Source organism: Nocardiopsis sp. TSRI0078 (assembly GCF_001905145.1).
Lineage (GTDB): Bacteria > Actinomycetota > Actinomycetes > Streptosporangiales > Streptosporangiaceae > Nocardiopsis.
In genome coordinates this window covers 377964-435634 of the sequence record NZ_LWLB01000032.1, presented here as the reverse complement: position 1 = coordinate 435634, position 57671 = coordinate 377964, and the positions used below count along the sequence as shown (strand labels likewise).

The following is a 57671-nucleotide window of genomic DNA, read 5'->3' as shown; positions in this document are numbered from 1 at the left end:
GTGCCACCCTGCCCGTGGGCGGGTACGCCGAACGGGTCGCCGTACCGGAGTCGGCACTGGTCAGGGTGCCCGAGGGGGTGGACCCGCGGACGGCGCTGGCGCTGCTGCACGACGGGCCGACCGCGCTGGCGCTGGAGCGGGCCGCGGGCTTCGTCCCCGGCGGCACCGTCCTGGTCACCGCAGCCGCCGGCGGGGCGGGCAGCCTGGCCGCCCAACTGGCCCGGACCGCCGGGGCGCGGGTCGTGGCCGCCGCCCGGGGGGAGGCCAAGCTGGCGCTCGCCCGCGAGCTGGGCGCGCACGAGGCCGTGGACTACTCCCTGCCGGGCTGGGAGGGGCGGGTCCGCGAGCTCACCGGGGGCACCGGGGTCGACGTCGCCCTGGACGGCGCCGGGGGCTCCCTGGGCGACGCGACCTTCGGGGCCGTGGCCGACGGCGGGCGCTTCATCGGTTACGGGTCGGCGGGCGGCCGCTTCTCCGAGGTGGACGCCGAGGAGGCCGCGCGCCGCGGTGTCGAGGTCCTGGGGCTGTTCGACCTGGAGGTGGAGGACGGCGACGGCGGGAAGGACGCCCTGCGCCGCATGCTGGAGATGCTCCGCCGGGACAGGATCACCCCGCACGTGGGGCCGGCCCTGCCGCTGGAGCAGGCGGGCCGCGCGCACGCCGCGTTGGAGGAGCGCTCGGTCCTGGGCAAGGTCCTGCTGGTGCCCTGAGCCGGGCTCGGCCCCGCCCGGGCCTCAGCCCCGCTCGGCGGCCCTGGCGGTCAGACGCCGGCGCAGTGCCGAGGCCGCGGCCCCGGGGTCCTCCGCCTCCGTGATCGCGCGCACGACCACGACCCTGCGGGCACCGGCGTCCAGCACCCGGTCGATGTTGTCGGCGTCGATCCCGCCGATGGCGAACCAGGGGCGGTCGGTGTCCAGGGCCGCGGCCCGCTCCACCAGTTCCAGCCCGGCGGCCGGGCGGCCCGGCTTGGTGGGTGTGGACCAGGTGGGGCCCACGCAGAAGTAGTCGCTGCCGGGCTCCTCGGCGGAGGCGGCCGCGGCGTCGATGTCGTTGTTGGAGCGGCCGACGAGGGGGTCGGAGCCGATGATGTCGCGGGCCATGGGCACGGGCAGGTCGCGCTGGCCCAGGTGGAGGACGTCGGCGCGCACGGCTCGGGCGATGTCGGCGCGGTCGTTGACCGCGAGCAGGGCGCCGTGCCGCTCGCAGGCCTCCTGCAGCACCTCCAGGGCCGCGAGCTCCTCGCGGGCCTCCAGGCCCTTGTCCCGGAGCTGGATGATGTCCACTCCCCCGGACAGGGCGGCGTCGGCGAACTCGGCGAGATCGCCCCGACCGGTCCGGGCGTCGGTGCACAGGTACAGAAGGGATGTGTCCAGGCGCTTGCGCAGGCTGGTTCCGTGGCTGGTCCTCACACCGTTCACCCTAGGCCCTGGACCGGGCGGGCCCAAGGGGAGGGAGCACGACGGCGTGCCCTCCCCCGGGCCCCGCCCGGGAGGGCGCGCGGGGCGGGGACGGAAGGTCCCGGTCCCCCCGCCCCGGCCCCGCGAGACCGCGGGTCAGAAGGCCATGCTCTGGGCGCGGCGGCGCACCTCGGTGCCCCGGTTCTCACGCATGGCCTGGATGGGCGTGCCCGGCAGGGAGTCGTCGGGGGTGAACAGCCAGCGCAGGGCCTCCTCGGTGGAAAAGCCCGCGTCGCTGAGCAGCACCAGCGTGCCCGGCAGCCCCTTGACGAGGTCGTCGCCGTCGACGAACGCGGCGGGGATGGACATCTCACCGCCGCGGACCACACCCATCATGCGCTTCTCACGGATCAGCGTCTTGATCCGGTTCGGGCTCACGCCCAGCGGCTCGGCCGCCTCCTTGAGGGTCAGCCATTCGCCGACCAGTGTGTCGATGTCGATGTCGCTTTGTGTCACGGCACCAATCTGCCACATCCCCGCACGTCCGGCGCACCCGCGACGCGGACGGCGCCGCGCCCCTTCCGGGGGAGCGCCCGGCTCCCGTCCCGGAGGAGGTCCTAGGATGGAGGGGACAGACCCACACATCCCGCGGGAGCCGGGTGGAACCCGGCTGAGAGGGAGGCTGTGAGCCTCCGACCGCACGAACCTGATCCGGATCATGCCGGCGAAGGGAGGGGAACTCAGCGCCGTGCGCACTTCGAACCACCCCCGTTCCGGGACGTCCCGCCCCGTCGGAACGCGTACCGGCGACCACGGTGTCGTCGTGGTCGGCGGCGGCCTCGTCGGGCGCGTCACCGCCTGGCGCGCCGCCCAGCAGGGGCTGCCCGTCACCCTGGTCGAACCCGACCCCGTGACCGACCCGGCCGCGGCCCGCGCCGCCTCCACCGTCGCGGCGGGCATGCTCACCCCCGCCACCGAGGCGGTGTTCGGCGAGGAGCCCCTCATGGAGCTGGGGACCCGCTCCGCGGCCATGTACGCCGACTTCGTCGCCGAACTGGAGGAGGCCTCCGGCCTCGGTGTGGGCCACCGCGCCACCGGCACGCTCCTGGTCGCCTTCGACCGCGACGACCTGGCCGTCCTGACCGAACTGCACGAGCTCCACAGGCGTCTGGGCATCGCCACCGAACGCCTGACCAGCCGCGAGTGCCGCCGCCTGGAGCCGATGCTGGCCCCGTCCGTGCGCGGCGGCGTCCTGGCCCCCGACGACCACTCCGTGGACCCGCGGCGCCTGCTGCGCGCCCTGGCCCTGGCGGGAGGGCGCGCGGGCGTCACCGAGGTCACCGGGCGCGCCGAGGAGATCACCGCCCCCGGCCCGGACGGCACCCGGCTGGGTGTGCGCCTGGACGACGGACGCCTGCTGCCCGCCGACCAGGCGGTACTGGCCGCGGGCTGCTGGGGCGACGCGGTCGGGGTTCCCGAACCGGTCGTGCCGCCGCTGCGCCCGGTCAAGGGCCAACTGCTGCGCGCCCGCGTACCCGCCGGCGAGCCGCCGATCGTTGGCCGGACGGTCCGTGGCCTGGTCAGGGGCTTTCCGACCTACCTGGTGCCACGCGCCGACGGCGAGGTGATCATCGGCGCCACCCAGGAGGAACTGGGATACGACACCGCGCTCACCGCCGGAGGGCTGTGGCAGGTGCTCCGGGACGCGCGCGAGCTCGTCCCGGGAGTGAGCGAACTGGAGATCACCGAGACCTGTGTGGGGCTGCGCCCGGGCTCACCCGACAACGAGCCCCTGCTGGGCCCCACACGGGTGCCGGGGCTGCACCTGGCCGCCGGGCACTTCCGGCACGGAGTGCTGCTGGCCCCGGTCACCGGCGAGGTCATGGCCCGGGCCCTGACCACCGGCGACCTGCCGGAGTACGCCCGGCGCTTCGCCGCGGACCGGGTGTCCGGCGGTGACGGTACGACGACGCGGAGACAGTGGGAGTAGCAGTGGAACTGATCATCAACGGCGACCGCCGCGAGGTCGCCGACGGCACCACCGTGGAGGCGGTCGTGCGCGACCTGACCTCCTCCGGGGACGGTGAGGTCCCCGGCGGTATCGCCGTGGCCGTCAACGACGAGGTGGTGCGCCGCGCCGCGTGGTCCGACAGCCCGCTGGGCGCGGGCGACCGCGTGGACGTCCTCACCGCCGTACAGGGAGGCTGAGCATGGCCGAGCACACCGCCCACGCCGACGACCCGCTCGTGATCGCGGGGACCGCCTTCGGCTCCCGGCTCATCACCGGCACCGGAGGGGCCCCCTCCCTGGAGGTCCTGGAGGACGCCCTGGTCACCTCCGGCACCGAGCTGACCACCGTGGCGATGCGCCGGGTCTCCCCCGGCACCCAGGGGTCGGTGTGGGACGTACTCACCCGCAACAAGATCCGCGCGCTGCCCAACACCGCCGGGTGCTTCACCGCGGCCGACGCGGTACGCACCGCCCGGCTGGGCCGTGAGGCGCTGGGTACCGACTGGGTGAAGCTGGAGGTGGTGGCGGACGAGCACACGCTGCTGCCCGACCCGGTGGAGCTGCTGGAGGCCGCCGAGCAGCTGGTGGACGAGGGCTTCACCGTGCTGCCCTACACCAACGACGACCCTGTACTGGCCCGGCGCCTGGAGCAGCTGGGCTGCGCGGCGGTGATGCCGCTGGCCGCGCCGATCGGGTCCGGACTGGGCATCCGCAACCCGCACAACCTGGAGCTGATCGTGGAGCAGGCCGGCGTGCCGGTGATCGTGGACGCCGGGATCGGCACCGCGAGCGACGCCGCCCTGGCGATGGAGCTGGGCTGCGACGCGGTGCTGCTGGCCACGGCCGTGACCCGTGCCCAGGACCCGGTGCGTATGGCCGCGGCGATGCGCGACGCCGTGCGCGCGGGCCGCGGCGCCCGCCTGGCCGGACGCATCCCGGTGCGCCGCCACGCACAGGCCTCCTCCCCCGGGATCGACTAGGGACGAGAGTTGGGCCACCTCCGGCGAACACCCGCATGTGGCTGGTGAGACCGAAGTTCCCTCTGTGACTCGTGTGGTGCTCCGCTCCCCTCCGGCTCCGCAGGGGCGGGGAACGGAGCACCGGCGACCCGGTGCGTGAGGCCGTCGCCCGTGGTCAGAGCCGCCCCTTCCGGACGCGGCAGGAGGCGCGGTGCGTCACGCCCGGGGCGTTTGGCCCTGTCCTCTACCGTGGAAAAGGTGTGCGCCCCGGCCGAGAGGGCGACGCGCGCACGAAGACGACCCAGGCGCGGACCACCCCCACCGATGGTGGAGCGGGCGGCGCGACCGCGAACCGCGGGGCAGACCTGGCGCGGGCTTCCGCTATCGTGTCGGTTCGACACCCGGTGTCGGGTACGCGCCACCGGCCGCGACAGCCCGCGCTCCCCGCAGCAAGGACACTACTCCGCCGTGGACATGACGACTTCCGACCCGCTCGTAGGCACCACCCTCGACCGACGCTACTTCGTCGAGTCCAGGATCGCCGGAGGCGGGATGGCGACCGTCTACGTCGCCCACGACCTGAGGCTGGACCGGCGGCTGGCGTTGAAGGTGATGCACCCCTCGCTGGCACAGGACCCCACCTTCGTCCAGCGCTTCATCAACGAGGCGCACTCCGTCGCCAAGCTCTCCCATCCCAACGTCGTCCAGGTCTTCGACCAGGGCGAGGACCAGGAGCACGTGTTCCTGGCCATGGAGTACGTACCGGGGCGCACCCTGCGCGACCTGCTCAAGTCCCGGGGGCGCCTGGCTCCGCGCGACGCCCTGAACGTGATGGCCTCCGTGCTGGCCGCCCTGGGCGCCGCCCACCAGGCGGGCATGGTGCACCGCGACGTCAAGCCCGAGAACGTCCTCATCACCGAGGACGGACGGGTCAAGGTGGCCGACTTCGGCCTGGCCCGCGCCGTGGAGCAGTCCAACCAGGGCCTGACCCGTACCGGCACCCTCATGGGCACGGCCGCCTACCTGGCGCCCGAACAGATCGAGCGGGGCACCGCCGACGCGCGCAGCGACGTGTACGCGGCGGGCATCATGCTCTACGAGCTGCTCACCGGCGGCCAGCCGCACACCGGCGAGACGCCCATCGCGATCGCCTACCAGCACGTCAACGAGGACGTCCCGCGCCCCTCGCACTTCCTACCGGGCCTGCCGCCCGAGGTGGACGGCCTGGTCACCAAGGCCACCGAACGCGACCCCAGGTACCGCCTGGGCAACGCGGGCCAGTACCTGGCCAAGGTGCTGGAGGTGCTCAACGGCCTGTCCGCCGCCCCGGCGTCCGACCAGGCCCCGCTGACGCCCGTCACCCCGGCGGCGACCACCGCCGCGGTCACCGCCCCCCAGCTCATCGCCGGCGGGGCCGGTCCGGGCACCGAGAACGCCACCATGGTCGTGGACATGGACTCCGTCGGCCTGGACGGGGGCGACTACGACGATGACGACGGCTACGACGACTACCGGCACGGCCCCGACGACCGGCGCCGCCGCAACCTGCTGATCGGGATCGGCGCGGCGGTCCTGGCCCTCGTCGTGCTCGGAGCGGGCTGGTGGCTCGTCGACGGCCGCTACGCGGACGTTCCCGACGTGGTCGGCTCCGCACCCGAGGCCGCACGGGAGATGATCCGCGCCGAGGGCCTGGTCTACGCGCTCTCCGAGGAGACCGTCTACAGCGACGTCGAGGAGGGTGCGGTCGCCGAGACCGACCCCGCGGCCGGGGAGAGCCTGTCCCCCGAGGACAAGGTCACCGTGTACCTGTCCAAGGGGCCGCAGACGGTGCCCATGCCCGACCTGGCGGGCGACGACTCCGCCAACGCCATCAAGGAGTTGGAGACCCTCGGGTTCGCCCCGGACAACATCGTCCAGGAGGACGTGGACTCCGAGGAGGTCGAACCCGGAGCGGTGGTCTCCACCGACCCCGCGGCCGGGGAGGAGGCCGACCGCGAGGAGACCGTCACGATCTCCGTCAGCCGCAGCATCTCGGTGCCCCCGGTGGTCGGCGAGGACCTGGAGACCGCGCGCACGACCGTGGAGGACCTCGGCCTGACCGTGGAGGTGGTCGAGCAGGAGAGCGAGGACGTCGCCGAGGGCAAGGTGATCCAGCAGAGCCCGGACAGCGGCTCCAGCGTCGGCGCCAGCGGCACCGTCACCCTGACCGTCTCCACCGGGCCGCCGGGCGTGGCCATCCCCGACGTGGTCGACATGAAGGTGAAGGACGCGCGCAAGGCCCTGGAGGAGGCCGGCTTCAAGGTCAAGGTCGAACGGATCCTGGGCGGCGACGTCGTGACGCACCAGTCCCACACCGGCAAGGCCCCCAAGAAGACGGAGATCACGCTCACCGCGACCCCGGGCGGTATCGACCTGGGCGACTTCGGCGACGGACGCGGCCGAGACGACGACTGACACGCGCCGGGGGCACCGCCCCCGAACGCGCGGGGACACGGTCCTTCGAAAGGGGCGTGCGGGCCCGACCGGCCCGCACGCCCCTCGTCTCCTCCCCCGCCCGCGCGGTCCCGGCCGGGATAGGCTCACCCGCATGGAGAGCGAGGCGATTCGGGTACTGGTGGTGGACGACCACCCCATGTGGCGCGACGCGGTCGCGCGCGACCTCGGCGAGGCCGGGATCGACGTGGTGGGGACGGCGGGCGACGGGGCCAAGGCCCTGCGCATCGCCCCGGCCGCGCGACCCACCCTGGCCGTGGTGGACCTGCACCTGCCGGACATGACCGGGGTCGAGTTGACCGCGGACCTGGTGGCGCTGCCCGAGCCCCCGAGGGTGCTGGTGCTGTCGGCGAGCGGGGCCGGCGACGACGTGCTGGCGGCGGTGAAGGCGGGGGCGACCGGCTATCTGGTCAAGTCGGCGGGCCGGGAGGAGCTGCTGGACGCGGTGCGCCGGGTGCACGCCGGCGAGGCCGTGTACACCCCGGGCCTGGCGGGCCTGGTCCTGGGCGAGTACCGCAGGCTGTCGGCCGCGGAGCAGGTCCGGGAGCCCGGGGCGCCCGCGCTCACCCCCCGTGAGACCGAGGTGCTGCGCCTGGTCGCCAAGGGACTTGCCTACAAGCAGATCGCGCAGCGACTGTCCATCTCCCACCGCACGGTGCAGAACCACGTGCAGAACACCCTCACCAAGCTGCACCTGCACAACCGGGTGGAGCTGGTGCGCTACGCCATCGACCAGGGCCTGGACGGGTGACCGCGAAGCGGCGGGGGACCGGGCCCGGACGGGTGGCCGGCCTGTCGCCGAGAGCGCTCCCACGCCCCTTCGCCCGAGTTCAACCGGTGTTCGCCCACCCGGGTTGGCCTCGGGTCCCCGCGCCCACTATGGTCTAGACCATATGGCGCATGCGCCTAGGAGCTCACAACGTCGAGGAGAAGTCGAATGCGAGTCGGGGTTCTGACGGGCGGCGGGGACTGCCCTGGTCTGAACGCGGTCATCCGCGCTGTGGTCCGCAAGGGCATCAAGGACTACGGCTACGAGTTCATCGGCTTCCGGGACGGCTGGCGCGGCCCGCTGGAGGGCGACACCATGCCCCTGGACGTGACGGCCGTGCGCGGCATCCTGCCCCGGGGCGGCACCATCCTGGGCTCCTCGCGCACCAACCTCATGAAGATCGAGGGAGGCGTCGAGCGGGTCAAGGACAACATGGCCGGCCTGGGCGTCGACGCCCTGGTCGCCATCGGCGGCGAGGACACCCTGGGTGTGGCCCGCCAGCTGCACGACCGCGGCGTCAACGTCGTCGGCGTGCCCAAGACCATCGACAACGACCTCAACGCGACCGACTACACCTTCGGTTTCGACACGGCCGTGAACATCGCGACGGAGGCGATCGACCGCCTGCACACCACCGCCGAGTCGCACCACCGCGCGCTGGTGGTGGAGGTCATGGGCCGCCACGCCGGGTGGATCGCCCTGCACTCGGGCATGGCCGCGGGCGCCAACGTCATCCTCATCCCGGAGCGTCCCTTCGACATCGACGAGGTCGTCAAGCACGTCGAGAGCCGCTTCGAGACCCAGTACGCGCCCATCATCGTGGTCGCCGAGGGCGCCCACCCCAAGGAGGGGCAGATGGAGCTGGCCACGGGCGAGAAGGACGCCTTCGGCCACGTGCGGCTGGGCGGCATCGGACAGACCCTGGCCGAGGAGATCGAGAAGCGCACCGGCAAGGAGGCCCGCTCGGTGGTCCTGGGCCACGTGCAGCGCGGCGGCACCCCCAGCGCCTTCGACCGGGTCCTGGCCACCCGCCTCGGTGTGAACGCCATCCAGGCCGTGCACGAGAAGGCGTTCGGCAAGATGGTCGGCCTGCAGGGCACCGACATCGTCCGCGTGAACCTGGCCGAGGCCACCGACACCCTCAAGACCGTTCCCGCCGAGCGCTACGAGGAGGCCGAGGTCTTCTTCGGCTAGAACCCGGAGCCCGGGACCCGGATTCTCCGGGGCTCCCGCCGGACGTCGGCCGCCGGCCACGTGAGCCGACCCCTCCGGCCCGGCCCGCGCCCCTCTCCCAGCTCCCAGGGAGGGGGGCGCGCCGCGTTCGGTAGCGCCCCGGCCCCGCCCCCGGGGCCCGGGCACGCCCCGCCGCGTAGCGATCCTCACCAACGCCATACGCGAAAATGGATGGAGCGGTGGGGAGGATGTTCGATACTGGAAGACGGCGACGGGCGATCCCGGTCCCGCCACCGCCACACCCACCTCGCACCGGGGCACGAAGGTATCCACCGGAGGTAGCACCATGTCCGCGTCGCCTGAGTCCGCGCCGCTCCCCGCAGCCGAGGCCGGGCCCGACGCCGGGCTCGGCGAGCTCTGCGTGCTCATGAAGCTCGGCGAGATCGTCCTCAAGGGCTCCAACCGCAAGCTCTTCGAACGGCGGCTGCACAACAACATCCGCGCCTCCGTGCGCGACCTCGGCGAGGTCCGCGTCTCCCAGCGCGGCGCGGGCGTGATCATCGTGCGCAAGCCCGGCGCCTCCGACCTGGAGGTCGCCGAGATCGCCGACCGCATGGCCAACGTGATGGGCGTGGTGTGGGTGCACCTGGTCCGCCGGGTGGCCAAGGACCTGGACGCGATCACCGACATCGGCGTGCGCTCCATGGCCGGGCGCGAGGGCACCTTCGCCGTGCGCGCCCGCCGCCGCGACAAGCGTTTCGGGATGACCTCCTCGGAGCTGGCCGGGTACCTGGGCTCGAAGGTCATCGAGGCCCACGGGTACAAGGTGAACCTCAAGCGGCCCGACAACACCCTGCACGTGGAGGTGGACAGGGACGAGGCGTTCGTGTTCACCGACGGCGTGCCCGGACAGGGCGGCCTGCCCGCCGGGATGAGCGGCCGCGGCCTGGTGCTGATGTCGGGCGGGATCGACTCCCCCGTCGCCGCGCACCGGATGATGCGGCGCGGCCTGAAGGTCGACTTCCTGCACTTCTCCGGGATGCCGTTCACCGGGCCGGAGTCCATCTACAAGGCCTACAGCCTGGTCCGCCAGCTGGACCGCTACCAGGTGGGCTCGCGGCTGTTCGTGGTCCCCTTCGGCAAGGCCCAGCAGCAGCTGAAGAGCTCGGGGATCGAGCGGCTGCAGATCGTCGCCCAGCGCCGCCTGATGCTCAAGACCGCCGAGGCGCTCGCCGACGACCTGGGCGCGGAGTGCCTGGTCACCGGAGACGCGCTGGGCCAGGTCTCCAGCCAGACCATGACCAACCTGACCGCCTTGGACGACGCGGTGGACCTGCCGATCCTGCGTCCGCTCATCGGCATGGACAAGACCGAGATCATGGACCACGCGCGCCGGATCGGGACGCTGGCCATCTCGGAGCTGCCCGACGAGGACTGCTGCACCATGCTCACCCCGCGCCAGGTGGAGACCGCGGCCAAGATCCCGGACCTGCGCCAGATCGAGAAGCGCCTGGACGCCGAGGAGCTGGCCGAGCACCTGGTCACCACCGCGCAGGTGCACAAGCCCAGCTTCCTGGGCGAGGAGGCTCCCCGGCGCGTGGCCCCCGCGAGCGCCTCGGTGGCCACCCCCGCCTAGTCACCGACCGGATACGCTGCCGGTGCGCCCCGGGTGCTCCACCCCGGATGATCTTCACCTGTAGCGAGTCCGGGCGCCCGAGCTCGCTACAGGTACAAGGTCACGGCTCATGGGCGAGCCGGTGAACCTTCGCGGTCACCGCACCAGGACCACCGCCGTCGCCGTCGGGAGCGCGGCCGAGGAGGTCGGCCGACGGCGGTGCCCCGGTTCCCGGTGCCGGGACCGGGACGCCGCCGTCTCTGCTCCTCGGCTCACATGGGGGCCGGCTGGAGGCCTGGCGCCGGGGTGAGGGTGCGCCCGTTCAGGGTGGCCAGGGTGCCCGCCAGGTCGCGCAGTTCGGCCAGGTCCTCCTGCAGGAGGGCCTGCGGGCCGTCGCACAGCGCGCTCTCGGGGCTGGGGTGCACGTCCACGATGACGCCGTCGGCGCCGACCGCGACGGCCGCGCGCGAGAGCGGCAGGACCAGGTCGCGCTTGCCGCCCGAGTGGGACGGGTCCACGATCACGGGCAGGTGGGACAGGTTCTGGGCGACCGGGACGGCGCTGATGTCCAGGGTGTTGCGGGTGGCCTTCTCGAAGGTGCGGATGCCGCGCTCGCACAGGACGATGTCGAGGTTGCCGCGCTGGGCGATGTACTCGGCGGCCATCAGCCACTCCTCGATGGTGGCGCTCATGCCGCGCTTGAGCAGGACGGGCTTGCCCGCGTCGCCCACGGCCTGCAGGAGGGCGAAGTTCTGCATGTTGCGGGTGCCGACCTGGAGCATGTCGGCGTAGGAGGCGACGAGTGCGACGTCGGCGGCGTCCACGACCTCGGTGACGATGGGCAGCCCGGTCTCGGCGCGCACGTCGGCGAGGATCCTCAGGCCCTCCTCGCCCAGGCCCTGGAAGGCGTAGGGGGAGGTGCGGGGCTTGTAGGCGCCGCCGCGCAGCAGGGACGCGCCGGCCTCCAGCGCCATCCTCGCCGCGGCGAGGGTCTGCTCGGGGGTCTCGACGGCGCACGGCCCGGCGATGACGGTGACGTTGTCGCCGCCGATGGGCACGCCGCGCACGCTGACGACGCTGCGGCTGTCGTGGTTCTCGCGGCTGACGAGCTTGTAGGGGACGGAGATGCGCAGAACCTCGCTGACACCCGGCCTGGCGGCCAGACCCAGGTCCTGGAAGCGCTCGACGTCGCCGACGAGGCCGATGATCGTACGGCTCACGCCGCGTGTCACGTAGGCCTCGCCTCCGGCGGAGGCGACGAGTTCGACGAGATCGCCGATGTTGTCCGAGGTGGCGTCCGGTGCCATCACGATGACCATGTGGAGTGTCCCTAGCTGCTTGTCGGTTGGGAGGCCGAACCATGCGGGCCCGGAACACGAAGAAGCCCCGGGCTCTACCGGCCCGGGGCTCAAGTCGTCTGTGTCAGCGCAGCGCTTTACAGGCGACCGGGGTGTCGGGCCGGTAGCCATAAAAGCGCCAAAAGTTCCGCTGCATGGCAGTGACTATAGCGCACTCCCCCCGAGATCTCGCACACCCGGGGGGAGTGACCTGTCTCTCGTCGGCGCCTGGCAGGATGGCCAGACGCCGGGGGCGCGCCCCGCTCCGACCGGGCGGGCGCGGCCGCGGGGGCCGAGAGACGAGCAGGGGGACGGATTGTCCGAGGGAACGGACGAGGGCGACACGCGGGGGAACCGGCCGCGGCTGCCTCCGGGCCAGGCGGTGCGCCACGAGCACAAGCCGCTGCACTACGGGCCGGTGCCCGCGTTCCGCCCGCGAAGGTGGGACTTCCGGATCATGGGAGCGACCGAGGACCTGGGGGCCTACCGCTGGACGTGGGAGGAGTTCGCGCTGCTTCCGCGCGTGGACTCGGTGAGCGACTTCCACTGCGTGATGCGCTTCAGCACCCCGGACGTGGTCTGGCGCGGTGTGAGCGCCGCCGACCTGGTCGCCGCCTTCCCTCCCGCGCCCGAGGTGACGCACGTGATGGCCTGGGGCGAGTACGGCTACAGCGCGAACCTGCGCCTGGACGACTTCCTGTCCGAGGGGGTGCTGCTGGCCACCCACCGGGACGGGGAGCCGCTCACCCCCGAGCACGGCGCCCCGCTGCGGCTGGTGGTGCCGCACCTGTACGGGTGGAAGAGCGTGAAGTGGCTGCGCGCGGTGGAGTACATGACCGCGGACCGCCGGGGCTTCTGGGAGGAGCGCGGCTACCACAACCGGGCCGATCCCTGGCGGGAGCAGCGCTTCTCCCACCAGGAGGAGCCGGGCCACGGCCCACCGCTGTGAGCCTCCCGCGGTCGCGACCGGGCCCGTCCGGCGCCCCGGTCTGCCCTCGAAGGCGGCGGCGCAGGTCTCAGGACCGGGGAACGCGCATCTCCACCTCGGTGCCCTGCCCGGGGACCGACACGTATTCGACGGTGCCGCCCAGGTCGCGCAGGCGGCCGCGGACGGACTGGGCCACACCGATGCGGCCCTCGGAGCAGGCCTCCTCCAGCCGTCCGGGCGCGATGCCGGGGCCCTCGTCGCGGACGGACACGGTCACCGCGTCCCCCTCGTCCTCCACCAGGACCCAGGCGCGGGTGTCCGCCGGGCAGTGCCGCCGCACGTTGTCCAGGGCGGCGAGGACGGCGGCGGCCAACTCCTCGGCGGTGCGCCCGGGCAGGGTGACGGGTGTGGCCGGCGCCGACACCGACACGTGGACCGACTCGGCGCGGCGCACCAGCTCACGCAGGTCCACCGCGTCGCGGGACACCGCCTCGCCTCCCCCTCTCCCGGCCCCCGGGCCGGTGCTCCTGCCCGCGGCCGCGGGCGACGGCGCCCCCTCCAGGGCCTCGGACGCCTGACCGGGCAGCCCGTCGGTGATCAGCGCGCGCAGCCGCACCTCCTGCTCCCCGGCCATCCGGCCCAGCTCCGCGGCCTCTCCCCCGGCCTCGGCGCCGCGCCGCCGCACCAGGGACAGCACCTGCAGCACCGAGTCGTGGATCGAGCGGGCCAGCTGCTCGCGCTCGCGGATGCGCGCCTCCAGCGCGACCGCGCGGGCGAAGCGCTCCTCGGCCCGCCCGGCCACCCGGGCCATGTACCCGACGGCGAGCCCGGCCAGGAGCAGCAGCACCACTCCGCGTGCGGTCGCGGCGGTCACGGCGGCGCCCATGACCACGCGCAGGGTGATGTCGCAGACGCCGTAGAGCACGGCGACGGTGGCCGCGCCGCGCCTGCCCCAGATGACGCTGGCCGCCAGGGCCGCCCCGGCGAACCAGTAGCCGCTCAGCGGCGGGGCCTGGGTGAGGTAGAACGGCGTGGCCGCGAAAGCGGTGGCGAACAGGCACCCGAAGGCCACCGCCAGGTCGGCGGTGAGCAGGCGCCAGGTGCGGCGTTCGGGCCGGGCGTAACCGTACGTGGTGGCCGCGGTCCACGCCGACATCACCGCCAGCACCGCCCAGGCCAGCCAGGGCCGGGACAGGTGTTCGTGGTGCTGGACGGCGAGGAGCAGGGAGTAGGCCAGGGCCGCCGTGCGGAAGACGGCGAAAGACCGCCAGAGGGGGACGTCGAAGCCCAGGGGTCAGACCACCGCCCCGTTGTCGGGCCCGCTGTCGCCGGGAGGCCGGGAGTCGGTCATGCGCAGGATGAGCACGACGAAGCTGACCAGGAACACCAGCACGGCCGCGAACATCAGCCAGTTGGGCAGGGTGATGCCGAGGAAGGCCGCGCCGAACACCAGCACCGGCGCGCCCAGCAGGCCGAACCAGGCCGCGATGCCCGTCCGGTCGCCCTGGAGCAGGGGCGGCGGGGGCGGCGGCTCGTAGTGGCCCTCCAGTTCCGCCTCGGCCCGGCGGCGGGCCTCCTCGTCCTCGTCGTCGCGGCCGGCGTCGGCCTCCCCGGGTCCCCCGGCCAGGAGGTCGCCGCCGAAGGAGGCCTCCCCCTCCCGGTCGGGGGCACCGAGGTTCTCGGCGTCGGGCCAGGCGGCGCGGCGCCGCTCGGCGGGGGTGTCGGCGTCGTCGTAGAAGCGGGCGACCAGGTCGTTCCAGACCTCGTCCTCGTCGGCGGGCTCGGCGGGAGCGGCGTCGGGGTCGACGTTGGCGGGCGGGCCGTCCAGCAGGTCGCCGCCGACCGGGGCGTCGGAGGCGGGGGCGCCGGAGGCGGCGGGCCCTCCGCCCTCCTCGTCGTCGGCGTCGGGCCGGGGCTCACGCGGCGCCAGCAGGTCGGAGGCCGTGCCGGGACGACCGTCCAGTTCGGGCAGTTCGGCGCCCAGGACCCGCTCGGCCGCGGCCCTCTCCTCGGCGTCCACGTACAGGTGGTCGGTGGGCGGGTCGTCGTCCTGGCTCCCGGCGGGGTCGAGGACGTCCTCGTCCAGGGGGACGGCGTAGGCGGCGATACCGCTGCGGCGCAGAGCCTCCAGCATCAGGTCGGCGTGCGAGGACGCGAGCAGGATCAGGGGCACATAGGCGTCGGCGAGCAGGCCGTTGCCCCGACGTTGCGTCATCGGTCGGCTCCTTCCCCGCTTCTACTGTGCTCTCGCACGAAGGCGAGGCTCCCGTCGAAGATGGTGGCGGCGTCATGGTCGAGGGTCGCCACGTGGTAGCTGTCGTGGAGCAGGTGGATCATCAGCCGGGTGTTGACCGCTCTCCTAGCGAGGATACGCAGACTGCGCGGTCCCACAACGTGGTCCTGTGTGCTCCGGTAGGCCAGGATCGGCGCTCGCAAACCGGACATGCCCTCCTGAACTTCGCGCCACAGCTTCGGGAGTGTCGCCGCGGCCGCGGTGGGCACGCGGTCGTAGCCGCCCTCGGAGGTGTCGTCCTTGGAGATGTCGCAGGCCAGGCCGGGAGTGGAGGGCATGACCCGCGCGACCGCCCGGCGGAACGGGGCGATGAGGGGCAGCCGGGGGTCCTCCACCGCCAGGGAGGGGTTGACGAGGACGGCCCCGCGCACGAGGCCGGGGTGCCTCTGGGCCAGGCGCAGGGTGAGCGCGCCGCCCATGGACAGTCCCATGACGAACACCTCCGCGCAGCGCGAGGACAACTCCAGCAGGGCCCGCTCGACCTCGGCCAGCCAGTCGTCGCTGGTGGTGAGGTTCATGTCCCGCCAGACCGTGCCGTGCCCCGGCAGCAGGGGCGCCTCCACGCTGAGCCCGGCGGCGGCCAGGTACTCGCCCCAGGGCCGCATCGAGTACGGCGAACCGGTGAACCCGTGGCAGAGCAGGACGCCGACCTCCGACCCGCGGTGGCTGAACGGCTCCGCACCCGGGATCAGGGGGAGGGCGTTGGACGGTCTCACGGAGCGGCTCCAGGAGTCATGCGGTACGGGGGATGCGGGTGGCCGGAGTGCGGTCGTCAGGGGCGCGCCGGCCCTGGCTCCAGCCGTGAGGCTAGCCGCTCGCCGGACTGTTTGTCATGAGTGACACTAACGCTCCCGGATCCCGCCCGCGGAGGGGGAGTCGCATGCCGTGCGGGCCGACTGAGTATCCTCTTCTGCGACGGGCGGACGGCCCGATTGGGGGCGCTTTGGCACTCGTCCCCACACGGTGGGAGGATGGCGCACGTCAGGCGGCTCTCCTCCGTGTCATTCGGGCGCGGGCCCTCCTGGCAATGTCGGCCGAGCGGGACAGTGATCGTGGCAGACCCTGCCCAGTGCTCCCCGCGTGTGCAGGGGTGATCTGAGCGATGTTCTACTGGGTGGTCAAGGCGATCCTGGGGCCGGTTCTGGCCGTGCTGTGGCAACCGCGTGCCGAGGGCGTGGAGAACGTGCCGCGCCGGGGTCCGGCCATCATGGTCAGCAACCACCTGTCTTTCTCCGACCACTTCTTCGGTCCGCTGCCGCTGCCGCGCAAGATCACGTTCCTGGCCAAGGCCGAGTACTTCACCGGCACGGGCGTGAAGGGCCTGGTGAGCCGGGCGTTCTTCACCGGCGTGGGACAGATCCCCATCGACCGCTCCGGCGGCAAGGCCAGCGAGGCGGCTCTGCGCACCGGTCTGAGGGTGCTCAAGCGCGGCGACCTGCTGGGGATCTACCCCGAGGGCACCCGCTCCCCCGACGGCAAGCTGTACCGGGGCCGTACCGGTGTGGCACGCCTGGCGCTGGAGTCACGGGCGCCGGTCGTGCCGATGGCGATGATCAACCTGGAGAAGATCATGCCCCCTGGCCGCACCGTTCCCAAGCTGGGGGTGCGCCCGAAGGTCAGGTTCGGCAAGCCGCTGGACTTCTCCCGCTACTACGGCATGGAGAAGGACCCGCGCGTGCTGCGGGCGGTCACCGACGAGATCATGTACGCGCTGATGGAGATGTCCGGCCAGGAGTACGTGGACCGCTACGCGCAGTCGGTCAAGGCCGAACTGGAGGCCGAGGCCAAGGAGGCCCGGCGCGAGCAGCACGCCAGCGGCAAGGACCGCAAGCGCGCCGAGCGCGCGCGGCGCAAGGAGGAGCGCCGCGCCCGCCGCGAGGAGAAGCGGGCCGCGCGCAAGGGCGGGGGCGAGGGCTCCGAGGGGTAGCACCCGGCGCTCCGGAGGGGCCGGCCGCGGCGCGGACCGGCCGGAGGGAGTACTCGGCCCCCGCGGCCCCACACGGTGGAGGTCGCGGGGGCCGACGTGTGCACGGGGCCGTCCGGGACGGCGCCCGCCGGTACCGGCCGGTGCCGGGCTCAGTGCCGGGCGAGGTCGCCCGCGCCGACGATGCCCGCCTCGCCGCCGAGCTCGGCCAGGCGCACGTCGGCCAGGCGGCGGTTGGGACGGCCCGGCACGTGGCGCGCGAAGGAGGCGCGGACCGGCTCCAGGATGATGGACCCGGCGTCGGAGACCCCGCCGCCCAGGACGAAGCACTCGGGGTCGAGGATGGCGGCCAGGTCGGCCAGGCCGAGCCCGGCCCACTCGCCGACCGCGGAGAAGCACTCCAGGGCCGCCCCGTCCCCCTCCAGCGCGGCCTGGGTGATGACGTGGCCCTGGACCTGCTCGACGACGCCGTCGGCGAGCTTGAGCATGCGCTCGGCGGCCCGGGGGTCGGTGCGGGCCCGGTCCTGTCCCTCGGCGACCAGGGCGCGGCCGCTGGCGTACTGCTCCCAGCAGCCGTGGTTGCCGCAGGCGCAGCGGCGCCCGTTCGGGACCATCCGGTAGTGGCCGATCTCGGCGGCCACGCCGTAGCGGCCGCGGTGCAGGGCTCCGCCGATGACCAGGCCGCCGCCGATGCCGGTGCCCAGGGTGACGCAGACGATGTGGTCGCTGCCGCGCCCGGCCCCGAACCTGGCCTCGGCCCACGCGGCGGCGTTGGCGTCGTTCTCGATGACGACGGGCAGGCCGACGCGCTCCTGGACACGGTCCCTGAGGGGCTCGTCGTGCAGCCCGAGGTTGACGGCGACCTGGACGGTGGCGCGGTCCTCGTCCACGAACCCCGCCACCCCCACGCCGACCGCCTCGACGCCGCTCCGCGTCGCGCGCAGTTCTTCGACGGCCTTGGCGACGACGTCGGCCAGCCCGCCGGGGTCGTTGCTGGGGGTGGGGTACTTGACCTTGTCCAGGATCTGCCCGTCGTGGTCGACGACTCCGGCGGCGACCTTGGTCCCGCCGATGTCTACGCCGATGGTCAGCATGGGGGCAGCTCCTTCGTACTTACGCCCGAACTCTGACATAAGTCTCAAGGTTCATGGCAGGGGGTTTCCATATGCGGTAGGCCCCTCGATTAAACCAGGCCCCGGACCGCCCGGGACACCCCCGGTGGCGAACCCGTTCCCCCGACCCCTACTCCCCCGCCGTGACCTGGCGGTCGGTACCGTCCGCCGCCCCGCCACGGCCCGGCTCCGGCTCCCCCGCGGAGCCGCGCTGGGCGGCGGCGTCGGCGCGGGTCTGCTCCAAGGAGCGCTCGACCACGTCCCAGGTGCGGCCCAGGGCGCCGGCCAGGGCCACTCCCGCGCGGCCCAGGTGGCCGGCGACCTCGGGGGCGGACGTGCGCACGATGTCGAGGACCTCGTCCAGGGCGGGACGCCGCTGGTCCGACTCCATGCGGATGGCCTCCTCCCACACGTCCCCCTTGCTCGGGGGAGGCGAGGTGACGGCACTGACCCCGCGCCGGACCCCGGCCGCCAGCAACTTGCGCTGGAGGCTGTCGACCAGCTTCAGCGCGTCGTCGACGAGGTCGGGGTTCCTGCCCTCGCCCGCACCACCGTTGCGATCAGTGTTCTCCGTCATGCCGGGTTCCTCCTTCGCGCCGCGTTCTGCTTCACGGTAACCGGCCCCCGGGGCCTCCGGGAGGCTTCTCAGGGCAGGATCAGGGGGGAACCAGGGTGGGCGCGCGGCGGCGCGGAACCGGGGTGCGGGGAGGAGGGCGCCCCGGAACTCCGCAGAGTTCGCAAATGTTACATACGACGCATAGTTCTCTTGATGTGCACAAAAGTCACGTCAGGCGTATAGTCTCGCGAGCGTACGAGGAGTAACCCGGATCACTGCCCTGACCTGCGCGCTCCCGGGCGGCCCGCGCGGCCCCGCGCGCCGCGGGAAACGGGCCCGGCACCGCGTACACACCCTGCCCCGGGGACGGGGACCGGCGCGTCCGACACGGAGGGGACACCGCTGTGAACAGCGCGTACACCTCACTCCACACCCTCGTCAGGATTACCTTTGGATACCGAACGGCCACCCTTTCTACTCACGAGTAGGGTTCTGTTGTTACGGTCATCACGTCCCCATCACCAGAATCCGTACATGTCCAGGAGCACCACGTGCGCGAATACAGCTCTCCCGCGAAGGCTGAGATCTCCGATGACGCGCGACTGACCGACACGCTCTACGAGCGCGCGGCCAGCGAGCCCGACGCCGTCGCCGCCCGTCGGCAGGAGTCCGGCCAGTGGCACGACGTCACCGTGGCGGAGCTGCACGGCGACATCGCCGCGTACGCCAAGGCCCTGATCGACGCGGGCATCGGACACGGCGACCGCGTCGCCCTGATGTCACGCACCCGCTACGAGTGGACCGTCGTCGACTACGCCATCTGGTCCATCGGCGGCGTGACCGTCCCGATCTACGAGACCTCCTCCGCCGAGCAGATCGAGTGGATCCTGTCCGACTCCGGCGCCAAGGCCGTCTTCGTGGAGAACGAGGAGCACTCCCAGCGCGTGGAGTCGATCCGTGAGAGGACCCCCGAGCTCGGCCCGCTCTGGAGGTTCGACGGCCCCGAGTACGCCGAGCTGCGCTCCGCGGGCGCCGGCGTCGACGACGAGACGCTGGACAAGCGCCGCACCGCGGTCAGGGTCGACGACATCGCCACCCTCATCTACACCTCGGGCACCACCGGCCGCCCCAAGGGGTGCGAGCTCACCCACCGCAACTTCCTGTTCATCGCCCGCAGCGCGCTCAACGGCCCCGCCAAACAGGTACTGAGCAGCAAGGAGAACCCCTCCACCCTGCTCTTCCTGCCCCTGGCCCACGTCTTCGCCCGCTTCGTACAGGTCATGGTCGTCGAGGCCAAGGCCACCCTCGGCCACTTCCCCTCCACCGGCCCGGAGCTCATCGAGCAGTTCTCGGTCTTTCGCCCGACCTTCCTCCTCGCGGTCCCCCGCGTGTTCGAGAAGGTCTACACCAAGGCCGAGCAGAAGGCCTCGGCCGAGGGCAAGGGCAAGATCTTCAACGCCGCCGCCGAGACCGCCATCGCCTACAGCAAGGCGCTCTCCACCGGCCGGATCCCCCTCGGGCTCAAGCTCAGGCACGCGCTGTTCGCCAAGCTGGTCTACGGCAAGCTGCTCGCGGCGCTGGGCGGCAACGCCGAGTACGCCGTCTCCGGCGGCTCCGCGCTGGGCGCCCGCCTCGGCCACTTCTTCCGCGGCATCGGCTTCACCATCATCGAGGGCTACGGCCTCACCGAGACCACCGCTCCCACCTGTGTGAACAGCCCCGAGTTCAACAAGATCGGCACCGTGGGCCAGCCGCTGCCCGGCACCACCGTGAAGATCGCCGACGACGGCGAGATCCTCCTCAAGGGCGACCACATCATGGTCGGCTACTGGAAGAACGAGAAGGCCACCAAGGAGGCCTTCACCGAGGACGGCTTCTACCGCACCGGCGACCTGGGCGCACTGGACGACGACGGCTTCCTGAGCGTCACCGGCCGCAAGAAGGAGATCATCGTGACCGCGGGCGGCAAGAACGTCGCCCCGGCCGTGCTGGAGGACCGCATCCGCGCCCACGCCCTGGTCAGCCAGTGCATGGTGGTCGGCGACAACCGCAAGTTCATCGCCGCGCTGGTCACGATCGACCCCGAGTCGTTCGCCCAGTGGAGGGAAGCCAACAACAAGACCGGCGAGATCGCCGACCTGACCGAGGACCCGGACCTGAACGCCGCCGTCCAGGAGGCCGTGGACAACGCCAACAACGCGGTGTCCAAGGCCGAGGGCATCAAGAAGTTCAAGATCCTGCCGAGCGACTTCACCGAGGAGAGCGGCCAGATGACCGCCTCCCTGAAGGTCAAGCGCCACGTGGTCAGCAAGCAGTGGAGCAAGGAGATCGACGACATCTACGCGGGCTGAGCCCCGTAGCACCGCGCGTACCGGAGCCGGTCACCCCTCGGGGCGGCCGGCTCCCGCCGTTTCCGGGTACCCCGGACGGGGAGCCCGGGGCACCGGACGAGCGCCCACTCCCCCGCCGGGGCCTCCACCAGACGGGTACCCGGCGTTCCCGCCCCCGCCCCCGCCCCCCGCCGAGCGGGGCGCCTGGTCCCCGGCGGACGGGCGCCCGCCGCCTCCCACCAGACGGAGCGGGGCCGACCGCCCCGCGCCCCGGGTCGGCCGCCCACGCGCGGTGTCGAGCGCGGAGAGTCCGCCCGCGGGGGGCCGCCGCGCCCCTGCCCGGGCGGCACACGCACGGCCGGGGCGGGCGGGAGGGACGGCGGGGCACGCGCGGGGTGCGTACGACACGACGGACCCGGCCGCACTCACGGCCGGGTCCGTCGATGACGCTTCTGGACGCCCTAGTGGACGGCCTCCTTCTCACCCTCCGCAGCGGAGTGGTGCAGGTGGTGGCCGCTGTGCGCCTCCACATCGTCGATGGGCACGTTGTCCTTGGTGTACCAGTGTGCCAGGGCGCGACGGAGTTTCCCGGTGCCCTTGCGGGCCTCGGGGTTCTCCACACCCTTGTCGTCGACGTCGGCGTCGTCGGCCAGCGCCGTCGAGGTGATGGTCGGCTTGCTCTTCAGGACGTGGACCGTCTCATCGGAGTTGTGCTTGTGCACCTCGATGAACTCACCGCTGGGCAGCTGCTGGATGGTCCCGCTCTCGTAGCCGTGCTCCAGGGTCTCCCGGTCCCGGCGCTGCAGGCCCAGGCAGATCCGCTTGGTGATGTAGAAGCCCACCCCCGGCCCCAGGATGATCAGTACACGGAAGATGTACGTGGTCAGGTACAGCTCGATCGAGAAGGTCTCCGACAGCACGTCGTTGGATCCGGCGAGCCAGAGCACACCGTAGAAGACGATGCCCGAAACGCCGATGCCGGTGCGCACCGGCGCGTTGCGCGGGCGGTCAACGACGTTGTGCGCGCTCCTGTCCCCGGTGATCCACTGTTCGATGAACGGCCAGGCCGCCAGTCCTCCGAAAAGCAGACCCGGGATGACCAGGCCCGGTACCAGCACCGCTGTCGGGATCGCGTACCCGAAGACCGTGAGGTCGAACCAGTTCGGGAAGATACGCAGCGCACCCTCCATGAAGCCCATGTACCAGTCGGGCTGGAGCCCGGAGGTGATGGACGTCGGAGTGAAGGGTCCGAACAGGTGGATCGGGTTGATCTGCACGAACGCGCTCAGACCCGCGGTCACGGCGAACGTGAAGAAGAAGAACCCGCCGGCCTTGACCGCGAACGCGGGGAACATGGGTGTTCCGACCACGGTCTTGTCCGTACGTCCCTGGCCCGGGTACTGGGTGTGCTTCTGGTGCCACAGGATCATGAAGTGCGCCACGATCAGGGCCAGCAGCAGCGCCGGAATCAACAGGATGTGCAGCATGTACAGCCGCGTGATGATGTCCTCACCGGGGAACTCCCCGCCGAAGAGGAACATCGAGATGTACGGGCCGACCAGCGGCAGCGCCATCATCACGCCCTGCAGGATCCGCACGCCCATGCCCGAGGGCAGGTCGTCGGGCAGCGAGTAGCCGAAGAGGCCCTCGACCATGGCCAGGCCGAAGATCGCGACACCGATCAGCCAGTTGATCTCGCGCGGCTTGCGGAACGCCCCGGTGAAGAACACGCGGAGCATGTGCACCACCAGCGAGGCCACGAAGATCAGCGCGGCCCAGTGGTGGATCTGGCGGACCAGGAACCCGCCGCGCACCTCGAAGTCGATGTACAGCGTGGAGGCGTAGGCCTCCGACATGGGAACGCCCTGGAGGCGCTCGTAGGAGCCGTCATAGATGATCTCCGCCATGCTCGGCTTGAACCAGAGCGTGAGGAAGACACCCGTGACCAGCAGGATGATGAACGAGTACAGCGCGATCTCACCCAGCATGAACGACCAGTGGTTCGGGAAGACCTTGCGCAGGTTCTTCTCGCCGGTCTTGGCCAGGTGGAAGCGGTCGTCGATGAAGTTGCCGACGCCGCGAAGCGCCTTGGGTGCTTGCGTGGTCTTACTCATCGACTAGTCCTTCGCGTAATCCCAGAACGTCGGACCGGGCGGCGCGGTGAAGTCGCCGGTCGCGATGAGGTAGCCCTCATCGTCAACGCTGATCGGCAGCTGCGGCAACGGGCGGTGCGCCGGGCCGAAGACGACCTCGGCCGCGTTCGCGGCGTCGAACGTCGACTGGTGGCACGGGCACAGGATGCGGTGCGTCGTGCTCTCGTACAGGGCTGCGGGGCAGCCCACATGGGTGCAGATCTTGGAGTAGGCGACGATGCCGTTGTGCGTCCAGTTCAGACGCGTCTGGCCGTCGGCACCCTCGACCTCCTCCTTCATCCGCTCCTGCCAGTCGTCCTCCGGGATCTTGATCAGGAGGACCACGGACTTGGCCTGCTCGTTGAGACTGATCCCGTGCGGGTGGTGCTCGTCGTCGATCGCGGGCAGGGCCGAGATCATCCCGTTGGGATCATTATCGAGGTCCTCGGCGCGGATGGCGCGGTGGGTGCCCTCCACGTACATGCGGCGCCCGGGCTCCCACACGGTGTTCTTGAGCTTGCCGCCGGGCAGCGGCCCGGTGTCGCGCAGCAGCACGATCGGGGCCAGGCCCAGCGGCACCATCGCCAGGATGAGCGTGCGCCGCATCAGCGGGCGCTTGGTGAAGCCGCTCTCGTCGGCGCCCTGCATGAAGAACGCGCCGAAGGAGCCCTTCTCCTGCTCGTTGGAGGGCAGCTCGTCATAGGGCGAGGCCACCTCGTAGTGGGGCATCACCTGGCGGGCCCAGACCGTCATGCCCGCGCCGATACCGAACATGGCGAGGGTGAGCGTGCCGCCCAGCAGCATGTTCGAGTACTGGGCGATCTGCGGCTCGGCGATCGCCTCCGGTCCGAACACGAAGTAGGAGGCCAGGAAACCGATCCCGCCGAGGAAGGCCAGGACGAACCACAGGGAGGCGATCTTCTCGCCCCGGCGCTGCATCTCCTCCGGTCGCGCGTGCGTCTCGGAGGCCTTGTACGGGCCCTCGTGGCCGCTCTCCGGAGCCGCGGAGGATCCGGACACCACGCCTTCTCCGGCCTTGGGGGTGCCGACCACACGCTCGGGTGTGGCGCCCCCGGCCTCGTTGTTGTCGTTGGTGTTGTTCTCAGTCATGGGCTCGCTGCTTCGCGGTGATCCAGATCGCGCAGGCAATGATCAGGGCAAGGCCGACGACCCACGCGATGAAGCCCTCGGCCACCTGGCCGACCCTTTCCAGGGCGAAGATGCCGCCCGCGTCAGGCTCGGCCTGAAGGGTCTTCACATAGGCGATGAGCTCCTGCTTCTCCTCGGGCTCGATGACGCCGTCGCTGAACATCGGCATGGCGCCGGGGCCGCTGACCATGGCCTCGTAGATCTCGCGCGGGGACGCGTCGTGGATCTCGGGGGCCCAGCGGCCGTCGGTGAGGGCGCCGCCACCGCCCGACCAGCCGTGGCAGTGCGCACAGTTGGTCAGGTAGAGCCGCATGCCCATGTCGGTGTCCTCGGCACCCTCGACGTAGGCCTCGTACTCGGTCTGGTACTCCTCGACCGCGGCCTCGTAGGCCTCCTCGTCCTCGAACTCCGAGCGCTCGGGCGCGGAGTTCGGAACGTCGTAGGGGATGTCGGGCCCCAGGTCGTCGGTCCTGATCTGCGCGTTGTAGTAGGCGATCAGGTTCTGCAGGTCCTGCTCGGACATCGCCATGGGCTTGCGCGGCATCTGGCTGTCCGGGTCCATGGACGGCATACGACCGGTGCTGACCTGGAAGTCGACGGCCGCGGGGCCGACGCCACGGAGGTCGGGACCGTTGGCGGTCCCGCTGCCGTCGTAGTTGTGGCAGGTCGCGCACGTCTGGTCGAAGACCTCCTTGCCCTCGAGGACGTTCACGTCATCCTGTGACGGAGCGTCAGCGGCGAGGGTCTGCGCCTGGGCCTGGTCGGCGGTGGGCGCCAGGGCGGCGTATCCCACCCCGAACAGGGCTAGCGCGAGGATGACGACGACATACCCCGCCAGGGGATGCCGTCGCCGCGCGGTAATCCATTTCACGGTTTCCCCGTTTCGGGTTACTGGATGAAGTAGATGGTGCAGAACAAAGCGATCCAGACCACGTCGACGAAGTGCCAGTAGTAGGACACGACGATCGCGCTGGTCGCCTGCTGGTGTGTGAAGCGCTTCGCGGCGTACGTGCGTCCCAGCATGATGAGGAACGCGACCAACCCGCCGATGACGTGGAGTCCGTGGAAGCCCGTGGTCAGGTAGAACATCGACCCGTAGGCGCTCGACTGCAGAGTCAGGCCCTCGTGGAAGATGAGCTCGTAGTACTCGTAGGCCTGTCCGAGAACGAAGAACAGGCCCATGAAGAACGTGATGTAGAACCACATGCGCAGCTTCTTGACGTCGCCGCGCTCCGCGGCCCAGACGCCGGCCTGCGCGGTGAAGCTGGAAGCCACCAGGACGATGGTGATGGTCGACGCCCACGGAACGTTGAGGTGGGTCGCCGGCCATGCCCCCAGTTCGGGGTTTCCGTTCGTCACCGATCGGATGGTGAAGTACATCGCGAACAGCGCAGCGAAGAACATGAGCTCGTTGGCCAACCACACGATGGTGCCAACGCTCACCAGGTCAGGACGCTTTGCCGCACCATGTGCTGGTGTCGGTGCTGTTTTTGGGTTCGCGGTTGCTGTCGCCACGGGAGCATTATTACGGCATCTCGCGCAGGCCCGTACCCGACCCCCCGTAACGCGACGGATCGGCGTCGGCGCGGGGCGCTCCGGAGCCTCCGAAGGGGCTGTTCACCGTGACTGGGACGTTACTGTAGCGGGTCGGCCCTCTCTCGCGGTCGCACGACGCGCCCCGAAGGACCGAAAATCGCGATCCTGGGCGGCTGGGGCGTTTCGTACCCCCGCGAATGACACTCCAACCCACGCTGACCAACGCCCCGGCATCGAAAGCATCACCGTTGTGTAACGCACACGCGGGGGCGGGTTAACGCACCGCCCGGGCGTGCTGGCATCCTGTGGTGTCGAAGGTCTCAAGTACCCGGCACGGCCCCGAGCCCCTTCTGGGCAGCGGGGCCACAAGGCAATACAGTCAGAGGCATACAGCCAACGAACGCCTCGGCCGCACCCCCCATGGCGGCGGCCGCGGACAGACGCGATGGGACGGTTGCGCGATGGTGGTCAGCGGTACGGACACGGGTGCCAGGATGCGCGTGCTGGTCTACAGCGACAACGCCGACACCCGTGAGCAGGTGCGGCTGGCGATCGGCCGCCGCCCTGCCGCGGACGTCCCCAAGGTGGAGTTCGTCGAGTGCGCGACCTCGCCCGTCGTCCTGCGCAGGCTGGAGGACACCGACCCGGCCGCGCGCATCGACGTGGCGGTCTTCGACGGCGAGGCCTCCCCGGTCGGCGGCATGGGCCTGTGCCGCCAGGTCAAGGACGAGATCTACCGCTGCCCGCCGGTGCTGCTGCTGGTGGGGCGCCGCGACGACGGCTGGCTGGCCACCTGGTCGCGGGCCGAGCAGGTCGTCAGCCACCCGATCGACCCCGTCGCGCTCGCCGAGGCCCTGGCCGAGCTGATGCGCCGGCAGGTCGCGGCCCTGAGCGGATGACCGGCATGGGACACGGCCTCGCGAGGGCCGAGAACGGCGAGAGGGAACTGCGCCGCCGCGGCGTGGTGGGCGCCGCCCTGCACCACGGCGCCGACACCGGGCGATGGCGCGGCCACGCCCCGACTCCCTCCCTGGGTGCCTGAGGGCGTTCCGGCCGCCCGACGCGCCGGCGCCCCGGGCCCCCGCGCCCGTTTCCTCACCGTGGAGCAGCAACGATGAACGTCCCCGCCGTGACCCCTCCCGACCCCTCTTCGGCCGCAGGGCCCGAGGAACCGTCCGCCGTGACCGAGCGGACCTGGTCCAACCTGATCACCGCCCTGCTGGGCGGCCTGACCCTCAGCGCCGCCGACACCGGGTGGGCGATGAACGAGATCATGTCCGGCTCGGCGACCGACGCCCAGATCGCCGGCTTCGCCATCGCGCTGCGCGCCAAGGGCGAGAGCGTGTCGGAGGTGACCGGCCTGGCCCAGGGCATGCTCGACAACGCGGTGCGGGTCAGCGTGTCCGGCCCGACCCTGGACATCGTGGGCACCGGCGGCGACCGCGCCCACACCGTGAACGTGTCCACGATGGCCGCCATCGTGGCCTCGGCCGCCGGAGCCCGCGTGGTCAAGCACGGCAACCGCGCCGCGTCCTCCTCCTGCGGCACCGCCGACGTGCTGGAGCGCCTGGGCGTGGTCCTGGAGCTGCCCCCGGAGCCGACCGCCCGCGTGGCCGAGGAGGCGGGCATCACCTTCTGCTTCGCCCCGATGTTCCACCCCTCGCTGCGCTTCGCCGCCAAGGCGCGCCGCGAACTCGCGGTGCCCACGGTGTTCAACTTCCTGGGCCCGCTGACCAACCCGGCGCAGCCGACGACCTCGGCGATCGGGGTGTTCGACGAGCGCATGTGCGAGGTGATCGCCGGGGTGTTCGCCCGCCGCGGCTCCTCGGCGCTGGTGTTCCGCGGGGACGACGGGCTGGACGAGCTGACCACCACGACCACCTCCACGGTGTGGGTGGTGCGCGACGGCGCGGCCCGGCGCGAGGCACTCGACCCCGCCGACCTGGGCATCGCCCGGTCCCGGCCCGAGGACCTGCGCGGCGGCGACGTGGAGTTCAACGCCCAGGCCGTCCGCGACCTCGTGGCGGGCCGCCCCGGCCCGGTGCGCGACGCGGTCCTGCTCAACGCGGGCGCCGCGCTGGCGGCCGTGGAGGGCGTGCGGGGCCCGCTCCTGGAGGCGGTGCGCGCCGGGTACGAGCGGGCCGCCGCCGCGGTGGACAGCGGCGCCGCCGAGGGTGCGCTGGAGCGCTGGGTGCAGACCAGCCAGGAGCACGCCAAGGCGCTCTGAGCGCCCGCGGGCCCGCGGACCAGGACAGGGGGCGCGGCCCCGCCGGACCACCCGGCGGCCGCGCCCCCCGCGGGCTTCCCCGGGCCCGGCTACCAGCCCAGCGCGAAGGCCGACTCCAGGTCGTGCTTGGAGTAGGTCTGGAAGGAGATGTGGGTGTCGGAGGAGAGCACCCCGGGGACCTTGTTCACCCGCCCGGGGATCACCTCCGCCAGGTCCTCGTGCTTGCGCACCCGCACCATGGCGATGAGGTCGACGCCGCCGGTGACCGAGTAGACCTCGCTCACCCCGTCGATCTCCGCGATCGCCTCGGCGACCTCGGGGATGCGGTTGACGTCGGCCTTGATCATGACGATCGCGGTGATCACTGTGCCTCCAGGGCGGTTGCGGTACGGGACGGGCGGGCCGGCCGCGCGGGCGCGCCGGGGCACACTCCGCGGAGCACGCCCTAGTAGACGTCGGAGAGCCGCGTCCCGGAGCGCCATCGCAGCCGGTACACCACCAGTCCCACGATCACCCCGGCGATGAACCCGTACACGTGCGCCGCGTAGGCGACCCCGCTGTCGGCGCCGGGGGCGTTCGATGTGGTGACGTAGAGAAGATACTGAAGCACGAAGTAGCTGCCCACCACGGCCCACCCGGGCAGGCGCATCGGGACAACCCCGAACACCAGCATGGTCACCCGGCTGCGGAACTGCACGACGAGGTAGGCGCCCAGCACCCCGGAGATGGCCCCGGAGGCGCCCACCATGGGCATGGTGCCGCCGGCGTCGGTCAGGGCGAACCCGTAGGCGGCGGCGACCCCGGTGAGAACGTACAGCGCCAGGAACCGCAGCTTGCCGATGCGGTCCTCCACCACCGGGCCGAACACGAACAGGTACAGCAGGTTGCTGATCAGGTGCAGCGGACCGCCGTGCAGGAACATGGAGCTGAACACCGAGAACCACACCGGCTTGTCGCCGTACCCGCCGCACTCGGGCACCGCGTGCGGCACCTGGTCGACCAGGCCGAGGATCTCGGCCGGGACCGCGCCCCAGAACATGAAGTAGTCCTGGATCGCGCAGTAGCGGCCGAAGACGTCGGCCGGGTACCACACGGCGGTCGCCGCCTGGGGCGACATCAGGTAGACGAGGACGTTGGCCGCGATCAGCGTGTACGCGACGACGGGGGCGCGGCGGACGGGGTAGTCGTCATTGAGCGGAAGCGCGGCCATGGGCCCAGTGTGTCATCTCGGTGTGCGCCTCGGCGCTGCGCAACGGGCATGTCCACTCCCCCTCGATCTCCACCAGCCGGGTGGCGGGGTCGGCGAGCCAGTCCAGGACCAGCTCGGTCTCGGCCGGGAGGGCGCTGGGGCTGGGCCCGTGCCCGGCGGGCACGTACTCGGCGGTGGCGACCAGCGAGGCCAGGAAGGCCGCCGGGTCGGTGCCCGGACGCAGCACGGCGCTGGCGGCCAGACGGCCGTGGCGGACCACGCACGTCTCCCAGCCCGCGGCGGTACGGCGGGAGGCGACCAGGTGCGGGACGGCGGAGAGGGCGGCCAGGCGCTGTGCGCGCCGGGCGCCGCGCAGGAACGCCGTGAGGCGGTCGCGCACACCCGCGGCCTCCTCGTAGCGCAGCTCGGCGGCGAGCTCGGCGATGCGCCTGGTGTGCACCTCCACCACGGCGGCGGGGTCACCGGTCATGGCGGCGCGCGCGGCCTCGGCGTGGACGGTGTACCCGGCCAGGTCCTCGCTGCCGTCACAGGGGGCGCCGCACCGGCCCAGCTGGGCGAGCACGCACGCCCCCGACCAGCGCCCGCCGACCGCCGTCAGGAGCCGGGGCGCCGCCCCCTCCCGCGGGACGAAGGTGTGGGCGCACTGGCGCAGCGGGAACGCCTGCAGCAGCGCCTCCCTGGCCTGCTCCGCCTCCCGGGGCGAGGCGTAGGGGCCGATGTGGGGCGCCTCGTCGCCCCCGACCTCCCGCACCACGGACAGGCGCGGGTAGGCGTCGGCGGTCAGCCTGACCCAGCAGGCGCGCTCGGGGCTGCGCGAACGCCGGTTGTAGGGCGGCTTGCGCTCGGCGATGATGCGCAGCTCGCGGACGGAGGCCTCCAGCTCGCTGGAGCACACGATGGGGGTGACCCCCTCCACCACCCCCGCCATCTCCCGGATGCGCTGGCGGTTCTCGGCCGCGGTGAAGTAGGTGCGCACCCGGCGGCGCAGGTTCTTGCTCTTGCCGACGTAGAGGCTGGCCCCGCGCGCGTCGGTGAACACGTACACCCCCGGCTCCTCGGGCAGTCCCTCCGCCAGGTGGCGCTTGGCCCGCTGCGCCTTCGTGGGCGGCTTGGTGACCGCGCGCAGCTCCTCCAGGCTGGACACCCCCATGGGGCGCAGGCGCTCGATCAGCCCGTTCAGGACGCCCACGGTGGCGCGGGCGTCGTCCAGGGCCCTGTGGTTGGGGGTGACCTGGACCCCGAAGTGGGCGGCGAGCGTGGCGAGCCTGTGGTTGTGCGTCTCCCCCCGTGAGAGCACCGCACGGGCCAGGCGCAGCGTGTCCACGACCGGGTAGCCGGGCCAGTCCACCCCGTGGCGCTCGCAGGCGGCCTTGAGGAAACCGGTGTCGAAGGGGGCGTTGTGCGCCACCAGCGCGGTACCGGGCTCGGCGTCCAGGAAGGCCAGGACGCGGGGAAGCACCTCCTCCATGGGCGGGGCCCCGGCCACCATCGACTGGCTGATCCCGGTGAGCAGGGTGATGTTGGCCGGGATGGGGACCCCGGGATCGACCAGCGTGGAGAACTCGTCGACGACCTCGCCGCCGCGCAGCCGGACCGCGCCGACCTCCGTGATCCGGGAGCTGGTGGCGCTGGTGCCGGTGGTCTCCAGGTCCAGCACGACGAACGTCGCCGCGGCCAACGGCGTGCCGAGGTCGCTGATGCTGGTTTGGACGCCGACGGGCGCCGCGGACTGTCGAACCACCCGGTCAGGGTAGTCGGCGGTGGGGACAACCCGGCGGGATACGGTCTGACCTGCCCGACATGGAAAGATGTGGGGACATTGGGTCGGCGGGCCGCCGCCGGGAAGCACGAGCACGAGGAGGAACCGTGGGGATCGCGATGCCGGGTGACAGTGAGCGGTGGCGGTGCACCGGGTGCGGCAACCTCACCCGGTTCGACGTGACCCGCACGATCCGCGCCCAGGACTACGTCCACCTGGACCTGGCCGGTGACGGCGGGGTCGAGGAGCGCACCGTGCTCTCCGAGACCGTCGAGCGCGTCAGGTGCCGCTGGTGCGGCGCCACCGACAGCGTGGAGGTCATCGCCCGCCCCGACGCCGACCGGTCGGTCCCCGGTTCCTCGGCGGAGAGCCCGACGGGTCGGCCGTGAGCGCCCGCCCGGAGGCGGGCGGCGACTCCGAGGACCACGGCCCGCACGACGAGGACGCCCACGCCACGGACGCCGACGGCGCCGAGGAGGGGCTGGCACGCCCCCTGCCCGGACCGGTGCGCGCCCGGGTCGTCGAGTACGGCTCCGACGTGCTCGGCGGTATGCGCGCCGGCGACCTGCCGCCGCTGCTGCGCAGGGTCGCCAGGTTCGAGCCCCGGCGCAGGGCCAGACTCGCCGGCCCCCAGATCGCCGCCCAGCTGGAGAGCGACGGCGCCTTTCGCGACCTGGTCGCGGCACGGGTCGAGCAGGTGTGGCCGGAACTCGCCGAGGGCCTGCGCTCGGGCATGGTGCCGCCCGCCGCCGACCCCGTGGCGGTGGCGGCGTGCGCCTACCTGCTGCGCCCGAAGGGGTGGCCCGGCATCATCGAGGACGTCCACCGGGAACTGGAGCGTCAGTCCAGCGCCAAGGAGGCGGACGAGGCCGCCGAGGCGCTCGACGCCGCGCGCCGCGAACTGGACGAGACCCGGCACGGGCACCAGGCGGAACTGGAGCGGCTGCGGTCCCAGATCAAGGCGCAGCGCACGGAGGTCGCCGAACTGCGCCGCAAGGTGCACACCGAACGCCAAAGGGCCAGGGAGGCCACCGAGAAGGCCTCGCGCGCGCTGGCCGAGACGGCCGACCGCGAGTCAGAGACCGCCAGACGGGTCGGCGCGCTGGAGTCGGAGAACCGGCGGCTGCGGTCGCGACTGGCCGCCGCCGAGGCCCAGGTGGAGAACGCCCGACGCGCGGTGCGCGCCGGCCGCAACGCCGACGAGGCGCGGCTGCGCGTGCTGCTGGACGTCCTGGTGGACGCCTCGCACGGGCTGCGCCGGGAACTGGCGCTGCCCGCGGCCCTGGACAACCCGGCCGACCTGGTGGCCGAGACCGAGCAGCAGCGGCGGGTCTCCCTGGGCGGACTGCCCGACGACGACCCCGGCCTGCTGGAGTACCTGCTGACGGTGCCGGGGGTGCACCTGCTGGTGGACGGCTACAACGTCACCAAGACCGGCTACGGGACGATCCCGCTGGCCGACCAGCGCACCCGGCTGATGAACTCGCTGGAGGGGCTGGCCAGCCGCACCAAGGCCGAGATCACGTGCGTCTTCGACGGCGCCGACGTGGACACACCGCCGGTGGTGGCGCCGACCCGCCGGGTGCGGCTGCTGTTCAGCGCCCCCGGGGAGACCGCGGACGAGCTGATCGTGCGGCTGGTGCGCGCCGAGCCGCCGGGGCGGCCGATCGCGGTGGTCACCTCAGACAGGGAGATCGTGACGTCGGTGCGCCGGGTGGGGGCGCGCGCGGTGCCCTCCACGATCTTCCTGCGCCGTCTGGAGGCACACGGCTGACCCGGGGGCCGGCTCCCGGGACGGCCCCCGCCCGGGGCGGGCGCCGGGCACCGGGACCGGACGGGCCCGCCCCCCTTCCCGCCGCGTTCGTCCCGTGCCGTCCGCGCACGTGGGACGCACCGTCCGTGAACGGTGTATTCCGCCGTGGACACGGGTGCGTGTGCGCCCCCTGGTTGAGCCGCGCGGGAGGGTCCGCTAGGTTCATCCCGAACGTGAGTGCTCCATCGGATAGGACGCCACTCCTGTACCCGCCGGTGGAAACCCCGCACACTCGCCCGCCCGCGCCCCCGCGCGGGACTCCCGTGACCGTTCTCCCATGCACCCCTGTGCGATTTCCCAACCCCAAGGAGCGTGGACCGCCATGACGAACCCCGGTGGTCGGCGTACGGCTCGCCGATTCGCTGCAACGACCGGAATCGGCGCGGTCGTCGCCAGCACCCTCATCGCCCCGGGCACCGCCCACGCGGAGCCGACCAAGGAGGAGGTCGAGGAGCGCATCGAGGAGCTCAACGAGGAGGCCTCCTCCGCCGTTGAGACCTACAACCAGGCCAAGGAGGACCACGAGGTCGCCGAGACCGCCTACGAGGACCTCGAGGAGCAGGTCGGCGACGAGGAAGAGCGCTACGAGGAGCTGCGGGAGAAGGTGCAGCAGCTCGCCAGCGCCACCTACCAGTCGGGGGACCTGGACTCCACGGCCAACATCCTCGCCTCCGACGGCCCCGAGGAGCTGCTGGAGCAGAACGCCGACCTGAACTACCTGTCGGACGCCCAGAAGGCCCAGCTGGACGAGTTCGGCGAGTCCTCCGAGCGCCTGTTCGCCCTCAAGGACGAGGCCGAGGAGGCCCTGGAGGAGGCCGAGGAGAAGCTCGAGGAGGCCGAGGAGGCCAAGACCGAGGTCGAGGAGAAGATCGAGGAGCAGGAGGACCTCCTCGCCCAGTTCCCCACCGCCGACCCCTCCGCCGAGGGCGCCGACGGCAGCGGCGGCCAGTCCTACACCGGCGGCGCCTCGGGCAGCGCGGGCGCGGCCCTGGACTTCGCCTACGCACAGGTCGGCAAGCCCTACATCTACGGCGGCACCGGCCCCAACGGCTACGACTGCTCCGGCCTGACCCAGGCCGCGTGGCGCGCGGGCAACGTGGACCTGCCCCGCACCACCTACGCGCAGGCCGAGGTGGGCCACCGCATCTACGACATGAACGCCCTGCAGCCCGGCGACATCATGTTCTTCTACCCGGGGCTGGGCCACAACGGCCTCTACGCGGGCAACGGCCAGATGGTGCACGCGCCCCGCACCGGCCGCAACATCGAGGTCGTGGGCCTGGCCGCGTACTGGGCGGGCGAGTTCCAGTTCGCCGTGCGCCCCTAGGCGGCGCCGCGGGGCCTCTCGGGGCCGTCACCCGCCGGGTGGCGGCCCCGCCTCCGTTAAGGGACAACGAGTGGAGTTTCGGACACATCACCCCAACCAGCAGAACGTCACGAAAAGGTTGAGGGAGTCCCGACGCATGCACTAGTGTTCATCGCCGAGCGCGGTTGCTCCCCACTCACCGCCCCCGGCGGTGGCGGCCGCGCCCGGGTCGGGCCGACCCCCGCATCCCCGGGGCGACGGCCTCCCCGCCCCCGGTCCGCGGTACCCGCTCCCCCGGTCCGCGCTCCGAGGCCCCACGCCCCCACCCGGTGCATCCCTTGATTCCGCAGGCCTGGGACAAGGGGAGAAAGGTGCTACACGTGTCCGGATCCCGCCGCGGCCGCGGACGCCGCACAGCGGTCCTCTCCTCACTCACCGCCTCCGCCCTCCTCCTGCCCTGCGCGGTGGCTCACGCCGAGCCCACGGCCGAGGAGGTCCGCGAGGAGATCGAGCGCCTCGAAGAGGAGTACATCGAGCTCAACGGGACCTACAACGAGGCCAAGGAGACCCACGAGGCCGCCGAGGAGAAGCTGGAGGAGATCCTGGCGGAGGTCGAGGCGGCCGAGGAGAAGGTCGACGAGCTCGGCCTGGGCGCGCGACAGCTCGCCAGCTCCACCTACACCGGCATCGACCTCACCTCCTTCCACCAGCTGGTCGGCTCCACCGGCCCCGAGGACGCCCTGGCCCACCAGGCCGACCTGGACTACCTGTCCGAGCAGCACGACGAGAACCTCGAACAGTACGTCCTGGAACTGGAGAACCTGGAGACCCTGGAGGCCGAGGCGACCGAGACCGAGGAGGAGGCCGCCGAGGCCCTGGAGGAGGCGGAGGAGGCCACCGAGGAGGCCAGGGCCGCCATGGAGGAGCAGGAGGAGCTGCTCTCGGAGCTGACCGCCGAGGAACAGGCGGAGGCCACCGCGAACGTCGGCCAGACCGGCACCAGCGGCACCAGCGGCACCAGCGGCACCAGCGGCGGAGGTGGAGGCGGCGCCACCTACACCGGTTCCGCCTCGGGCAACGCCAGGACCGCGCTGAACTTCGCCTACGAGCAGGTCGGCAAGCCCTACGTGTGGGGCGGCACCGGCCCGGGCGGCTACGACTGCTCCGGCCTGACCCAGGCCGCGTGGCGCGCGGCGGGCGTGATCCTGCCCCGCACCACCTACCAGCAGGTCAACGCCGGCCAGCGGGTCTCCTGGGAGAACAAGCAGCCCGGCGACCTGCTGTTCTTCTACCCCGGCAGCAACGGCCCCGACCACGTCGGCATGTACGCGGGCGACAACGTCATGGTGCACGCCTCCACGTCCTCCCGCCCCATCGGCACGGTGACCCTGAACAGCTACTACCGCTCCAACTTCGTCACCGCCGTACGCCCCTGAGCGGCGACCGGCCCCGGGCTCCGGTGCCCCGCGACGACGGGTGTCGCGGGGCACCGCCCTGTCCGCACCCCTCCGGGACGATCATTCCCGACATCCGCACCTTGACGTCGTAGATCATCGCGATCCGGACATCCCGCACGCCCGCGCGCGCCGACCGCAGGGAAGGCCCCCTACGGCGTTGCGCGACCGGACACGCCCGCCGCACACGCCCTAGACTCGCCCCCGTGCCGCGAACGCTGATCATCACCAACGACTTCCCGCCCAAGTCCGGGGGGATCGAGTCCTTCGTCCACGAGATCGCCCTGCGCCGCCCCGAGGGATCGGTCGTGGTCTACTGCTCCTCCCCCGCACCGGCCGACGCCGCCGCCGACCCGCACTTCGACCTGCGCCAGCCCTTCCCCGTGGTGCGCGACGCCGCCCGCGTCCTGCTGCCCACCCCCCGGGTGGCCGCGCGGGCGCGCGCCATCGCCGACATGGAGGACTGCGACACGGTGGTCTACGGCGCCGCCGCACCCCTGGGGCTGCTCGCCGCCGGGCTGGGCGAGCGCACCCCCGTCAAACACCAGATCGCCATCAGCCACGGCCACGAGACCTGGTGGGCGGCGCTCCCCGGCTCCCGGGAGGCACTGCGCCGTATCGGCGACACCACCGACACCGTCACCTACCTGGGCGAGTACACCCGGCGCCGCCTGGCCCGGGCGCTGTCCCCGGACGCGGCCGCGCGCATGCGCCGGCTCGCACCCGGCGTGGACGTCGACCACTTCCACCCCGGAGCCGACGGCTCAAAGGTCCGCAGGCGCCACGGCCTGGGCGACCGCCCGGTGGTGGTGTGCGTGTCCCGGCTCGTGCCCCGCAAGGGCCAGGACACCCTCATCCGCGCCTGGCCCCGGATCCTGGCCGACCTACCCGACGCGGCCCTGCTCATCGTCGGCGACGGCCCCCACCGGCAGCGGCTGCGCTCGGCCGCCCGGGGCATGGACTCGGTGGTCTTCACCGGACCGGTCCCCGCCGGGGACCTGCCCTCCCACTACGCCGCCGGGGACGTGTTCGCCATGCCCTGCCGCACCCGGCACGGCGGCCTGGAGGCCGAGGGGCTGGGGATGGTCTACCTGGAGGCCGCGGCCTGCGGCCTGCCCGTGGTGGCCGGCGACTCCGGCGGCGCCCCCGACGCGGTCCTGGACGGCCGGACCGGCCTGGTCGTGGACGGCTCACTGCCCGGACCGGCCGCACGGGCCCTCATCCGGCTGCTGAAGGACCCCGACCGCGCCGCCCAGATGGGCGCACGCGGCCGGGAGTGGGTGACGCGGACGTGGACCTGGGACCACACCGCCCAGCGCCTGGACGCCCTCCTGGAGGGCTCCTAGAGCGTGTCCTTCAGGGACTCCGCCCCGCGTTCGGGCGCCCCGAGGGCGGGAACCTTCGCCGTCTTCCGTGCCTGGCTCCTTCGTCGCTGCGGCACGTCCGACGCCTCCAGAACCCCGCCGGCGCCCGAACCACACCCCCAAAGGCTGAGCGGGTGGGCGCCAGACAGGCTCCTAGAGCCCCTCCCCGTGGACGGAGCCGGGGGTGCCCGACCCGTCGGTCACCTGGGGCTCACCGGTGGCGCTGCCCGCCAGCCACTCCTCCCAGGAACGCTGGTAGAAGCCCCACCCGTTGTCCCACTCCAGCTGCCGGTCGGTCCCGGTGGTCTCCAGGACGTCGCCCATCAGCGCCTGGTCGTGGAACCACCGGGCGTCCTCCACCGACATGTTCGTGCACCCGTTGGAGGCGTCGGCCGAGCCGATCCGGTCGTTCCACGGGGCCGCGTGGGTGAACTCGCCGCTGTTGGAGGTGCGCACCGCCCACTCCACGTCGAGCTTGTAGTAGTCCGGCGAGTCCTCGGGGATGCCGACCGTGGCCGCGTCCATCACCAGGGACTCGTACTTCTCCATGGTCAGGTGGACGCCGGAGGTGGTGGTGTCGAAGCGCTTGTCGGCCTTGCCGTTGCTCACCGGGATGGTACGCACCGTCTCGCCGTCGACCTCCACCCTCATCTCGTGGTCGGGCACGTGCATGGTGGAGATCATCTCGCGACCCACCTCGAAGTCGATGCGGCGGTTGTCGATGCCGTAGACGCCCTCGGAGGCCTCCACCCCCGCCAGCCTCAGATCGACGCTGACCTTCTGGTAGGGCTCCCAGTACTCCTTGGGCCGGAACACCGCCATCCGGTCGCTCACCCAGTTCCAGGCGCCCTCGACCACGTGCTCGGAGGTGACCTCCATGGAGTTCTCGACCTGGGCCTTGTTGTGCACCGGCAGGTCGAAGTTGACGATCACGGGCATGCCCACGCCGACGGTGTCGCCGGAGGTGGGAAAGTTCGAGGCCAGCTCCAGGCGCCGCCCCGGCACGGCCTCCTCGGTGGTGAACCCGGCGACGGCCTCGGTCCGCTCACCGTCCTCGTCCTCGGCGGTGGCGCGGACGGTGACCGCCGATCCGGGGAACATGTTCCAGTCGCTGACCCACGCGGTGCCGTCCTCGTTCAGGGTCCCGGTGAACGGGGGCTCCTCCCCCTCACCGTCCCCGGCCGCGGCCTGCTCCGCACCGCTCCCGGCCTCCCCCTCCGGAGCCGTCTGCTCGACCCGGACGTCGGTGATGGTCCCCTCCTCCACCGACACCCGCACGGGGGTGTCGGGCGCCACGGAGACGGAGCCCTCCGCGGGGGTGATGGCGATCTCCGGGCCGGTCGGCGGCTCCGGGCTGGGAGCGGCCTCGGGCTCCGGCCGCGGAGCGGTGGTACAGGCGGTCGCCGCCACCGCGACCGCGGCGACCGCGGCCGCCAGGCGGCACAGCGCCGGACGGAGAAATCGTCCCTTCACGCCAAGGACCTCCAGCGTCCGTTGCGACGGGGACCCCTACGCGCACGAGCGGGCTCGCGCCCGCGGGGCCACGGTCAGGTCAGGTCAGGTCTCGCAGAATCCTACCCTCGGCCCGGCGGCGCACCGGTGCGCCCGCGGCGGTGTCGGCCGCGACGGTGTCGGCCGCGACGGTGTCGGCCGCGACGGTGTCGGCCGCGACGCGAAAGGTCCCGGCGGCCGGGCGGGTCACACGGACCCGCCCGGCCGCCGGGGCCGGGGCGCTCGGCACGGGGCCGAGGCATCCCTCAGTGCTGGAACTGCTTGCGGTAGTACTCGAACACCCAGCCGATGACGGTGAGGATCAGGGCGAAGGAGCCCACGGCCACCATCCACCAGCCGATGGCCACCCCCACCGCGGTGAACGCCACGGCCAGCGCGACGAACAGCGGCCACCAGCTGTGCGGGCTGAAGAACCCGTACTCGCCGGCGTTCTCCTGGATCTCGCCGTCCAGCCGCTCCTCCGGGGGCAGCCCGTGGAAGTGCTCGCTGCGGCGGGCCGCCTGCCAGAGCCAGAAACCGATCATCCAGCCGAAGCCGATGGAGACCACCAGGGCGGTGGTGCCCGTCCACTCGATCACACCGGTGTCCTGCCAGGACCAGAACACGTACAGGGCGGCGGCAAGACCGAAGAAGGTCGAGACGCCCATGAACAGATAGGCCTGCGTCTTCATTCGCCCCTACTCCTTCGTGGCGCCCACCGGGACGGAGCCCGGGGCCGCGGCGTGCGGGTGGTTCAGGTCGAACGCGGGGCGCTCGGAGCGGATCCGCGGCAGCGACGTGAAGTTGTGCCGCGGCGGCGGGCAGGAGGTCGCCCACTCCAGCGAGCAGCCGTAGCCCCACGGGTCGTCGACGGTGACCTTCGGCGCCCTGCGCGCGGTGACGTAGATGTTCCAGAAGAAGATCAGCGTCGAGGCGGCCAGGACGAAGGAGGAGACCGAGGAGATCTGGTTCAGCTCGGTGAAGCCGTCACCGGGCAGGTAGTCGGCGTAGCGGCGCGGGAAGCCCGCGGCGCCCAGCCAGTGCTGGACCAGGAACGTGCCGTGGAAGCCCAGGAACAAAAGCCAGAAGTGGAACTTGCCCAGTCCCTCGTTGAGCATGGTGCCGGTGAACTTGGGCCACCAGTAGTAGAAGCCCGCGAACATCGCGAACACCACCGTGCCGAACACCACGTAGTGGAAGTGGGCCACCACGAAGTAGGAGTCGGTGACGTGGAAGTCGATGGGCGGCGAGGCCAGCAGCACACCCGTCAGACCGCCGAAGAGGAAGGTCACCAGGAAGCCGATGACGAACAGCATCGGCGTCTCGAAGGTGATCTGGCCCCGCCACATCGTGCCGATCCAGTTGAAGAACTTCACGCCGGTGGGCACCGCGATGAGGAAGCTCATGAACGAGAAGAACGGCAGCAGCACCGCGCCGGTGGGGAACATGTGGTGGGCCCACACCGTCACCGACAGGCCGGTGATGGCGATCGTCGCCGCCACCAGGCTCTTGTAGCCGAAGATCGGCTTGCGGCTGAACACCGGCAGCACCTCGGTCACGATGCCGAAGAACGGCAGCGCGATGATGTACACCTCGGGGTGGCCGAAGAACCAGAACAGGTGCTGCCACAGGATCGCCCCGCCGTGCTCGGCGTTGTAGACCTGCGTACCCACCATCCGGTCGGCGCCCAGGGCCACCAGGGCCGCGGTCAGGACCGGGAACGCGATGAGCACCAGGACACTGGTCAGCAGGGTGTTCCAGGTGAAGATCGGCATGCGGAACATCGTCATGCCCGGCGCGCGCATGCACAGGCCGGTGGTGATGAAGTTGACCGCGCCCAGGATCGTGCCCAGACCGGAGACGATCAGACCCAGGATCCACAGGTCGCCGCCCAGGCCGGGCGAACGCACCGCGTCCGAGAGCGGCGTGTAGGCGAACCAGCCGAAGTCGGCGGCGCCGCCGGGGGTGAGGAACCCGCTGATGGCGATGAGGCTGCCGAACAGGAACAGGTAGTAGCTGAACAGGTTCATCCTCGGGAACGCCACGTCGGGCGAACCGATCTGCAGCGGCATGATCACGTTCGAGAACCCGACGAACAGCGGGGTCGCGAACATCAGCAGCATGATCGTGCCGTGCATGGTGAACAGCTGGTTGAACTGCTCGTTGGACATGACCTGCATGCCCGGGAGGAACAGCTCGGTGCGCATGAGCACCGCCAGCAGGCCACCGAAGAGGAAGAAGGCGAAGGCGGTGATCAGGTACATGTACCCGATGACCTTGTGGTCGGTCGACGTCATCCAGTTGACGATCATCGACCCCGGGCGCGACGGCGTTCTACCGCCGGCCTTGAGCGAGGGTGAGGTGTCCGTCGTGGTCATTAGTGGTCATTCTCCTCGGTGTCAGCTCCACCGAAGCCCGTGCCCTCTTCGTCGGTGCCGGCGCCCTCGGTTCCGGCGCCCTCGGCGCCCGTACCCTCGCCGAACTCCGACTGCTCCTCGACCGCGGCCGCTTCGGCCTCGGCCTCGGAGGCGGCCTGCTGCTGCTCGGCGACCCACGCGTCGTACTCGTCCTGGGGAAGGACCTCCACGTTGAAGAGCATGCGGGTGTGGTCGACACCGCACAGCTCGGCGCAGCGGCCGATGTACTCGCCCTCGGTGCCCTCCTCCAGGTCCACCTGGAAGGCGTTGTCGCGGCCCGGGATGACGTCCATCTTGAAGCCGAACGCGGGCACCCAGAAGGAGTGGATGACGTCCGTCGAGTGGAGGTCGAAGTGGACGGTCGCGCCCTCGGGGAGGACCAGGGTCGTCTGGGTCGAGGGGTCGGCGGTGCCGTCGGGGTTGGGAACACCCGTCTGGGAGAAGAGCACCTCCCCGCCGTTCTCCTTCTTGTCGTCGAGGTAGTTGAACTGCCAGGCCCATTGGAAGGCCACGACCTCGACGTTGACGTCCGCGGGCTCGTCGGTGTCGAGCAGGATCGCCTGGTCCCGCGCCGTGAAGAAGAACAGCACGGAGATGATGACGATCGGCAGGACGGTGTAGAGCGCTTCGATGGGCATGTTGTACCGCACCTGGGGCGGCAACTGCTCAGAACGCTTGCGGTGGAAGATGATCGACCACGCGATCAGTCCCCACACGAGAATGCCGACCGCGAAAGCCGCCACCCAGGAGCCCTGCCAGAGCGAGATGACACGCTCGGCCTGGTTGGTGATCGGCTCCGGCATGCCCAAACGAGTGAGATCGTTCGACGCGCAGCCGGTCGCGGCCAGCCCCAGCACGGCGAGCGCGGCGCCGCGTGGTGCCCATCGGCGCAGGTTGAAGCGCCGATTCTCTTGGCGGGTCGGACTCACGGATTGCCTTCCCAGCGGTGTAGCCCGTGGATCCTCCACGGGCGGCCTAAGTATCCAAAGCTTTTCAGGGGGAAACATTATCGCGAACCGCCCAGAGCCCCGCTCAGGGGCTTGCCTGGTCAGCGTGTTGCCAGACGCCCCCGCACGGAGCGCGCGGCGGTCCGCGGAGCCGGGCCCGTTCGCCCGCGGAGGATGACCTCCCGGCTGGCTACGGAGCGCGGCCCGGCGTCCCCCCGGGCCCTCTTGTCGTCGATCCCGCCCCGCCGCCCTGGGGCGGCGCGGACGTTTCACGAGGAGAGACCAAGGCGAGCGTATCGCTGGGTTTACGACGCCCTTAACCGGGTTCGCCTTACGGGCCCGATCCGGGCCAGGATGGTCACGACAGGACAACGACACACGGAGGGTGCACCACGTGCCCGAGTATCCGTCGCAGGCGCCGTCGGTCACCGTGGAGGCGGTGGGCCGAAAGTGCCCCATCCCCATCATCATGCTGGCCGCCCGGCTGCACGAAGTGCCCATCGGGGCGGTCATCGCGGTCACCGCGGACGACCCGGCCGCACACGCCGACATCCCGGCCTGGTGCCGGATGAAGATGCACGAGTTCGTCACCGAACAGCCCCTGGAGCGGGGTAGCGCTTTTCACATCCGCCGCATGTACTGACCGCGGGAAAGGGCCCCGGCCCCCGCCGCACAGCCCCGGAACGGTTTCGGTTCCGGTGCGATAACAATTCACGCCGCACCGGATTTCGGGCGTGGCCGGTTCCACAATCCGGGGGCCCGGGACGCGAACGGGGGGACCCGGGACGCGAAGCAGCGGACCGGACACGAAGAAGGCCGTGCGGACGGATCCGCACGGCCTCCCACCTCTTGTCGAGCGCCCCTCTGGGGGACACGCGCGAGAGCCTGCCCGAGTGGCGACTAGCGGGCGTAGAACTCCACGACGAGCTGCTCGTCGAAGGGCACCGGGATCTGCTCACGCTTGGGACGGTCGGTGACCGCCACACGCAGGTCCTTGTGGCTCACCGCGAGGAAGCCGGCGATCTTGTCGTCGGCGTGGATGCCCTCGGCGGCCTCGACGAACGGCACCATGTTGCGGGACTTCTCCCGAACACTGATGATCTGGCCCGGCTTGACCTGGTACGACGGGATGTCGACCTTCTTGCCGTCCACGGTGATGTGGCCGTGGGTGACGAACTGGCGGGCGGCGTAGATCGACGCGGCCAGACCGGAGCGCAGCACGACCGTGGCCAGGCGCAGCTCCAGCTCGGCGAGCATCTCCTCACCGGTACGGCCCGAGCGCTTCTTGGCGTTCTCGTAGACCCGCAGCAGCTGCTTCTCGGTCAGGTCGTAGTACCAGCGCACCTTCTGCTTCTCCGCCTGACGGACGGCGAAGTCGCTGCTGTTGCGACGAACACGGCGGCCGTGCTCACCGGGCGGGTAGGGACGCTTCTCGAAGTAGCTGACCGCCTTACGGGTCAGCGGAGTGCCGGCGCGCCGGGACAACCGCACCTTCGGTCCGGTGTAGCGCATGCAATGTCCTTTCAGGCTGAATCAGGGGAATCCCAGGTAAGGCTGGCCTAGATCTGGGAGGCGCCGCAGGCGCCCGAGCCCGCGGCAGCGCGCCGGAGCGCGCGGAAGCGGGCGGGTTCCCCACCGTCGCGGCGACCCGGCGCGAACGGCTTGGGCTGGGTCACCGGCACGCGTTTCAGCGCACCGGAGGGCACGGGGCTCCCCGTGCGGGCCGCCGTCCCCGCGGGGAGGCGGCCGTTCGGGGCGCGGCCCGGTCCACGGACCGGGTCGTGCGGGTCGCGACTCACTACTCTACGGGCTCGCGGACACCACCACGACCAGCGAACCCCGGCAACGGCCCCGGCACGGGGCCGCCGCACCCCCTCGCGGAGCCCGCCGGACCCGGCACCGCGCCCTATACGAAGGGCGCGACCTCGGCGCGGACCTCGGCCCCGTAGGACCTCTCCAGGCGCTCCAGCAGGGAGTCCGCGGTCAGCGTGTACTCCTGCGGGCCGTCGGCCTCCAGGCAGTGCACCGCGGTCGCGTTGCCGACCTGGGCCGCGCGCTCCAGGGACAGGCCCCACGAATGGGCCGCCAGGAAACCCGCGCGGAAGGCGTCGCCCACACCCGTGGGATCGACCAGCCCACCGACCACGGCCGCGGGCACGTGCACACTCGGCTCACCGCGGCGGTCGACACGGGCGCCCTTGGCCCCCAGCGTGGTGACACGGGTACCGACCCGGGACAGCACCTCGGCGTCGGACCAGCCGGTCTTCTGCTCCGCCAGGGCCTTCTCGTACTCGTTGGTGAACAGGAACAGGGCCCCCTCGACCAGGGAGCGCACCTGCGGACCCTCCATCCGGGCCAGCTGCTGGGAGGGGTCCGCCGCGAAGGCGATACCGCGCGTACGGCACTCCTCGCTGTGGCGCACCATCGCCTCCGGGTCGTCCGCACCGATCAGGACCAGGTCCAGCCCGCCCACACGGTCGGCGATCGGCTGCAACTCGATGTTGCGGGCCTCGGCCATGGCCCCGGCGTAGAACGACGCGATCTGGTTCTGGTCCCGGTCCGTGGTGCAGATGAACCGGGCCGTGTGGCGCAACTCGGAGATGTACACCGCCGAGGTGTCCACACCGTGGCGGTCCAACCAGGCCCGGTAGTCCTCGAAGTCGGCCCCGGCAGCACCCACCAGCACCGGCCCGAGACCGAACCGGCCCATACCGAAACAGATGTTGGCCGCGACGCCTCCGCGCCGCACGTCCAGCTCATCGATCAGGAAGGACAGCGACAACTGCTGGATCTGCTCGGGGATGATCTGCTCCGCGAACCGACCCTCGAAGGACATCAGGTGGTCGGTGGCGATGGATCCGGCAACCGCGATACGCACGGGACGAAGGCTCCTTGGTGGGAGGTGTCGGTCTGGGACCGGACTGGACGCTGGCATGGCCGGGACGCACCCGGCCGGACCGCCCCAGGGTATCCAGTACGGCCGGAGCTCCACAGGCCGACCGGCCCCGCACACGCGAAAGGGGGAGGACGGACGGGCCGCCCTCCCCCGGGTACCGCCGCCCCGGCCGAGGCCGGGAGCGGGGAGCTCGCTGTCCCCCGGTCCGCCTAGTTGAAGGAGTCACCGCAGGCGCAGGAACCGGTGGCGTTGGGGTTGTCGATGGTGAACCCCTGCTTCTCGATCGTGTCGACGAAGTCGATCGTGGCCCCGACCAGGTAGGGGGAGCTCATCCGGTCGGTGACGACCTCCACACCGCCGAAGTCGGCGACGACGTCGCCGTCCAGGTCCCGCTCGTCGAAGTAGAGCTGGTAACGCAGCCCCGAGCAACCACCGGGCTGAACGGCCACGCGCAGACGCAGGTCGTCCCGGCCCTCCTGCTCAAGGAGCGCCCTGACCTTGGCAGACGCCTCGTCGGTGAGGATGATCCCCTCGGTGGTCTCGCTCTGAACCGTCATGTTGTAAAGCTCCTCTGAAAGGGGTTGCGGCTAGCCTGGCGACCCCTCGGTCGCGTCTGGGACCGGCCCGCCGCGGCGGGTCCCGTCCCCTTCAACGGATCCCAACACCCGGCACCGGCCCGACATTCCTCCCACGACCGCCGCCGGCTGTTCACCGTGCCGCGGCCGCGTTCTCCCTGCCGTCCGGTCCCACGGTGCGGGCGAGGCCCCGGCCGAGCACGGACGTGCTCGCACCACCAGGGTAATTTGTCCGGTCCCGCTACGCCATCTCCCCGCCGACACCAGTGCACCCCCGTGCACCGGAACAGCCCGAGGACGACCGCCGCCGACCCCGCCCGCGGCACGAGAACACGGCGAGGGGCGGGCCCGCGCACGGAACCCGCCCCACACCTCCCAGGAATCAGCCCTTGGCGAGCGTCCCCAGGTACAGCTCGATCACGTTGGGATCCTCCAACAGGTCCGCACCCGAGCCCGTGTAGGCGTTGCGGCCCTGGTCCAGCACATAGCCACGGTCACAGATCTGCAGGCAGCGGCGGGCGTTCTGCTCCACCATGACCACCGACACACCCGTCTCGTTGACCTCCTTGACCCGCTGGAAGACCTCCTCCTGGTAGATCGGCGACAGACCCGCCGTCGGCTCGTCCAACAACAGCACCGACGGATCCATCATCAACGCACGCCCCATGGCCACCATCTGGCGCTCACCGCCCGACAAAGACCCCGCCTTGGCCTTGCGCCGGTCCGCCAGCAGCGGGAACAGACCCGCCACCACCCCGAACCGCTCGGCGAAGGCACGCGGCCGCAGGAACGCCCCCATCTGGAGGTTCTCCTCGATGGTCAGCGAGGGGAACACGTTCTGCGTCTGCGGGACATAACCCACACCGCGCTCCACCAGGCTGTGCGCGGGCAGCCCCGCGATACTCGACCCCCGCAGGGTCAGACCGCCCTCACGCACCGGGATCAGCCCGAAGATCGTCTTGATCAGCGTGGACTTGCCCGCACCGTTCGGACCGATGATCGCCACGACCTCGCCCTCGGTCAGCGTCAGGGTGCAGCCGTTGAGGATGTTCACCCCCGGCACGTACCCCGCCACCAGGTCCCTGGCCAGCAGAAGGTAGTCCTGCGGACCACCCGACTCCGCCTCCTCGGCGCCGGCGTGCTCCAGGACCTCCTCGCGGTGCTCCTGGACCTCCGCGACCTCCTCGGCCTCCGCCGAAGCCCCCACGGGCTCCGACAGCGGGTTCACGTTCTCAGTCATCGTCACTCCCCCGGGCCTCGGCCGTCTCCTCCTGGGCACCCAGGTAGGCGTCGATCACCTGCTGGTCGGACCGGATGTCCGAAGGACGCCCCTCCGCGATCACCCGCCCCTGCGCCAGCACCACGATCCAGTCGCTGATACCCATGATCACGTCCATGTCGTGCTCGACGAAGAGCACCGTCTTGCCCTCGTCGCGCAACGACGTGATGTGGCCCAGCAACGACTGCACCAGCGCCGGGTTCACACCCGCCATCGGCTCGTCGAGCATGATCATGGCCGGATCGGTCATCAGCGAACGCGCCATCTCCAACAGCTTGCGCTGCCCGCCGGACAGCGAACCCGCCATGTCGTCGCGCTTGTCGACCAGCTTGAAGCGCTCCAACAACTCCATGGCGCGCCGCGTGTTCGCCCGCTCCTGCCCCTGCCACACCGGACGCAGGAACGCACCGGCCATCCGCTCACCGAACTGCCCCGGAGCACCCAGCAACATGTTGTCGAGCACCGTCATCCGGGTCAGCGCCTTGGTCAACTGGAAGGTCCGCACCATCCCGGCCCGCGCCACCTGGTGGCCGCGCCTGCCGTTGATCGCCCCGCCCTGGAACGTCCACCGGCCCGCGTCCACCCGGTCGAAACCGGTCAACAGGTTGAACAGCGTGGACTTGCCCGCACCGTTCGGACCGATCAACGCCGTGATCGTGCCGCGCTGCACCTCCAGGTGCCCCACGTCCACAGCGGTCAGACCACCGAAGGAACGCCGCACACCGTCCGCCACCAGGATCGGATCGCTCTTGGCCGACCCCGGCACCGGCTCCGCGCCGGCCATACGGTCCACACCGGCGCTCGTCTCGTCACTTGACATTGATCAGCATCTCCTTGCGGTCGCCGATGATGCCCTGCGGCCGGAAGACGATCAACACCACCAGCAACAGGCCCACGAAGGCCAACTGGATCGCACCGTAGTCCGGGCCCGACAGGAACGGCAGCCAGCCCAGGGAACCGAACCCCTTGAGCAGACCGTCGGTGAAGGTCATCAGGAACCAGAACGCCATCGCGCCCAGAACCGGGCCGAACACGCGCCCCGCACCACCCAGCAGCAGGATCACCCACAGGAAGAACGTCACCTGCGGCTTGAACTGGTCCGGCTGGATCGAGGCCTGGTACACCGCGAGCATGCAGCCCGCCATCGCACCGATCAGACCACCCAGCACCAGCGCCTGCATCTTGTACGCGAACACGTTCTTGCCCAGGCTGCGGACCGCGTCCTCGTCCTCCCGGATGCCCTTGATCACACGCCCCCACGGGCTGTGCATCAGCATCCAGGTCAGACCGACCATCAGGGCCACCAGGCCCCACGTCACCACCAGCACCCACAAGTGGTTGCCGTTGTAGGCCAACGCGCCCACGCCGTAGCGCGTACCCCCGTCGAACGGGTTGAGCGTACGGAAACCCGACGCCAGGTTCTGCAGGCCGTACACACCGCCCGTCACCGGCTCGGCGAAGCCCGCCCGGTACACCAGGCGCAACACCTCCGCCGCCGCGATCGTCGTGATCGCCAGATAGTCCGCCCGCAACCGCAGCGTCGGAACACCCAGCAGCAGCGCCAGCACCAGCGCGCACAACAGGCCCACGCCGAAACCCACCAGCAGCGGCAGGTCGAACACCGCCACGCTGACGCCCACACCGTAGGCGCCCACCAGCATGAAACCGACCTGGCCGAAGTTGAGCAGCCCCGTGTAACCGAAGTGGAAGTTGAGGCCGACGGCGGCGAGCGCGTAGATCGCCGCGATCGGGCCGAGCGCCGATCGGGTGGACTCGGCGAGGATCGAAAGAATATCCATCGTGTCTCTCCTAGCCGACCCGCTCGCGCCGACCGAGCAGACCCTGGGGCCTGATCAGCAGCATGAGGATCATCAGGGCCAGAGCCCACGCTTGCATGAGCTGGGACGGGAACCACAGGGTGGACAGCATCGCCACCAGGCCGACGGCCAGACCGCCGACCATCGCACCATAGGCCGTGCCGAGACCGCCGAGGATCACCGCGGCGAACATCATCAGCAGCAGGCGGAAGCCCATCTCGTACTCGACGATCTGGTTGAGCCCGTAGAGCACCCCGCCCAACGCGGACAGGCCACCCCCCAGACCCCACACGTACAGCGTGACCCGGTCCACGTCGATACCGGACGACTCCGCCAGGTCCCGGTTGTCCGAGACCGCGCGCATCGCCTTGCCGATACGGGTGAACTGCAGCAGACAGGCCACACCCACCAGGACCACGACCGCCACACCCATGACCACCAGGTCGCGGGGCGGCATCGCCACCGGGCCGAACTGCACCGGATCCTGGATCTGGTAGCCGGCGTAGCGGCTGCGGCCCGCCCCGAAGAGCACCAGGATCACGTGGCGCAGGACCAGCGCCAGACCGATCGAGACGATGAACATCTGGATCAGCGCGACGTTGCGGTGCCGCAGCGGACGCCAGACGTAGCGCTCCATCGACGCGCCCAGCACCGCGCCCATGAGGACCGCGACCGCGGCGGCCAGCCACAGGGGCACGCTCCAGCCGACCGCGTCACCCATGACACCGAGGACGGTGGCCAGCGCGATACCGCCGAAGATCGCCGTCCACTGCGCGATGACCAGCACCGGCCGGGACAGCCTGTTCTCCAGGAAACCGCCGAGGAGGACCGCCACCCCCAGACCCGCGAAGATCGCCAGCAGGGAGTTGCCCAGGCCCGCGGCCCCGGTGCTGAAGACCAGGGCGACCATCGCGCCGAAGGTCACCATGTCGCCGTGGGCGAAGTTGATCATCTTCGTGGTGCCGAAGATCAGTGAGAGCCCGATCGCGGAGACCGCGATCACCAGGCCGAACAGAAGACCCGCCGCGGTGAGCTGGACGAACCGCTCACCGAAGGAGCCGCCGCTGTCCGCCGCCGGCGCCACCGCCTCGTCGTCCCCGGCCGCGGCACCCGCGTCCTCGCTCTCCTCCTCCGAGGGGGAGGCGGAGCCGTCGTCGGACCCGCCCGGCCGCTCCAGCGCGATGATGAGGGGACGCTGGTCGTCCGCCTCGACCTCCACCTCTGTCTCGCCGTCGACGATGATGCCCTCTCGTACGACGAACTCACTGGGGACGGACTCCTGGTCCACCACGACGCGGTAGGTGCCCGGTCCGGGCAGCTCCACTTCCCACATTCCATCAGAGTCGGTCTCGCCCGCCCCGATCTCGTCCTCACCGTCGAAGACCGTGATCCCGATGCCTTCGACACCTTGATCCCGGTCGTCCGGGTTGAGGATCTGACCGTGCAGCGACTCACCGCCCTGTTCGTCTGCCGTCGCCGCTGGCCCGGGGATCACCAGGATGGCGGTGATCAGGGCGAGCAGCACGGTCACGAGGCGTGTGCGCACGCGCGCTCCTTGCGCATCTGAGGGGGGCGGTGCCGAATGAACACATTCGCCACCGCATGTCCTTTGCTGTTCGGTGCGGTGAGTTTAGCCCGATTTAGGCTGGTCATTCAGCATCACTAAAGCCACGTGACCCAACCGTCACCCCATTGTGCGCAAACGAGATCAAACTGGTACCCAGGACGGATTGACCCTGAACATCCGTCTCGTTTCCACCCCCGTACAGGCCTGATCTGCACATTCATCCGCACTCTTCGTGCTCGGAGGGACACATGTGCACCCGGTCGGCGTGGAGCGCCGCACGCGGATCCGACCCTCCCCGGACAGCGGCAGGGGCCGCACCCGGGTCGGGTGCGGCCCCTGCGTCAAGCTTCACGGAGGTGGAACCGTAAGCGCTCCTTACCGACCCCCGAGGGTCTCGACGACGGTCTCGGCGACCTTGCGCATGGTCAGGCGCCGATCCATCGAGTTCTTCTGGATCCACCTGAACGCCTCGGGCTCACTCATCCCGTGGCGGCTCTGGAGCAGCCCCTTGGCCTGTTCGACCAGCTTGCGCGTCTCCAGGCGGTCCTGGAGGTTGCTGACCTCGGACTCCAGCGCGGCCAACTCCGCGTAGCGGGAGGTGGCCATCTCGATCGCGGGCACGAGGTCGGTCTTGTTGAACGGCTTGACCAGATAGGCCATGGCCCCGGCCTCGCGTGCCCGCTCGACCAACTCCCGCTGGGAGAAGGCGGTCAGGATCACCACCGGGGCGATCCTCTCCCCCGCGATGCGCTCGGCGGCGGACAGCCCGTCGAGCACCGGCATCTTGATGTCGGTGATCACCAGGTCGGGCTTGAGCTCCTGGGCAAGGCGGATGGCGGTCTCGCCGTCACCGGCCTCGCCCACGACGGCGTAGCCGTCCTCTTCCAGCATCTCCTTGAGGTCCAGGCGGATCAGGGCCTCGTCTTCCGCGATCACCACACGGCTCTGCGTCCTCGTCACGTACACGAGGTTACCGAGATCCGCTAGGATGCTGACCGTCGGGACCGGCACTGCGCGTCAATCGTGACACCACCGTTGGCGGAGTGACAGTCTCTGACACGGGGACGGACACCAGCCAGAATGTCCGGTTTGCCCCCAAAATAGCCCTGGTAGCCCAATTGGCAGAGGCAGCAGATTCAAGTCCTGCGCAGTGTGGGTTCGAATCCCACCCAGGGTACAAAAAGTACGGAGCCGCCCCACCTAGGGCGGCTCTCGGCATTTCGGACCTACCAACCCACTGTAGTGTCCTCATCGACGGAATGTCACAAGCGTGAGCAAGCATTCACGCTATGTACCCATCACACGTCCGCCGCTCGGCGATATCCATGCTCGACTCCGGGATCTCCTACAGCGAGGTCAGCCAGCGCATGGGTATCAACCGATCCACCCTCCGCAACTGGTCGCGAGACCGTTCCCTCATCGAGAAGTACCGGGACAACGGCGACTGCCCCCGGTGTGAGCCCCTCCCCCGGCCACCCGTGGCAACCGATGCCTACAGCTATCTCCTGGGCCTGCACCTCGGTGACGGCGCCATCAACCTCGCCGGTGACGGAAGCCGAGGTGTGTGGCGGCTGAGGATCTACTGCGGCGACTCCTGGCCCGGTCTCATCCGAACGTGCGAGGCCAGCATGGCCGAGGTCCTCCCGGGGCATTCGGTGGGACGGGTCCGCTGTGTCGGGTGCACCGAGGTCTACAGCGACTGGAAGCACTGGCCCTGTCTTTTCCCCCAGCATGGTCCCGGAAAGAAGCACGACCGGGCCATCGTCCTGGAGCCCTGGCAGTCGGAGATCGTTGACGCCCTCCCCGAACCGTTCGTCCGAGGGCTGATCCATTCCGACGGATGCCGGATCGACAACAGGGTCCGTAGGCGAGTCCGCGGCGAGTGGAAGTACTACGAGTACCCCCGCTACCAGTTCCTCAACGCGTCCCGGGACATCGTCGACCTGTTCACCGCCGCCCTCGACCACCTCGGGATCCCCTGGAAACGCCACGTGAACCCCCGACCGCGGATACGCGACAGGATCGTCGTCTCCGTGTCGAGGAGGGCCGCCGTGGCGCGGATGGACGCCTTCGTCGGCCCCAAGTACTGAGGGACCGGACAGACGGGCCAGAACCTCCGTAACTACCCGGCCGCTACCACCCCAAATAGGCCTTTTGTCACTTTATGCCGGGGCAAGCAGGCTGAACCGGTCACATCACGGCCACAACCTGAGTACAACCCGTCGGTTCGGTCGCCCGCGCGGGCGCGCGTCCTTGATCCTTGAAGTCCGAAAGCGAGTTCTCAGGAGAGGAGCAGCCGGTGCTGACCGCGGTGGCCGGGATCGTCGGCGCACTGGTTATCGGCGCCTGGGTCGTGGTGGCCTGGGGCTCCAGGCGCCGCCAGCCCTGGCTGCTGGCCCCCGTCGCGCTGCTCATCGTCCTGCTCGTGGCCCTGGGCCGGCCGGGGTGGGCGTTCCTGCCCGTGGCCGTGCTGGTGGCCGGTTCCTTCGCCGAGCTGGTGATCGGCTCGCGGGAGTCCCCGACGGTGCGCACCAAGGACCCCGAGGCCCCGCTGAGCACCGAGCGCTGGGCCGCGGCCGTGGCGGCGCCGTTCCGGGTGGCGCTGGCCGAGCCGTGGGACGTGGTGGCCCGGCCCTCGCTGCGCCGCCGCTACCGGCGCATGCTGGAGCGTCAGTGGGGGGTGACCGACCGGGAGTCCCTGCGTGAGGCGGTCGAGGCCCTGTTCGAGGAGTTGCACACGGGTCCGTCGCTGGACCTGGTGGTGGATCTGCGCGCCGGGGTGGCCAGGTCGCGTCTTCCGCGGGAGCGGGGTGGACGGGCCACGGGTGCGCAGGTGCGTCTGACCGATGAGCAGGTGGCCCGGCTGCGGACCGTCACGGGGGTGACGGAGGCGGACGAGACGGTGCTGATCGGCGCCTACCAGTGGTGGAAGTCGGTGCACGTGATCCGGCTGGTGTGCGGTGGCGCGTCGTTGGACTGGTTGAGTCCGGTGGAGACGCAGACGCTGCTGCGTCGGGTGGCGTCGGATCTGCAGCGCCGGTACTCGTCGTGGCAGCAGTTGTCGACGGCCTTCCACGCGGGGTACCTGTTGTGGCCGGAGAAGGGCGTGGAGGGCGACCACGGCGGTACGGACCGGGTGTGGGCGGCGCTGGGCCTGTTGTCGGAGGATCCGCGGAGTCCGTGGAACCTGTTGCCGTGGGACATGCCGTTGGAGCGGGTGCTGCCCGAGGGCGGTGTGGCCTCCGGCCAGGAGTCCTAGCCGGGGCCGGCGGGGGCCTGGAGGGTTCGAGGGACCTGGGGGGCGCGGAGGGCTCCGGGGCTTGGGCCGGGGTTCTTCTCGGAGGCGGTTGCTCCCCGGTTGCGCGGGGCGTGGAAAGGCGTCGGCCGCACCTGGTCCTGGCCCGGTGGGCGGCGCGGCTCATACGCCGTTTCCTCCGGGCAGGACCTGATGCGGCACGTCGGTGGGCGCCTGTGGGGGGCGCCTGGTTCCTACTGTGTTCCGAGGGCGACGGCGTCGCCGAGGCGGTGGACGCGCAGGAAGTTGGTGGAACCGACGGTTCCGGGCGGGCTGCCCGCCACGATGACGATCTTGTCGCCCTTGTGGTAGTCGGCGAGCTGGAGGAGCTCGCTCTCCACCTGGCGGACCATGTCGTCGGTGTTGTCGACCCAGGGCACGATGTGGCTCTCGACTCCCCAGGTGAGGGAGAGCCTTCCGCGGGTGGCCTGTTCGGTGGTGAAGGCCATCAGCGGGATGGGAGAGCGGTAGCGGGCCAGGCGGCGGGCGGTCTCGCCGGACATGGTGAAGGCGACCAGTGCCTTGGCGCCGACGGTGGCGCCGATCTCGGCGGCGGCGCGGGCGATGGCTCCGCCGGTGGTCTCGGGCACCCGGTTGAGGATGTGCGAGGCGCGCAGGGACTCCTGCTCGGCGGCGCCGACGATGCGGGCCATGGTCTCGACGGTCTCGACGGGGTACTTGCCGACGCTGGTCTCGCCGGAGAGCATGACGGCGTCGGCGCCGTCGAGGACGGCGTTGGCGACGTCGGAGGTCTCGGCCCGGGTGGGCCGGGGGGCTCCGATCATGGATTCGAGCATCTGGGTGGCGACGATGACCGGTTTGGCCTTGTCGCGGCAGCGCTCGATGGCGCGCTTTTGCACCATGGGGACGTTCTCGAGGGGGAGTTCGACGCCGAGGTCGCCTCGGGCGACCATGACTCCGTCGAAGACCTCGATGATGTCCTGCAGGCGTTCGACGGCCTGGGGTTTCTCGATCTTGGCGATGAGGGGGAGGGTGATGCCCTCCTCGTCCATGATGCGGTGGCACTCCTCGGCGTCCGCGGGGCTGCGGACGAAGGAGAGGGCGATCATGTCGACGTTCTGGTGGAGGGCCCAGCGCAGGTCCGCCTCGTCCTTGTCGGTGAGGGCGGGGACGCTGACGGCGACGCCGGGGAGATTGAGTCCCTTGTGGTTGGAGACGGTGCCGCCGAAGATGACGCGGGTGTGGACGTCGGTGCTGGTGGTCTTGGTGCATTCCAGCACGATGCGGCCGTCGTCGATGAGGACGCGGTCTCCGGGGCGTACGTCTGCGGGGAGTCCCTTGTAGGTGGTGGAGACGCGTGTGGCGTCGCCGGGGACGTCGTCGGTGGTGATGGTGAACTCGTCGCCGCTGTCGAGCTCGACGGGTCCGTCGGCGAAGGTGCCGACGCGGATCTTGGGTCCTTGGAGGTCGGCGAGGACACCGACCGCCTGTTGTGCGGACTCAGCGGCCTGCCGGAGGTTGGCGAGGCTGGCGCTGTGGTCGTCGTGGGTTCCGTGGCTGAGGTTGATTCGGGCGACGTCCAGTCCCGCGTCGACGAGCTTGCGGAGGACTTCCGGGCTCGATGTGGCGGGGCCGAGGGTCGCGACGATTTTTGCTCGACGTGTCACGCCTAACACTCTAGAGCGTTTGGGGGATGCAGTGGTCTAAACCAGGTTGCGAGTGGGTGTGTGTGAGGTGGCGTGGCGACGAATTCGGTGACCCTGGGTGATGGATTCGGGTTGGCGTGTCGGTGTGTTGTGTGTGGTTGCCGTGGCTGTGGGAGGTGCGTCGTGTCTGAGCGTGATGTGGTGGTTTCCGCCCTTTCGTCCGAGGTGAGCGTGTTAGAACCGGTGTTGTTGGGGTTGTCCGAGGGGGAGGCGGTGCTGCCGACGCGGTGTGCGCCGTGGGACGTGGCGGCGCTGGCGATGCACACGGTGGGTGCTCTGCAGCGGGTCCTGGTGATGTTGGACGCCGACACGCCGGAGGGGGCCGCGTCGGTGTCGGCGGCGGGGTACTACGCGCCGGACGTGCGCTTTTCTCCGGAGGTGAACGCCGAACGGGTGGGGTCGGCGCTGGAGGCGGCGGCGCGCGGGGCGGACGCGGGCGAGTCGGGGAGGGTGCTCGGGGCGTCCTGGGCGGAGCTGGCCGTGCGGATGGCGGCGGAGCCGGTGGACCGGGTGGTGGTGACGCGGCACGGTGATCCGATGCTGTTGACGGACTTCCTGGTGACGCGGGTGGTGGAGCTGGGGGTGCACGGGTTGGATCTGGCGGACGCGCTGGGCCGGGATCCGTGGTTGACCGACGAGGCGCTGGCCGTGGTGGTGCGGTTGTTGTTCGGGGGCTGTGACGGCGGGGTCGTGGAGCGGGTGCTGCCCGGGGCCCTGTCGGATCGCGCCGGCGGGGTGGCGGCGGTGCGCGCCGCGACGGGCCGCTCCGGCTCGGACGCCGGACGCGGTGCCCTGGAGGCGGCCGGGGTGCGCTTCCCGGCGTTGGGTTAGGCGGTCCTCCCAAGGCCCGCGCTTCGCTCCGGTCCGTGTCCGGGCGCCCGGACAACCCCCATGGGCGAAGGACCCGGTTCGGAAGAACAGGTCCTGGCCCCGGATCGGGGCCGAGGGCCCCTCTGGTGCCGCCCCGGGCCGCGTTCGCGGGGCCCGGGGCTCCCGCGCGGGCGGGTGGTCATCGGGGGTGTGCGTCCTTGCGCATCAGCAGGTGGCCCCGGCGGTGCCGTTCCGTCTCGCGCGGCTCGCGCAGCATGCGTCCGGTCTCGGTGAATCCGACCTCGCCGGCCAGTCCCGCGAGGTCGTCGATCGGCCACCGGTAGGCCGTCGTCACCTGGTGGTCGAACGCCGCGACCGGGCCGCCCTCCGACTCGAAGAAGGCGAGCAGGAGGTGGCCGCCGGGTGCGAGCACCCGGTGGAACTCGGCGAGGTGGGAGGGCAGGTCCCGCGGCGGGGTGTGGATGACCGAGTACCAGCACACGATGCCGTTCAGCGTGCCGTCGGCCAGGTCCAGGGCGTCCATGGAGCCGACCTCGAAGCGCAGGTCCTGGTACGCCTGACGGGCGAGGTCGATCATCACCGGCGACAGGTCGAGGCCGAAGACGTCCAGTCCCAGGTCCCGCAGGTGCGCGGTCACGCGTCCCGGGCCGCACCCCAGTTCGGCGACGGGTCCGGTGCCGGTGGTCCGTGCGAGTTCGGCGAACGCGGCGAGCACCGCGCGGTCCAGCGGAAGGGCGTCGAGTTCGTCCCGGGCGTAGGCGGCGTAGCGGACCGCCACGGCGTCGTAGGCGGCCGCCGTCGTGTCGGTGTGGGTGGAGGGTTCGGTCACGGACCAGAACACTAGGGCCTTTCCCTCCGTGTGGGCGAGGGACCCGCCGGAAGGGTTCCCGTGGCGTCCGGGCGGGTCCCGGGGGCGGGTGGTCGTCCGGGTCGGGGCCGGGGTGTGCGGGTGGCCGTGTGGCGCGGGTGCGGGCCGGTGGTGTCAGTGGTCGCGGCGCGGTGGTGGCAGGAAGGCGCCGACGCGGCCGTAGGCGCGAAGGACGCGCAGGAGTCGGATGGTGCGCATGCCCTCGCGTTCGATGGTGGCGGCGGTGTCCCAGTGCCGTCCGGTGGTGTCCCAGCCGCCGTCGGGGCGCTGGGTCCGTTCGATGAGGTCGAGGGTGTGTTCGATCTCGGTGTCGGTGAAGAGCGGTCGGGCGATGTGGCCGGGGTCGGGTGCCAGGTCGAGTGCGTTGTGGGTGTGCTGGTGGGTGGTGGGCCGGGGGTCGGTGTCGACGACCGCGCGGATCATGGGGTGGAGCCGGTTGATGGTCTGGACGGCGCGGTGGCGGTCGGGGACGTTCTGCAGGAAGGTGCACACGCCGATGGCCTCGTGCGGGTCGGTCCAGTGCAGGGCGGCGATGCGTTTCCAGCAGTAGGCGGTGGCGTTGTCGCGCCAGGGGTGGGTGATGTGGTGTTTGTGGAGGTATCCGGCGGTGAGGGCGGTGAGTCCGAGGTCGCTGGAGAAGTCCTCGCGTTGCTGCCACCAGGGTGCCGACTCGGTGTAGCGGATGTTGCGCATGACGGGGGGCAGGCCTCCGTCGGGGTTGGTGATGGTGGTGAGGTGGCGGCAGATGCCGTGGCCGAGGCTGGTGGGGATGGGTCCGAGGTCGTCGAGGTAGTCCAGGGCGATTCCGGTGGAGGCGGGTTGGCTGGCGTGTCCGCGCAGGTCGGGGTCGAGTCCGTTGCCGTAGCCGCCGTCGATGTTGCGGTAGGCGGAGAGTGCCGAGCGGACGGGGTCGGTGGGTCCGTTCTGGAACAGGTGGGCGAACCGGTGTCGGTCGACCAGCCGGGCGCTGCGCATGGTGAAGTGTTCCGCTGCGCGGAAGGAGTCCCAGGTCACGACGGTCATGTCTTCGACGGTACGTCCGTGTCGGTGTGGGCGGCATGGGTGGCGGGCGAATCCATCCGCGATATTTACGTACGGTTCGTGGCGGTGTGGTGTTTGCGTCTTCGGGTGAGGAGGGCCAGGCCGGCCCAGGAGGCGAGGACGACGACGGCGAC

The 57671-nt window shown here is 71.2% G+C and carries 55 protein-coding genes, 1 tRNA gene and 1 riboswitch (2 of these 57 cut by a window edge); of the genes, 24 read left to right on the top strand and 32 right to left on the bottom strand.

Annotated elements, in window-relative coordinates; translation table 11 throughout:
• Positions 1-710, top strand: partial view of a zinc-binding dehydrogenase gene (locus A6A08_RS19030; protein WP_073703954.1) — the 3' portion only. It extends 298 nt beyond the left edge of the window; 710 of the gene's 1008 nt are visible here — the last part of the coding sequence; its start codon lies off the left edge, out of view; the stop codon is at positions 708-710.
• Positions 711-734: 24 nt separating this feature from the next.
• Here the strand turns inward: A6A08_RS19030 and thiE are convergent, their stop codons facing one another.
• Both thiE and A6A08_RS19020 read right to left on the bottom strand, forming a co-directional pair.
• Entirely contained in the window at positions 735-1409 is a 675-nt protein-coding gene (gene thiE, locus A6A08_RS19025; protein ID WP_073703953.1) for a thiamine phosphate synthase, read from the bottom strand.
• Positions 1410-1553: 144 nt separating this feature from the next.
• Positions 1554-1931, bottom strand: coding sequence for an Rv2175c family DNA-binding protein (locus A6A08_RS19020; RefSeq protein WP_199866980.1), 378 nt, complete (start codon positions 1929-1931; stop codon positions 1554-1556).
• Between the two features lie 104 nt (positions 1932-2035).
• A riboswitch (TPP riboswitch) is annotated at positions 2036-2147 on the top strand.
• On the opposite strand from A6A08_RS19020, the gene thiO reads away from it, so the two are divergent.
• The 7 genes from thiO (at position 2116) to thiI (ending at position 10437) form a co-directional block, all read left to right on the top strand.
• On the top strand, positions 2116-3387 hold the full coding sequence (gene thiO, locus A6A08_RS19015) for a glycine oxidase ThiO (protein ID WP_158069296.1): 1272 nt from the start codon (positions 2116-2118) through the stop codon (positions 3385-3387). (Overlaps the previous riboswitch by 32 nt.)
• Positions 3388-3389: 2 nt before the next feature.
• Positions 3390-3605: a sulfur carrier protein ThiS gene (thiS, locus tag A6A08_RS19010; RefSeq protein ID WP_073703951.1), complete on the top strand. Its 216-nt coding sequence runs from the start codon at positions 3390-3392 to the stop codon at positions 3603-3605.
• A 2-nt stretch (positions 3606-3607) separates the two neighbouring features.
• Entirely contained in the window at positions 3608-4387 is a 780-nt protein-coding gene (locus A6A08_RS19005) for a thiazole synthase (protein WP_073703950.1), read from the top strand.
• Positions 4388-4834: 447 nt separating this feature from the next.
• A complete protein-coding gene (gene pknB, locus A6A08_RS19000; RefSeq protein ID WP_073703949.1) occupies positions 4835-6820 on the top strand; it encodes a Stk1 family PASTA domain-containing Ser/Thr kinase in 1986 nt (661 codons plus the stop codon).
• Between the two features lie 133 nt (positions 6821-6953).
• Entirely contained in the window at positions 6954-7610 is a 657-nt protein-coding gene (locus A6A08_RS18995; protein ID WP_073703948.1) for a response regulator transcription factor, read from the top strand.
• Between the two features lie 186 nt (positions 7611-7796).
• Positions 7797-8822 (top strand): 6-phosphofructokinase, encoded by a 1026-nt coding sequence (locus tag A6A08_RS18990; RefSeq protein ID WP_073703947.1) that lies wholly within the window; start codon positions 7797-7799, stop codon positions 8820-8822.
• A 325-nt stretch (positions 8823-9147) separates the two neighbouring features.
• Positions 9148-10437 carry a tRNA uracil 4-sulfurtransferase ThiI gene (thiI, locus tag A6A08_RS18985; RefSeq protein WP_073703946.1) on the top strand — a complete coding sequence of 430 codons (1290 nt, stop codon included), beginning with the start codon at positions 9148-9150 and terminating at the stop codon, positions 10435-10437.
• Between the two features lie 251 nt (positions 10438-10688).
• Here the strand turns inward: thiI and aroF are convergent, their stop codons facing one another.
• Positions 10689-11735 carry a 3-deoxy-7-phosphoheptulonate synthase gene (gene aroF / locus A6A08_RS18980; protein WP_073703945.1) on the bottom strand — a complete coding sequence of 349 codons (1047 nt, stop codon included), beginning with the start codon at positions 11733-11735 and terminating at the stop codon, positions 10689-10691.
• Positions 11736-12069: 334 nt separating this feature from the next.
• Between aroF and A6A08_RS18975 the strand changes: the two genes are divergently transcribed.
• Positions 12070-12702 (top strand): sulfite oxidase-like oxidoreductase, encoded by a 633-nt coding sequence (locus tag A6A08_RS18975; protein WP_083609184.1) that lies wholly within the window; start codon positions 12070-12072, stop codon positions 12700-12702.
• 67 nt (positions 12703-12769) lie between these two features.
• Here A6A08_RS18975 and macS read toward each other — a convergent pair whose 3' ends face one another.
• Genes macS through A6A08_RS18960 form a run of 3 tightly spaced genes read right to left on the bottom strand, consistent with a single transcriptional unit; the run spans position 12770 to position 15690 of the window.
• The gene (gene macS, locus A6A08_RS18970; protein ID WP_378700352.1) at positions 12770-13918 is read right to left on the bottom strand and encodes a MacS family sensor histidine kinase; all 1149 of its coding nucleotides are present in this window, start codon (positions 13916-13918) and stop codon (positions 12770-12772) included.
• Positions 13919-13975: 57 nt separating this feature from the next.
• Positions 13976-14896, bottom strand: coding sequence for a hypothetical protein (locus A6A08_RS18965; protein WP_073703943.1), 921 nt, complete (start codon positions 14894-14896; stop codon positions 13976-13978).
• Complete coding sequence (locus tag A6A08_RS18960; protein WP_073703942.1) at positions 14893-15690, bottom strand: carboxylesterase; 798 nt, start codon at positions 15688-15690, stop codon at positions 14893-14895. The genes A6A08_RS18965 and A6A08_RS18960 overlap by 4 nt, the downstream gene beginning before the upstream one ends.
• A 386-nt stretch (positions 15691-16076) precedes the next feature.
• On the opposite strand from A6A08_RS18960, the gene A6A08_RS18955 reads away from it, so the two are divergent.
• Complete coding sequence (locus A6A08_RS18955) at positions 16077-16901, top strand: 1-acyl-sn-glycerol-3-phosphate acyltransferase (RefSeq protein WP_073703941.1); 825 nt, start codon at positions 16077-16079, stop codon at positions 16899-16901.
• A gap of 149 nt (positions 16902-17050) precedes the next feature.
• On the opposite strand, the gene A6A08_RS18950 is transcribed toward A6A08_RS18955, so the two are convergent.
• Entirely contained in the window at positions 17051-17992 is a 942-nt protein-coding gene (locus A6A08_RS18950) for an ROK family glucokinase (RefSeq protein ID WP_073703940.1), read from the bottom strand.
• A 148-nt stretch (positions 17993-18140) separates the two neighbouring features.
• On the bottom strand, positions 18141-18587 hold the full coding sequence (locus A6A08_RS18945; protein ID WP_073703939.1) for a hypothetical protein: 447 nt from the start codon (positions 18585-18587) through the stop codon (positions 18141-18143).
• Between the two features lie 530 nt (positions 18588-19117).
• Between A6A08_RS18945 and A6A08_RS18940 the strand changes: the two genes are divergently transcribed.
• The gene (locus A6A08_RS18940) at positions 19118-20917 is read left to right on the top strand and encodes a long-chain fatty acid--CoA ligase (RefSeq protein WP_073703938.1); all 1800 of its coding nucleotides are present in this window, start codon (positions 19118-19120) and stop codon (positions 20915-20917) included.
• A 440-nt stretch (positions 20918-21357) separates the two neighbouring features.
• Here the strand turns inward: A6A08_RS18940 and A6A08_RS18935 are convergent, their stop codons facing one another.
• The 4 genes from A6A08_RS18935 to A6A08_RS18920 form a co-directional block, all read right to left on the bottom strand.
• Positions 21358-23010 (bottom strand): cytochrome bc complex cytochrome b subunit, encoded by a 1653-nt coding sequence (locus tag A6A08_RS18935; protein WP_073703937.1) that lies wholly within the window; start codon positions 23008-23010, stop codon positions 21358-21360.
• Between the two features lie 3 nt (positions 23011-23013).
• Positions 23014-24138: a ubiquinol-cytochrome c reductase iron-sulfur subunit gene (locus A6A08_RS18930; RefSeq protein WP_073703936.1), complete on the bottom strand. Its 1125-nt coding sequence runs from the start codon at positions 24136-24138 to the stop codon at positions 23014-23016.
• Positions 24131-24970, bottom strand: coding sequence for a cytochrome c (locus A6A08_RS18925; RefSeq protein ID WP_242422730.1), 840 nt, complete (start codon positions 24968-24970; stop codon positions 24131-24133). The genes A6A08_RS18930 and A6A08_RS18925 overlap by 8 nt, the downstream gene beginning before the upstream one ends.
• 95 nt (positions 24971-25065) lie before the next feature.
• Positions 25066-25620: a heme-copper oxidase subunit III gene (locus tag A6A08_RS18920; protein WP_073703935.1), complete on the bottom strand. Its 555-nt coding sequence runs from the start codon at positions 25618-25620 to the stop codon at positions 25066-25068.
• 554 nt (positions 25621-26174) lie between these two features.
• On the opposite strand from A6A08_RS18920, the gene A6A08_RS18915 reads away from it, so the two are divergent.
• The 3 genes from A6A08_RS18915 (at position 26175) to trpD (ending at position 27940) form a co-directional block, all read left to right on the top strand.
• A complete protein-coding gene (locus A6A08_RS18915; RefSeq protein ID WP_073703934.1) occupies positions 26175-26612 on the top strand; it encodes a hypothetical protein in 438 nt (145 codons plus the stop codon).
• A 5-nt stretch (positions 26613-26617) separates the two neighbouring features.
• Complete coding sequence (locus tag A6A08_RS28045) at positions 26618-26755, top strand: hypothetical protein (RefSeq protein WP_158069295.1); 138 nt, start codon at positions 26618-26620, stop codon at positions 26753-26755.
• Between the two features lie 72 nt (positions 26756-26827).
• Complete coding sequence (gene trpD / locus A6A08_RS18910; protein ID WP_073703933.1) at positions 26828-27940, top strand: anthranilate phosphoribosyltransferase; 1113 nt, start codon at positions 26828-26830, stop codon at positions 27938-27940.
• Between the two features lie 89 nt (positions 27941-28029).
• On the opposite strand, the gene A6A08_RS18905 is transcribed toward trpD, so the two are convergent.
• The 3 genes from A6A08_RS18905 to A6A08_RS18895 form a co-directional block, all read right to left on the bottom strand.
• Positions 28030-28305, bottom strand: a complete 276-nt coding sequence (locus tag A6A08_RS18905) for an Lrp/AsnC family transcriptional regulator (RefSeq protein WP_073703932.1) — start codon at positions 28303-28305, stop codon at positions 28030-28032.
• Positions 28306-28385: 80 nt separating this feature from the next.
• Positions 28386-29150 (bottom strand): rhomboid family intramembrane serine protease, encoded by a 765-nt coding sequence (locus A6A08_RS18900; protein ID WP_073703931.1) that lies wholly within the window; start codon positions 29148-29150, stop codon positions 28386-28388.
• Positions 29128-30891: a DEDD exonuclease domain-containing protein gene (locus A6A08_RS18895; protein WP_073703930.1), complete on the bottom strand. Its 1764-nt coding sequence runs from the start codon at positions 30889-30891 to the stop codon at positions 29128-29130. The genes A6A08_RS18900 and A6A08_RS18895 overlap by 23 nt, the downstream gene beginning before the upstream one ends.
• Before the next feature lie 125 nt (positions 30892-31016).
• On the opposite strand from A6A08_RS18895, the gene A6A08_RS18890 reads away from it, so the two are divergent.
• The 5 genes from A6A08_RS18890 to A6A08_RS18870 all read left to right on the top strand — a co-directional run bounded on the left by A6A08_RS18890 (position 31017) and on the right by A6A08_RS18870 (position 36828).
• The gene (locus tag A6A08_RS18890; protein ID WP_073703929.1) at positions 31017-31298 is read left to right on the top strand and encodes a hypothetical protein; all 282 of its coding nucleotides are present in this window, start codon (positions 31017-31019) and stop codon (positions 31296-31298) included.
• Entirely contained in the window at positions 31295-32683 is a 1389-nt protein-coding gene (locus A6A08_RS18885) for an NYN domain-containing protein (protein ID WP_073703928.1), read from the top strand. Before A6A08_RS18890 ends, A6A08_RS18885 begins: the two co-directional genes overlap by 4 nt.
• A 361-nt stretch (positions 32684-33044) precedes the next feature.
• Complete coding sequence (locus A6A08_RS18880) at positions 33045-34049, top strand: C40 family peptidase (protein WP_083609182.1); 1005 nt, start codon at positions 33045-33047, stop codon at positions 34047-34049.
• 359 nt (positions 34050-34408) lie between these two features.
• Entirely contained in the window at positions 34409-35464 is a 1056-nt protein-coding gene (locus tag A6A08_RS18875; RefSeq protein ID WP_073703927.1) for an NlpC/P60 family protein, read from the top strand.
• Positions 35465-35688: 224 nt separating this feature from the next.
• On the top strand, positions 35689-36828 hold the full coding sequence (locus A6A08_RS18870; protein WP_073703926.1) for a glycosyltransferase family 4 protein: 1140 nt from the start codon (positions 35689-35691) through the stop codon (positions 36826-36828).
• A gap of 171 nt (positions 36829-36999) precedes the next feature.
• On the opposite strand, the gene A6A08_RS18865 is transcribed toward A6A08_RS18870, so the two are convergent.
• The 5 genes from A6A08_RS18865 to coxB all read right to left on the bottom strand — a co-directional run bounded on the left by A6A08_RS18865 (position 37000) and on the right by coxB (position 41557).
• Positions 37000-38319: an Ig-like domain-containing protein gene (locus A6A08_RS18865; RefSeq protein ID WP_073703925.1), complete on the bottom strand. Its 1320-nt coding sequence runs from the start codon at positions 38317-38319 to the stop codon at positions 37000-37002.
• 79 nt (positions 38320-38398) lie between these two features.
• The gene (locus tag A6A08_RS28040; protein ID WP_073703924.1) at positions 38399-38587 is read right to left on the bottom strand and encodes a hypothetical protein; all 189 of its coding nucleotides are present in this window, start codon (positions 38585-38587) and stop codon (positions 38399-38401) included.
• Positions 38588-38603: 16 nt separating this feature from the next.
• Entirely contained in the window at positions 38604-39029 is a 426-nt protein-coding gene (locus tag A6A08_RS18855) for a cytochrome c oxidase subunit 4 (RefSeq protein ID WP_073703923.1), read from the bottom strand.
• Positions 39030-39035: 6 nt separating this feature from the next.
• Positions 39036-40715, bottom strand: a complete 1680-nt coding sequence (gene ctaD / locus A6A08_RS18850; protein WP_073703922.1) for a cytochrome c oxidase subunit I — start codon at positions 40713-40715, stop codon at positions 39036-39038.
• The gene (gene coxB / locus A6A08_RS18845) at positions 40715-41557 is read right to left on the bottom strand and encodes a cytochrome c oxidase subunit II (RefSeq protein WP_073703921.1); all 843 of its coding nucleotides are present in this window, start codon (positions 41555-41557) and stop codon (positions 40715-40717) included. Before coxB ends, ctaD begins: the two co-directional genes overlap by 1 nt.
• A 538-nt stretch (positions 41558-42095) precedes the next feature.
• Here coxB and A6A08_RS18840 point away from each other — a divergent pair.
• Positions 42096-42344 (top strand): sulfurtransferase TusA family protein, encoded by a 249-nt coding sequence (locus A6A08_RS18840; protein WP_073704007.1) that lies wholly within the window; start codon positions 42096-42098, stop codon positions 42342-42344.
• Positions 42345-42601: 257 nt separating this feature from the next.
• Here the strand turns inward: A6A08_RS18840 and rpsD are convergent, their stop codons facing one another.
• From rpsD to A6A08_RS18800, 8 genes are all read right to left on the bottom strand, one after another.
• Positions 42602-43213: a 30S ribosomal protein S4 gene (rpsD, locus tag A6A08_RS18835; RefSeq protein ID WP_073703920.1), complete on the bottom strand. Its 612-nt coding sequence runs from the start codon at positions 43211-43213 to the stop codon at positions 42602-42604.
• Positions 43214-43607: 394 nt separating this feature from the next.
• Entirely contained in the window at positions 43608-44579 is a 972-nt protein-coding gene (locus A6A08_RS18830) for a carbohydrate kinase family protein (protein ID WP_073703919.1), read from the bottom strand.
• A 227-nt stretch (positions 44580-44806) separates the two neighbouring features.
• Positions 44807-45154: an iron-sulfur cluster assembly accessory protein gene (locus A6A08_RS18825; RefSeq protein ID WP_073703918.1), complete on the bottom strand. Its 348-nt coding sequence runs from the start codon at positions 45152-45154 to the stop codon at positions 44807-44809.
• 400 nt (positions 45155-45554) lie between these two features.
• Positions 45555-46412, bottom strand: coding sequence for an ABC transporter ATP-binding protein (locus A6A08_RS18820; protein WP_073703917.1), 858 nt, complete (start codon positions 46410-46412; stop codon positions 45555-45557).
• On the bottom strand, positions 46405-47271 hold the full coding sequence (locus A6A08_RS18815) for an ABC transporter ATP-binding protein (RefSeq protein ID WP_073703916.1): 867 nt from the start codon (positions 47269-47271) through the stop codon (positions 46405-46407). Before A6A08_RS18815 ends, A6A08_RS18820 begins: the two co-directional genes overlap by 8 nt.
• Positions 47261-48250 carry a branched-chain amino acid ABC transporter permease gene (locus A6A08_RS18810; RefSeq protein WP_073703915.1) on the bottom strand — a complete coding sequence of 330 codons (990 nt, stop codon included), beginning with the start codon at positions 48248-48250 and terminating at the stop codon, positions 47261-47263. Before A6A08_RS18810 ends, A6A08_RS18815 begins: the two co-directional genes overlap by 11 nt.
• Before the next feature lie 10 nt (positions 48251-48260).
• A complete protein-coding gene (locus A6A08_RS18805; RefSeq protein WP_073703914.1) occupies positions 48261-49814 on the bottom strand; it encodes a branched-chain amino acid ABC transporter permease in 1554 nt (517 codons plus the stop codon).
• 396 nt (positions 49815-50210) lie between these two features.
• Positions 50211-50774, bottom strand: coding sequence for an ANTAR domain-containing response regulator (locus A6A08_RS18800; protein WP_073703913.1), 564 nt, complete (start codon positions 50772-50774; stop codon positions 50211-50213).
• Positions 50775-50938: 164 nt separating this feature from the next.
• Here A6A08_RS18800 and A6A08_RS18795 point away from each other — a divergent pair.
• The 3 genes from A6A08_RS18795 to A6A08_RS18785 all read left to right on the top strand — a co-directional run bounded on the left by A6A08_RS18795 (position 50939) and on the right by A6A08_RS18785 (position 53094).
• Positions 50939-51012 (top strand) — tRNA-Leu (locus A6A08_RS18795).
• 112 nt (positions 51013-51124) lie between these two features.
• Complete coding sequence (locus A6A08_RS18790) at positions 51125-51925, top strand: helix-turn-helix domain-containing protein (protein WP_073703912.1); 801 nt, start codon at positions 51125-51127, stop codon at positions 51923-51925.
• Positions 51926-52134: 209 nt separating this feature from the next.
• A complete protein-coding gene (locus A6A08_RS18785; protein ID WP_073703911.1) occupies positions 52135-53094 on the top strand; it encodes a DUF1266 domain-containing protein in 960 nt (319 codons plus the stop codon).
• 230 nt (positions 53095-53324) lie between these two features.
• Here A6A08_RS18785 and pyk read toward each other — a convergent pair whose 3' ends face one another.
• Positions 53325-54758, bottom strand: coding sequence for a pyruvate kinase (pyk, locus tag A6A08_RS18780; RefSeq protein ID WP_073703910.1), 1434 nt, complete (start codon positions 54756-54758; stop codon positions 53325-53327).
• 210 nt (positions 54759-54968) lie between these two features.
• Here pyk and A6A08_RS18775 point away from each other — a divergent pair, with 210 nt between their 5' ends.
• On the top strand, positions 54969-55628 hold the full coding sequence (locus A6A08_RS18775; RefSeq protein WP_242422717.1) for a maleylpyruvate isomerase N-terminal domain-containing protein: 660 nt from the start codon (positions 54969-54971) through the stop codon (positions 55626-55628).
• 178 nt (positions 55629-55806) lie between these two features.
• Here A6A08_RS18775 and A6A08_RS18770 read toward each other — a convergent pair whose 3' ends face one another.
• The 3 genes from A6A08_RS18770 to A6A08_RS18760 form a co-directional block, all read right to left on the bottom strand.
• Positions 55807-56457, bottom strand: a complete 651-nt coding sequence (locus A6A08_RS18770; RefSeq protein ID WP_073704006.1) for a class I SAM-dependent methyltransferase — start codon at positions 56455-56457, stop codon at positions 55807-55809.
• 153 nt (positions 56458-56610) lie between these two features.
• Entirely contained in the window at positions 56611-57510 is a 900-nt protein-coding gene (locus A6A08_RS18765) for a prenyltransferase (RefSeq protein ID WP_073704005.1), read from the bottom strand.
• Positions 57511-57584: 74 nt separating this feature from the next.
• Positions 57585-57671, bottom strand: the final stretch of a protein-coding gene (locus A6A08_RS18760) for a DUF2784 domain-containing protein (protein ID WP_073703908.1). Its footprint extends 297 nt past the window's final position; the window shows 87 of its 384 coding nt (coding positions 298-384); its start codon lies off the right edge, out of view; its stop codon occupies positions 57585-57587.

Bases quoted from the DNA above. Each gene is read 5' to 3' on its own strand.
- ctaD (WP_073703922.1), bottom strand. From the start codon at position 40,715: ATGACCACGACGGACACCTCACCCTCGCTCAAGGCCGGCGGTAGAACG.
- trpD (WP_073703933.1), top strand. From the start codon at position 26,828: ATGAACGTCCCCGCCGTGACCCCTCCCGACCCCTCTTCGGCCGCAGGG.
- A6A08_RS19020 (WP_199866980.1), bottom strand. From the start codon at position 1,931: ATGTGGCAGATTGGTGCCGTGACACAAAGCGACATCGACATCGACACA.
- A6A08_RS18995 (WP_073703948.1), top strand. From the start codon at position 6,954: ATGGAGAGCGAGGCGATTCGGGTACTGGTGGTGGACGACCACCCCATG.
- A6A08_RS18930 (WP_073703936.1), bottom strand. From the start codon at position 24,138: ATGACTGAGAACAACACCAACGACAACAACGAGGCCGGGGGCGCCACA.
- A6A08_RS18955 (WP_073703941.1), top strand. From the start codon at position 16,077: ATGTTCTACTGGGTGGTCAAGGCGATCCTGGGGCCGGTTCTGGCCGTG.
- A6A08_RS18880 (WP_083609182.1), top strand. From the start codon at position 33,045: ATGACGAACCCCGGTGGTCGGCGTACGGCTCGCCGATTCGCTGCAACG.
- A6A08_RS18855 (WP_073703923.1), bottom strand. From the start codon at position 39,029: ATGAAGACGCAGGCCTATCTGTTCATGGGCGTCTCGACCTTCTTCGGT.
- A6A08_RS18935 (WP_073703937.1), bottom strand. From the start codon at position 23,010: ATGAGTAAGACCACGCAAGCACCCAAGGCGCTTCGCGGCGTCGGCAAC.
- aroF (WP_073703945.1), bottom strand. From the start codon at position 11,735: ATGGTCATCGTGATGGCACCGGACGCCACCTCGGACAACATCGGCGAT.
- A6A08_RS18825 (WP_073703918.1), bottom strand. From the start codon at position 45,154: ATGACGGTTCAGAGCGAGACCACCGAGGGGATCATCCTCACCGACGAG.
- A6A08_RS18915 (WP_073703934.1), top strand. From the start codon at position 26,175: ATGGTGGTCAGCGGTACGGACACGGGTGCCAGGATGCGCGTGCTGGTC.
- A6A08_RS28045 (WP_158069295.1), top strand. From the start codon at position 26,618: ATGGGACACGGCCTCGCGAGGGCCGAGAACGGCGAGAGGGAACTGCGC.
- coxB (WP_073703921.1), bottom strand. From the start codon at position 41,557: ATGCCGGAGCCGATCACCAACCAGGCCGAGCGTGTCATCTCGCTCTGG.
- A6A08_RS18950 (WP_073703940.1), bottom strand. From the start codon at position 17,992: ATGCTGACCATCGGCGTAGACATCGGCGGGACCAAGGTCGCCGCCGGA.
- A6A08_RS18945 (WP_073703939.1), bottom strand. From the start codon at position 18,587: ATGACGGAGAACACTGATCGCAACGGTGGTGCGGGCGAGGGCAGGAAC.
- A6A08_RS18820 (WP_073703917.1), bottom strand. From the start codon at position 46,412: ATGACTGAGAACGTGAACCCGCTGTCGGAGCCCGTGGGGGCTTCGGCG.
- thiI (WP_073703946.1), top strand. From the start codon at position 9,148: ATGTCCGCGTCGCCTGAGTCCGCGCCGCTCCCCGCAGCCGAGGCCGGG.
- A6A08_RS18810 (WP_073703915.1), bottom strand. From the start codon at position 48,250: ATGGATATTCTTTCGATCCTCGCCGAGTCCACCCGATCGGCGCTCGGC.
- A6A08_RS18990 (WP_073703947.1), top strand. From the start codon at position 7,797: ATGCGAGTCGGGGTTCTGACGGGCGGCGGGGACTGCCCTGGTCTGAAC.
- thiO (WP_158069296.1), top strand. From the start codon at position 2,116: ATGCCGGCGAAGGGAGGGGAACTCAGCGCCGTGCGCACTTCGAACCAC.
- A6A08_RS18900 (WP_073703931.1), bottom strand. From the start codon at position 29,150: ATGGCCGCGCTTCCGCTCAATGACGACTACCCCGTCCGCCGCGCCCCC.
- A6A08_RS18815 (WP_073703916.1), bottom strand. From the start codon at position 47,271: ATGTCAAGTGACGAGACGAGCGCCGGTGTGGACCGTATGGCCGGCGCG.
- rpsD (WP_073703920.1), bottom strand. From the start codon at position 43,213: ATGCGCTACACCGGACCGAAGGTGCGGTTGTCCCGGCGCGCCGGCACT.
- A6A08_RS18965 (WP_073703943.1), bottom strand. From the start codon at position 14,896: ATGACGCAACGTCGGGGCAACGGCCTGCTCGCCGACGCCTATGTGCCC.
- A6A08_RS19005 (WP_073703950.1), top strand. From the start codon at position 3,608: ATGGCCGAGCACACCGCCCACGCCGACGACCCGCTCGTGATCGCGGGG.
- A6A08_RS18790 (WP_073703912.1), top strand. From the start codon at position 51,125: ATGTACCCATCACACGTCCGCCGCTCGGCGATATCCATGCTCGACTCC.